This window comes from Parvimonas micra, from assembly GCF_021300775.1.
Classification (GTDB): domain Bacteria; phylum Bacillota; class Clostridia; order Tissierellales; family Peptoniphilaceae; genus Parvimonas.
This window is the reverse complement of sequence record NZ_JAJTJP010000002.1, coordinates 364956-416268: the sequence shown is the minus strand read 5'-3', so window position 1 is coordinate 416268 and position 51313 is coordinate 364956. Positions and strand designations below refer to the sequence as shown.

Here is a 51313-nt window from a genome sequence, read left to right as displayed (position 1 = left end):
GCCAGGATCAAACTCTCTATTAAAAGTTCGTCTGCTCTCGCTGACTTTTTGTTACACCAAATTATTGTTTTTCTTTGTACTCTCAAAGTTTTTATCACTATATGAAATTGTTAATGTTTCACAACAACCATTACATTATACAACATCTTTTTTTGGTTGTCAACACTTTTTTAAAATTTTTTATTAAAAATTTTCAATAAAAGTGACCCAGTTTTCACTGGGTCTTTATTATATCAATTATTTTATTTGTTGTCAATACTATTAAGGATGTTTTTTTTATTTAAAAGTTGTTTTTTTATTTACAATTTTTTTATATTTGTGTTATAATTAACAAGTAATAAATTTACAACTATTTTAAATTGGAGGTAAGTATGAAGAAATTTTTTAGAATAGTATCTTTATCATTATTAGTTATTATTACTACTACAGCCTGTTCTGATAACAAAGTTATAGATTCAAATAAAAAAGCTAAAGAAGAAGCTCAACAACTTATTAAAGATTATGAAAACAAGGGGACCCTAACTAATTCTAAAAATAAGTTAAATACTCAAAATCAACAAAAGCAACAACAGCAACAAAAGAAAGTTGTTAAAACATTGCCTGAACAACTTGAGAAAGAAAAGGCAATTCGTCAAGAAGAAGCTAAACAAGGTGTTACTGTTTCAAATAACAAAGATTATGATTATTATTATGACCAAAGATTATCTGGTAAACACCATGTTTTAAATTGTGTTCCTACTTGTACAGCAATGATTTTAAAGTACTTAGATCCTAATAGTAAGGATACAAGTGAGTCTTTAAGAAATGAATATGAAATTGATGGTAAAGGTTGGAATCCTGACATATTTTTAGATGTATTAAAGAAGAGAAATATAAAATATATCGCCTTTCCTCATAAGAATGCTGAGCAAACTGATATGATGGTTCGTAGATATATAAAAAATGGTTATATAGCAATGTTCTTCTCAGATATGCATAAAATATATGGAGTACGTAACAATCCTAGCAAACTTGGAAAAAGTCATAACGATCCGGAAGTTGTACGACATACTTATATAGTTAAGGGTTATAAATATATAGATAACGAACTTTATTATGAAATATATGATCCTGATTCAGGAAACATAAAAGATAAAAGTGGCCAACCTATCGGAAAAAATAGATACTATAAAGCTTCTGAAGTTATTAGTTCAATAATATGGCCAAATGTATTGTTCTTTAAATAATTATTTAAACAAAAACCGACTATTTTTTAGTCGGTTTTATTTTTTATAATTCTAGCAAAAAGCTCTACTTATTATTTTTCATCTATCTGCTTTTCTTTTAAATCTATTTTCTTTATTATAGGATTTTCAATTTCAATAAAATCTAACAAATTCTTTTTAAATTTATTTTCATCATCTGTTATATAAAAAATATTATCTTTTACATTTATATCTTCATTTAAAAGATTGTTCATTTCTAAGTACTTTTTCATTTCGGCAGCAGTTTCCTTAGCAGGATTTACTAATTTAATTTTATCTCCAACTACTATGTTTATAGTGTTTTCTAATATTGGATAATGAGTACAACCCATTACTAATGTATCTACATTCTTATTTATTAATTCTTCTAAATAATATTTTGTTGTTTCCAATGCGATATTTGAATCAGATAACCCTTCCTCTACTATTGGTACAAATAAAGGACAAGCTTTAGAATAAACTATATTCTGTTCATTTTCGCTTTTTATACATTTTTCATAAGCTCCACTATTAACAGTCGCATTTGTCCCTATAACTCCAATTCGATTATTATTAGTTACTTCACTTGCCATTTTGCTTCCAGGGATTATAACACCTAAAATATGCATATCGAATTCTTCTTTTAGCATTTCTATAGCAACAGCAGATACTGTATTACAAGCTATAATCAAAGACTTTATATCTTTTTTATCTAAAAAACTAATACATTCTTTTGAGAATTTTTTTATTGTCTCTTCACTTCTACTTCCGTATGGAACTCTTGCTGTATCTCCAAAATATACAATTTTTTCATTTGGTAGTATTTTCATTAACTCTTTTACAACAGTTAACCCACCAATTCCAGAGTCAAAAACTCCTATCGCTCTATTATTCATTTTATTTCTCCATTGTTTTTACTAGAAAAGTATTATTATACTTTCCTTTGAAGTAATTATAAGCTTTATTTATATCCTCTTCATTTTCAAAAATCCCAAACACTGTTGGACCTGAACCACTCATAAGTGCTTTTATAGAATTGAACTCGCACATTTTTTCTTTAATATCTTTTATTTCAGGACAATAACTAATTGAAACCTCTTCCATTACATTATATAAATTATTAAAGAACTCTTTATAATTTTTGTTTTTATAAATCTCTACAAGTTTATCAACCCTGTTGCTATTACCAGTTGGTATAATGTTAGAATACACATAAGGTGTAGATATTTCAACGCCATTATTTACTATTAAAATATTTGTAACTGGTAAACTCTCTAAAATTTCAAGTTCATCACCTATTCCTCTTGTTCTTGCAGTTTTTCCAACAAGTAAATAAGGAATATCAGCACCTATACTTCTACCAATCTCTTTTCTATCTTTTAGACTCATATTAAGTCCTAATATTTCATCAATCATTTCAATAACTACTGCAGAATTTGTACTTCCTCCTGCAATTCCAGCAGCAACTGGAATGTTCTTTTCTATATATATTGAAAATTTTTCATTGAATTTATACTTTTCTTTCAAGGCAATATAAGCCTTATAAACCAAATTATTCTCATCTAAAGGTATATCTTTTGAATTTGAAGTAATTTCAAAATGATCAGATATATTAACTTCAACTTCATCATACAAATCTATTAATTGCATTATTCCATCTATATTATGATAACCATCTTCTCTTTTTTCTATTACATCTAAAGTTAAATTTATTTTTGCATAAGATTTATTTTTCATAAAATCCTCTCTATTAAACACTTTAAAATACTTTAAAAATATTTTACCATACTTTTAATTAAAAGACAAAATTTAAATTTTATAACTTTTTTTATTTTTTAAAAAACTTTTAAAAAACTGTTGACTTTTATTAATAGAAGTGATATACTTTGATTAAGTAAAATAGTATCACTTAGAATTGAAGATACTTTACTCTAAAAGATAAGATAAGATAACATAACCTATATTACTCATTATGTTTAATGAGTTACTCTCTCCAAATTACGGTGTACCCCCAAATCACCGTAACCATTAAAAGAAAGCTTATGGCTTTCTTTTTAATTTAACTAAAAAAAGTTCTGTATTAACAGAACTTTTTATCTACTTACCCATTAGTGCTGCTCCTAAAGCTCCAGCAAATCTTCCAAGCTCATGAGTTCTTACTTCTTTGCCTAACATACTACTCAATAGCTCAACCATATAAGGATTATTTGAAAATCCTCCAGTTAAAAAGTATAAATCCGCTTCATTTCTAAACTTCCTAGTTTGTCCAACAACCTTATTTGCTATTGAATGAACAACTCCACTAGCAATATCTTCTTTAGCTCTTCCTTGTCCCATCAAAGAAATTATCTCAGATTCAGCAAAAACAGTACATGTTGAGCTAATAGGAACAGGAGTTCCTACTTTTGATAGTTCAAACATTTCATCTAATGTAACTCCAAGTCTATTACTCATAACTTCTAAGAACTTACCAGTTCCAGCAGAACATTTATCATTCATTATAAAATCACTAACTAATCCATTTGAGATATTTATAATTTTTGTATCTTGTCCACCTATATCTATAACATCACAATCACTTTGCAATAAATAAATAGCACCTTTTGAATGAGTTGTAATTTCAGTAACTACTCTATCAGCATAAGGAACTGAGACTCTTCCATATCCTGTTGCAACTACAAAAGAATTATCTACATCATATCCATTTTCTACTAGATTTTTATAAATTTCTACAGATGTTTCTTTGCTATTCCAACCAGAAGGCATTAAAATTTTATAAACTATCTCATCTTTTTCTTTATCATAAACAACAACTTTAGAAGCTGTTGACCCTATATCAATTCCAATATTCATTATATCATCTCCAAAAACGCTTCAATTCTAGTTGAAACCTGTCCAACATCAGTCATAGAGTAGTCAGATTCAATATACATATATGGTTTACCTTTCTTCTCAGTTACAAACTTTTTAACCTTTGTTGATTCAACTGCAAATGTATGACAAGCTTGTAGTACAATTTCAATAACAGCATCAACTTGATATTCATCAATAAGAGTATCTAGATCTTTGAATCTCTTTTCATTTGGAGTCATAACAGAACAACTTAAATTAAGATATTTTTTCGCAATTGCTTCTATAGGATTTTCTATTGTTTCATCTATTAATTCAAGTTTCTCACGAACTCCAGAACAGTTTTCATAAACAACAATATCAGCTCCAGCCTCTTCAATTCTTGTAAGAATTTTTTCACGAACTCCTCCTACAGGACATCCTGTAATTAAAATTCTTGGTCTGTTAGTTTTTTTTCCTTTAAGTTCTTTTTCCCACAATTCATATATTTCTTTTGTTTTTTCAACAATACTCTTATTTTTTTCTTCCCTATCAAAATTAAAACCAAAAGCATCCTGAGTTCCACTCATAGTTACACCACTTAAAGGAGATGGATTTAATTTCCCAAGTTCAAAAAAGTTTTTTAAATTTCTTCTTTCTTGATTTCCTATTTTTATAGCTTCCCATAGTTTTTCATCAGTTATCTCAACATCGAATTTTTCTTCTAATCTTCTCTTTAATTTATAGATTTCATTTGTCCATAGTTTAAAAGATAATTCATCTGTATTATTTTGTGGTAATTGCATTACATGAACATCTTTAAAATCACCCATTAGTTCATACATCTTTTTCTTTCCATCACAAGTCGTTTCTCCAATTATTATATCTGAAAAATAAAAATATGGGCAAGTATCACTAACTGCAAAACCATAGCTTGATTTTATAAGTGGGCAAAGATTTTTTGGTAAATCTCTTTCTGCATATTTAATAGAATCTTCAGTAGTAGCGCATAAGCTAACCGGAATAAGTCCCGCTGCATAAATAACTTCTTGCGGTGTATATGTACAAAAAATACCGGCAACATTTTTTCCAGATTCTTTTAATTCTTTCATTTTTAAGAAACCATTTTTTCTAGTTTCATTAAAATCATCAAATTTACTCGGAAGTTTTATATTGTTTCTTTCTTCTTTCATAGCATCTCCTTTTAATAAATTATTTTTAAATATTTCTAATTAAATTATATATTATTTAATTCAAAAAGTTAAATTCAATTTTCTTATTAGATAATTGTTATTCATAAGAAAAGCCTATTATAAGCAAAAAAGACAAGCCACTGACGAACTCATCTCTTTTGCGAATAGGAACATTATATAATTAAACTAAAATTTAAATTTATATACAACTTCACTAAGTTGTAAAATTAAGAACATCTAATATATGTTTTCTATGCTCAATAAATTCATCACTATTTCTATTTCTAGGATATTCCATATCTATCTTAATATCCTCTTTTATAACCCCAGGTCTTGGTGCCATAACAATAACTCTAGTTCCAAGATAAATTGCTTCATCCACATCATGAGTTACTAGCATAAACATCATATTTTTATTTGTCTTCCACATTTCTATTAATTCATGTTGAATATTCATTCTTGTAAAAGCATCCAAAGCACCAAGAGGTTCATCAAGCAAGAACACTTCAGGTTCAGTTATCATTGTTCTTATAAGAGCAACTCTTTGAGCCATACCCCCTGAAAGTTGATGAGGATAGAAATTTTGAAAATCTTCCATTCCAATCATTTTGATAAATCTATCAACTTTTTCTTTATTATCTTTTAATTTTCCAGCCATTTTAAAACTAAACTCAACATTTTGTCTAAGCGTTAACCAAGGAAAAAGTGTATGTTTTTGAAATACCATTCCTCTATTAACATTTGTACCATCTATAACTTTTCCGTTAAGTAAAAGCTCTCCTGCAGTTACAGGAATAAGTCCTGAAACCAATCTTAATAGAGTTGACTTTCCACAACCTGATGGCCCAACAATACAAACAAATTCTCCCTCTTCAACTGTAAGATTTATATCGTGAAGAACTTCAGTGATACCTTTATTATCGAAATTAGGAAAAATTTTTGTTACATTTTTTAATTCTAATTTTCTTTTTTCCATTATTGTATCACTCCTTCTTGCCACTTAAGAACTTTCTTTCTAATATAACCCAAAGCAAAATTTACTACAACAAATATAATACAGATTATAATAATTGCACCATACATATTTGAAAACTTCGCCCAGCCTCTTTGCCATGTTATATACCAACCAAGTCCTGATTCAACCCCTATCATTTCAGCGGCTAAAAGAGAAACACAGGCTGTACTCATACCCATAACTAGACCTTGAAAAATATGTGGTAAAGCTGAAGGAATTGCAATATTTAAAATCAATTGTCTCTCACTAGCTCCTAATGTTTTTGCAGCTTCATAATAAGAAACATCTATATTTTTAATTCCAGTATAACTAGACATAGTTACAGAAAACCATACACCAAGCGCAATAACTATTACAGCTCCCTTGAAAAGAGAACTAGCAAATACCATGATAACAGGTATCCAAGTTATTGAAGGAATCGCTCCTAACAATTTCATAAAAGGAGAAATCCAATAACTTACAATTTTACTGTAACCACATGCTATACCAGTTATAAGTCCTATTAACACACCCCAGAAATATCCTGTAAATAATAACTTTAATGAATTCTTAATACAGTCTAACAAATACGCTTGATCTGTTAACATTGCATTTAAAATATTATCTACCCAGGGAAAATAAGGCAGTAATAATGAATTTGTCTTTAAAGTCGCATAATCATATATCATTAACAAAATATAAACAAAAGTCGCAAATGGGGCGATATGTCTAATTCTATAATACACTCTCTTTATAAAAAACGATAAAATCCCTAACACCAAGAATATAATTAGTTGAGCACCTAAAAATATTCCATATACATCTGTAATTAAATTGTTTCCATAATTAGGGACATAATAGTACTCTAACAGAGCAAGGATAATTGAAAAAACAGGTAAAAAAAGTATAACTTTATCTAAAATCTTACTCAATTTACTCTTAGGTTTTTGTTCAATTTCCCTTAATTGCTCTTTAGTTAAACTCTTTAAATCTATACCACTCATACTAACCTCAATTATTTTTTAGCTGGTCTCCAGATTTTTGACAAAGTTTCATTAGTGTCAAGTTCTGATTTAATAAGATTGAATGCTTTATAATCATCTAATACATTAATTAATGTTTTTTCAGTTTGTTCATCAGATACTTTAAAGTTATAAGTTTTTAAGAATTTAGTATCTTTTTCAACATCTCCAGAACCCCAGTTGTTTTGATTTATAATTTCTGAAGCTTCTTTTTTATTTTCTTCAATCCAATCACTAGCTTCTTTATGAGCTTTAGTTAATTTAGCAGCTGTAATAGGGTTTTCTTCAACAAATTGTTTATTTAAAATAAGTACACAACATGGTTCTGTTTTGAAATCATCATCAAAAGTAATTGAACGAATTGGTCTTAAAATACCTTGATCAACAAATTTTTGAGCAAATTGATCTGAGAACATAGATGCTTCAACTTCACCATTTTGTAATGCTTGAATAGTAGCAGCATTTTCAATTACTTTAAATTTGATTTTTGTATAATCAATCTTATCTCTAGCTAAGAATCTAAGAGTTATATTATGGTCTGAGCCACCAATCGCATCATGAATAGCAATACTTTTTCCAATTAAATCTGATGTCTTTTGATAAGGTGAGTCTTTAAGAACATAAAGAGATTTACATCCTGTTTGTGCAGCTCTTGTAAATACGGCATTAACTCCATTAACAGCAGGAACTACTGAAGTTGAAATATGGTCTGTATTAGCATCAGCCTTACCAGTTCCAATAGCATCCATTGCGTTAGGAATATTTTTAATTTCTGCTTCAAGTCCTTGTTTAGCTAAGAAACCTTTAACTTGTGCAATCCCTAAACCTGAAGTACAAAGTCCTCCATTATATGCAAAAACTAACTTAGTACCATAACGAGGTTCTTTTTTCCATTTTTCCTCTAAATCAGGATCGTTTAAATCAACATCTGCAATAGTCATTTTCTTTTCATTCTTATCATCTTTCTTTTCTGTTGTTTGTTTTTCATCAGCTCTTTTTGCTGTCTTTCCACAACCTGAAACACTAAACAACATTGCTGATAGCAACAATATACTTATCCCTTTTTTATTCATATCTAATCCTCCAATATTGTATTGTCAAAACTTTGTTAAACTATGTAATAATATTAATTGTTATTTAATAAATTTTTGACTAACTAAATTATATCATGTATAGTAATTAAGTCAATGATTTATATATATTAATTCTTTATAGTAATACTAATATTTATAAGTAAAGCTTATGAAATAGTTTTTCTTAAATATTAAAATTTATATTAACGTAAAATTTAAAATAATAAAAAAGAGTTATAATATAACTCTTTTTTTAAAAACAACTTAATTTATTCATATTATTTTTGATTAATAGGCTTCCAAACTTCTTTTAAGATATCTGTAGCTTCTTTATTCTTATCTATTAATCCGAAGTTTTTATAATCTTTTACAATATCATTTAAAGATTTTTCAGTTTGTTCATCAGATACTCTAAAGCTGTAAGCATTTAAAAAATATAAATCAATATCTCTATTACCTGAACCCCAATTGTTAGCTTTCACTATATCAGCAGTTTCTTCTTTATGATCTTCTACCCAATCACTTGCTTGTTTATGCGCTTCAGTAATCTTTGCTGCTGTTATAGGATTTTCTTCAACGAACTTCTTATTTAATATAAGTACACAACATGGTTCAATCTTAAAATCGTCATCCCAAGTTATAGAACGAATCGCTCTAATTATACCTTTTTCAATGAATTCTTTTGCATATTGATCAGATAACACACATGCACTTATTTCTCCATTTTTCATAGCTTGAATTAAAGCTGCACTTTCAACCGGTTTGAATTTTACCTTTGTTTGATCTACATTATCTTTTGCGAAAAATCTAAGACTTATATTATGGTCTCCAGATCCTATTCCGCCATTAACACCAACAACTTTTCCCTCTAAATCTTTTGTTGACTTTATTTCGGATTCATTTAAAACAAACATAGTTCTACATCCTGTATTTACAGCTCTTGTAAAAGTGATATTTAATCCATTGATAGCTGGAACTAGAGATGTTGAAATATGTTCAACCATAACATCTATCTTCCCAGTTGCAATAGCATCTTTAGGTTCCGGACTATTAACTACTTCCGTTTCTATACCTTGCTTTGCAAAATATCCCTTTGCATGAGTAACACCCAAAGTAGATGCACAAAGACCTCCATCAAAGTTAATTATTATTTTTCTTCCATAAGCAGGTTCTTTTTTCCACTTTTCTTCTAAATTTGGATCATTCAAATCAACTTTCCCAATAGTCAATTTATTATTAGTCTCTTCAGTTTTTGTTTCAGCTTTATCATCTACTCTCTTTGCAGTCTTTCCACAACCTGAAACACTAAAAAGCATAGCTGATAATAACAATATACTTACTCCTCTTTTATTCATATCTAATCCTCCAAATAATATTAATCAAATATATTGTTAAAATATATAATAATATATTTTCTTATCCAAAATATATTTGATTAATAAAATTATATCATCTAAAGTAAATTAGTCAATAATTTGGTTATAGTAATTTCTTATGGATATTCTTTATCTATAAGCTTTGTTTATTAACGTTTTTAAACTCATATAAGACAAACTAAAAAATTTAAAATATTAATATTTGTTATATGTAATCTAACATCTTTTGTAAATTAAAAAGAAGGTTAAGTTAAACTTAACCTTCTTAGTTATTTTTTCAAAACTACAATATTATTAAATTCTTCAGAATTTTCTTTTATTTTATTAGTATTACCTACAACAACAAATGAATCTTGACTTAATGTTTTGTCAATTACATTTGAAAGCTCTTTTAAATCTTCTAATTTAGCGTTTAGAAGTTGTTCAAGATATAATTCTAATTCTTTTTCGTTAGAATCTGTAATATACATAATCATTGAAGTATAACCCTTATGTTTTGGAGTTAGCAATGGATTAAAATCTTTTACCAATGAAATTTTGAAGCTTTCTAAATCTTCATCAGATATTTCCATTTCTGAAACATAATTTCCAACAGAAGCAAATATTTCTTTTGTGGATTTTAAATTTGGATCTCTATAACTAAACATTATTATTTCACTATCTTTAGTTATACTAAAACCAGCACCATAAGCTCCACCAATAGCTCTAATATTATTGTGCATATGAGTTGTACTCAATATTTTTGAAAGCAACGCAAAACTTCCAGAGTATTCAACCCCATATCTCTTCATATCTCCAGCAAATGTAACATAATTTACATCAGATGATGTTGCAATCCCCTCTTTTAAGTTTTCTTTTTCAAATGTAAAGTCATAAGATGAATCTTCAATATTTGGAAATTCTCTTACTAATTTTACAAATTCTCTTTCAATATTTTCGAAATTATCTTTTGTTGTAGTTATATTTACGATAGATTCATTTAATTTAAACATTCTATTGTAAACAAATTCCATTTTTTCAATTACATTATCAATTCTAGCATCAAAATTATCAGCCAAATCTTGAATGAATTTCAAATAGTCAATTCCTTTAACTTTTTCATCATAATATGCCTTATTAGAATAATATGATTTAGCTCTATTTATTCCGTATATATGTCCAGCACCTATAACATCTTGTTCTAATTCACCTTTTATAGCTAAAACTTCTTCTTTTATTCTATTCTTATCTGTAAACACAGTTTCTGTTAATAAGATTTTTAAAAGCTCTATAGTTTCTTTTAATTTTTCTGGGAAGAATTTTACGCTTACTATGAATTTAGGGACAAATTTTTCTCTATTTTTAGAATTTGTCATAGTTGTAATTGATGTTGAGATTCCACCACAACGTAAAAATGTTTCAACTGAAAAATCCTTATATGACATTGACTTTTTATCTAAAGATTTAAGTAAATTTTCAATTAATGAAGCATATACTATTTCATCTTTAGAAATGTGTTTTAAGTCAAAACAAATATCCACATAACTTATTCCAGATGTGAAAAGATCATGTTTTAAAACTGTAACATCTTCTGTTTTAGTAATCTCATTAGGAATTTTTAAAGTTTCCTTATCAATATCTTCAATTTTTAATTTTGGAATTGTAGCTTTTTGTTCTTCTGTACTTTCAGTTTGTTGATATTCAATCAAATTCTTAGTATTTTCAATAATTTTTTCCAATTGAATTTTATTTAAAGACTCTTTATATCTCTTTAACCATTCTTTTTGAGCTGCATCTTTTTTATCATTTAGACCAGCACTTGGAGCAAGAACTATAAAAGCTTTATGATTGTTATTTAATACATTTTCTTCAATAATTCTTTCTAACAATCTATTATTTAAAATTTCTTCTCGAACTTTAGATAATGTTTCATCAAAAGAAAGTGAATCCATTGGATTTTTACCATATAACCAATTATCACATACATGGAATAGACATTCTATTCCAGCAGTTGTAGAATTTAAAAGCTCTCTAATAGAGAATTCTGTACTATTTAAAACAGCCATTAATTTATCTTTATCAATTCCATTTTTTACAACTTCTCTTAAAATGTCTTCGACAACCTCTTTAAATTTATCTAAATGTTCTCTTTCAGAATTTACTATATATACTCCAAAGCTTGAATATTTTGTAGATTCCATAGAAATAGAAGCAACATCTTCACATATATTAGCTTTTAGAAGAGCCTCTTTTAAATAAGCTCCTTGCATATCAATTAAGACTTCATTTAATAATTTTGAAATTATACCATCTTTTAAGCCTTCACTTTCTCCAAAACAAGAAACATAAGCTAAGAATGTCTTATTGCTAGTATCTTCATCTTTAGAAACTGAATATTCATCAAAAACATTTTTAGGCTTTTCAAAAGCTTTTTGACTTCCTTCAAAATTATCCAATTCTTCTTTTTCAAATTTTGAAAGATATTCTCTATCCAAAAATTCAAGTCTTTCTTCCATATCACAATCCCCATATAAATAAATATATGAGTTTGATGGATGATAATATTTAGAATGGAATTCACAAAAATCTTCATAAGTTAAATTTGGAATTTCATAAGGTTCTCCACCTGACTCTTTAGCATAAACTGTATCAGGACAAAGAGCGTTATTAACTTTATAATATAGAGATGTTTCAGGAACCGAATATGCTCCCTTCATTTCATTATATACAACACCTTTAATGTTTAGTTCATCTTCTTCATTTTCTAATTCATAATGCCAACCTTCTTGCATGAAAATTCTTCTATCTTCTTTCATAACAGGATAGAAAACAGCATCCATATATACGTCCATTAAGTTTTTGAAATCTTTGTCATTTCTACTTGAAACTGGATAAACAGTCTTATCAGGAAAAGTTAAGGCATTTAAAAAAGTTGCCGTACTAATCTTTACCATATCCATAAAAGGTTCTTTTGTTTTGAATTTTCTTGATCCAGATAGCACACAATGCTCGATAATATGGCATATTCCGGTATTATCTTTTGGAATAGTTTTAAAACCGATGCAAAAAGTTTTATTATCATCTTTATTTTTCATCAAGAAAACTCTAGCACCCGTTTTTTCATGTTCAAGTAAAACACAATCAGAATTTACATCCTTAATATGTTTTTCTTGCAATAATTTATATCCTTTATACATATTTCCTCCTATTTTGTAATGAATTCTAAAACAGCCTCAGCTGTTTTTTCCATATCGGAAATAACTAAATATTCTTCAATCGTATGGATTTTATACATTCCAACTCCTAAAATAACTGAATTGAATCCATTTTTTAAATAGATATTTCCATCACAACCTCCACCAATTTTTATTGGTTTCGCAACAACTCCAACTTTATTATAAGCATCTAAAACTCTATTTAAAAGTACATTACCATCTATTTGTTTTAGTGGCGGATAATCATATTCTATACCTATATTACATTTAACTTCAAATTCTTTTGCTGTCTTTTCAAAAATATCTACATAATTATCAACATTTTCTTTTGCTTCATCTTCATTTAGACATCTTACTTCCATTCTTATTTTACAATCTTTAGGAACAACATTTGTTGGAAATTCAGATATTATACTACCAATGTTTGAAGTAGTATAATCATTAAGTCTTCCTATCCTCATCTTAGCAATAGCATTACTCATAGCTAAGATAGCACTTCTACCTTTTTCAGGTTCAATACCAGCATGTGCAGAAGCTCCTTCATAATGAACATTAATCTTATACATACAAGGCCCTTCAACTGCTACAAGATCCGCTCCTCCTCCATTATCAAGAACAAGCATATCTTTAGCCGGTGTAAATTCATCAGGAATTTCTTCCCATTTAATAGATTTAGCACCTAAAAGACCAACTTCTTCAGAAGGTGTTATTACTGCAAACACATCATTATGAGGTAAATTATTTTCAACTAAACTCTCAAAAGTTTCTAGAATAATCGCAACTCCACCTTTATCATCTCCACCAAGAGTAGTTTCTGTTCTTGTTTTAACAAGTCCATCCTCAACATAAACATCTAAATCCTTTGAAGGTTCTACAACATCCATATGTGCAGAAAGTGATATTGCCTTTAAGTTAGTATCATCACAATTTTTTTCTATTTTTGCAATTATAACTGGTGTATTACCACCATATTCAGCTGAATGGTCATGTAAAATATATTTAACACCTAGTTTTTCTAATTTTTCCGTTATATATTTCATAACATTTATTTCATTTCTTGAAGGTGAATAAATCTTTACTAAATCTAAAAATGTATTTAAAAGTCTTTCTTTATTCATACTAAATCTCCTTTAACATATCAATGATTTTTTCAAGTTTCATTCCACGACTTCCCTTAACCATTATTAAAGTATCTTGAGAAAGAATTTCTTTAACTTTCTTTACTACTTCCTCATTAGTATCAAAGTGGAATAAGTTATTTACATTGAAATTTCTATTTGCTCCATTGTATATTTCTTTAGCTAAATCTCCAATACAAATTACATAATCAATTTTATTTCTATCTATTTTTTCTCCAACTGCAAAATGTAATTTTCTTTCATTTTCACCAAGCTCAAGCATATCTGATAGAATTAAAATTTTATTCTTATATCCTCTCATAGAATAAACTGTTTCTATACAAGAAGTTAAACTTTGAGGATTTGATTTATAGCAATCATTTAGTATATCAAAACTTGGTAAATGCATAAGCTCCATTCTCATTCCTGTAAGTTTAACTTTTGCAAGTCCCCTTACGATATCAGCATAATTCATTCCCATTAGTCCTGCAATTGCAATGGCAACTGATACATTATATATTTGATGTTTTCCAATAAATGGAATACTATAAGCATATTCTCCAATAGAAAAACTACTTCCCTCTTCATCTGAACGAATAGGTCTTATAATTACATCAGAATCTTCTCTTGTTCCAATCTTAATAACCTTTTGAGGAATTGTAAATTCTTTAATAACTTCTCTTAAAATATCATCATCATTATTGAAAATAAAAACTCCATCCGGTTTTAAACCTTCTAAAATTTCAAACTTTGCTCTAGCAATATTTTCTTTAGTTCCAAGTTCTTGTAGATGGCTATCTCCAATATTAGTTATTACTGCAATATCAGGTTTTGCTATATTAGTTAGAGTTCTAATATCTCCAAAACGATCCATTCCCATTTCTAAAACTACAGCTTCATCATCTAAATCCATTTCCATTATAGTTTTAGGAAGTCCAATATCGTTATTTAGATTCTTTGCTGTCTTATGAACTCTAAATTTTTCTTCTAAAATTGACGCTAAAATATCTTTTGTTCCTGTCTTACCATTTGATCCTGTTATTCCAATTACCTTTGCTCCAGTAGCAGATAGATAACTATTTGCTAGTTTTTGATATGCTTTTAATGTATCATCAACTATAATAATTCCTGCATCAAGATAAGGAGTAGGATGTTTTTTATCCCATAAAGTAGCAATCGCTCCTTTTTGTATAGCATCAAAGACAAAATTATGTCCATCAAATTTTTCTCCAACAAGTGGAATAAATAAATTTTGTACTTTTATATCTCTAGTATCTGTAGAAACTCCTTCTACAACTTTATCCTTCATACTTATAGTAACTAAATTACCACCAACTATTTTTGCGATAGTTTCTAAAGTTGCTTTTAACATAATTACCCCCTATTAGTTGTTAAAGAATCTTTTTCTTTTTTATTTTCAATCGCAAGTTCAATTAACTCATCTAAAAAGTCTCCATAAGTTTTATTGAAAGTTTTCATATACATAGCTGGAGCCATAGAAACAGCAGTCATTCCCGGAATTGTATTAATTTCATTAACTAGCATTTTTCTATCGCTATCTCTTACAAAAATATCTACTCTTGCAAATCCTTTACAATTTGTAACAGCATAAGCTCTTTTTGCAACAGACTGAATTTCTTTGATTTCTTCTTCAGATAAATCCCAAGGGATGATATGGTCAGTCGTTTCATCTAGATATTTTGCTTCATAGTCAAAAAACTCTCTAGTAACTTTTACACCCCCAGGTAATGTTGCCTTTAATATATTATTTCCCATTACTAAAACTTGAAGTTCATCACCAACAACAGCTTCTTCTGCTAAAACTCTAGTATCATATTTAAAAGCTTCAACAAGTGCATCTTCAATTTCTTCTTTTTTAGTTACCTTGGTAACACCAACACTTGAACCTGCATTACATGGCTTTATAAAAGAAACTTCTCCTATTTTTTCAAGGATATTTTTTATTTGTAAATCTTTATTCTTATCAAATTCATATTTTGTAACTAAATAATACTCTGGTTGTAAAATACCATTTCCAGCAAAAACATCATTAGCAGTACCCTTATCCATACAAACAGCAGAAGATAATACATTATTACCTACATAAGTAAGATCCATTATATCAAAGAAACCTTGAATAGTTCCATCTTCGGAAAAAGTTCCATGCATTGCAGGGAAGAAAATAGCATTGTCATTTACAAAATCTTTTGCAAAAAATTTAGAAATTGAATCCGCAACATTTCCACTACCTTCAACAACAATTTCCTTATCATCTTCTATATTTTTTGTATTTTCTCCTAAGTAATTCCATCTTCCACATTTATCTACATAAATAGGAAATATCTTATATTTATTTCTATCTAAATTATTAATAACAGACTTTGCAGTTAAAACTGAGATTTCATGTTCAGCACTTTTTCCGCCATATAATAAGTATACATTCTTCATAACTAAAACTCCTTTTTTTACAATATATAATACCATATTATAGTATACCATAAAATTTAATATTTTTCATAATTGAAACAAAAAAACTTTGGCATTGTCTTATAAATACATATAAAAACTATTTTTAATCAAAAAAATTTCACTTCCATAAAAATTTTTTAATAATTATTTAATTACATTTAACTATATATGCTTTTATCATATTAGACAGCTAGATTATAAAATCTGAATTATACATTTATAAAAATTTCTATTAGATTTATCATAATAAAGCAATAACCTAATCGTTGTAAATACTAAATCAAATTTTAGAAATATTTTATATAAATAAATTCTATTAACAAATATATTATAAGTTATAAATTTAACTAATATATTAGATATGTATAAAAATTAACAAGATTGTTGTTATTTATATGTTCTTGCTTTAAAATAAGCAAATTGACATTCTATTTTCCAGATAGTGGATTGTATAGTATTTATAATGTTATTGAAAAAAATACTCATTCAGTATACAATCATATAGTAAATATTAATTTTATGGAGGAAAGAATGAAAACAAAAAAAAGTGTTTTTAAAAAATTCATAGCGATGTCATTGCTTTTAAATTTAGCATTGACTCCTACAGTTGCTGTTATTGGCAATACAGTATACGCTGAAAAGTCAAATACATATGAAGACGAAAAACTTCCTGACTTTTGTTTGCCTGCTATCGACAAAAAAACAGGAAAAAAAATAACTAAAGAAATTACTTTAAAAGTAAAAACTCATCCGGAATTTGCGGATTGGGGAGAAGACGAATACGAAATTACTAGTGTTAATGGCGTTTTTGACTTTACAGAAGTTGAAGATAAAGGTAATCTTTATACTATTGAAATTGTTGGAAATACAGACTATCAATTTTCAAATATTAAAAAAGATAAAAAAGATCTTTATATTTTAAAATTTGATGAATTAAAAAAGACTATGCGTACTTCTAACTTCAATGGTGATGAAGTTCAAATTAATAGTATAATTTTTGAAAAAACTTCAAATAATGATGAAGAAGAAAAAGAACCAGAAATTGAAAACAAAAAAGTAACAATTCAAGATATTGATGTTGTATTTGAAGATGGAACACCAGTTCCAGACGGGATAAATTTCCATACTTTTAACAAAGAAAACAAGGATATGGAAGACTACGTAACTAAAAACGGAAAATTAAAAGGCGTTGAAGCTCCAGTTGGAAACAGAATGAAATTAGGTATTTCAACTGATAAAGATAAATATACTTTAAAACTAGATAACGAATACGGAAATTACATTTGGTTTAAAGCTAATAAAGATGGAATTGCAAAATACTACGATGAAGTATCTGGAAAAACTTCAAGTAATGAAGTTAAAAAATTAATTGTAGTTAAGAAATCTGATTTAGTTGGTACAAAACCTGAAAACGGAAAATTAACTAAAAAAGTTCTTGAAGTTTTTGATACAACTACACATAAGACAGTTACTGAAGATAATGTAAAATTCGTGGTAACTGGCGGTGGAGAAGTTAAAGAATTTGTAAGCAAAAACGGAAAAGTTGAATTAGAACTTTACAAGAATACTGATTATACTATAAATATAGTTAGAGCCCTTGAATATACTTTTAAAATGAATGGTTTTAAATTCAGAATAAATGACGATGATAGTGTTGTAACAGATACTAAGGAAAAAGTTGAAAGACTTAATGTTTATCAAGGTTCATACTTAGTTAGAATTTATGTTATTCATGGTGGAAAACATGTAACAAAATCTATCGATTTTAAAATAGAAGAAATCGGCTCAGATTCAGTTCAAATCAAAAGAAATGAAAATAACTTCCTTAATTTTGATGCTAGTATTGGAAAATCTTATAAAATAACTATGAAGGATAAAGATTCTGAATACTACTTAGAAAAATCAATAGAATTTACTGTTGTAAAAGATCCTGAAGATGGTTTATATTGGCCAAAAGTAGCAGAAGGTGATTCTTCTCAAGGAAAAGATAGAAAAGTAAAAGCTGTATTTTTAAAACGTTATGACGGTGTTGGAAATGACATTCCTGGCCTTGGTGGTAATGATTCAGAAACTCCATGTCCAAGCTGTCCTGATAATTCAAATGATGTTTGTGAAATAAGCAAAAGCAAGGTTAAAACATTACCTATTACAGTAAAGCTTCCTGAAGGTGCAGATAAAAAAGATGTTAAATTCAAATTATTTAACTCAAGTAAACAACGTTATGAAGGAGAATTCTCTCTTGACGAAAATGGTCAATTACCTTCCCTTGAATTATTCGAAAAGAACTCTTATTTCTTGCAATTAGTTTCATTTAAATACTTTATGCATAATAAACATTTTGAAGCAGCAAAAGAAGGACAATTCCCTTATGCATTCAAAGATAAAAAAGAATTAAAAGAACTTGTTGTTAAAGAAAACACTTTTAAAACTTTAAATGACGGAACTTATGAAATGGATATTAAATTTGTTAAAGATAATAGACCTCTTGTAAATGAAGAAATTCAATTTATTAGTGAAAATCATACTACAAAGGCAACAACTGATGAATTAGGTCATTTAAAAGTTAGATTGATGGAAGATGTAACTTATGTTACTAAGCCAACAAACGAAAAATTAATTATTGATACCTTCCCTCTTGTTGTAAAAGATAAGACTGAATGGGGTGTTCCTGGAATCAAATATGTTTTTGACCATTCTTCTTGTGGAAGTGCTGAAGTAATTAAAGTTAAAGATAAAATATTGGGAAGAACTAATGGTTCTATTACTTGTAAACCTGGTAATTCAACAATTAAAGGTATGGATTTCAAAGATTTATTCTTAATTAGTAACCACTTAGATAAAGCTGATTATCAACAATTAAAGGATAAAGATGTAATGGTATTAGATTTAGTTTTAGTTAATACTTTAAGACAAAATTGCGAGAGAACTAAATTAGCATACGGAGAATTCGAAATCCTAAGAAGAGTTGCTGCAAATAAAAAAGTAGTAGCAGTTTATTATTTAAATGGAGATAAAAAAGAAGACTTAAAATTTGAACAAAGTAATGATATAGTAAAAATTTCAGATGTTCATAGCATAGGAATTTATCCTCTAGTTATAGAGTATGAAAAAGCTGGTTTAGATTTCCCGGATAATAACAAACAAGAAGTGAAAAATGAATGGAAGTTAATAAATGACGAATGGTACAGATTTGATAAAGATGGAAATATGATTAAAGATAGTTGGTTTGAAGAAAATGGAAAATGGTACTATCTTGAATCTAATGGAACAATGTCAAAGAACGAATGGGTATTAGTAGATGGAAATTGGTATTTTGCTAATGCTAGTGGACGTATTGCATCTAACGAATGGTTTATAGTTAATGGTAGTTGGTACTTCGCTAATACTAGTGGACGTATTGCATCTAACGAATGGTTTATGGTTAATGGAATATGGTATTTTGCTAATGCTAGCGGACGTATTGCTGCCAATGAATGGTTCATGGTTGATGGAAATTGGTATTATGCCGAAAATGATGGACGTATAGCTCAAAGCAAAACACTTAATATAAATAATGTAAATTATACTTTTGACTCAAATGGTGTATTAGTTAAATAGGAATAAACCCTCAAACATTCTATTTAAAAAGAAAAAGTACTGACTTAATTGTCAGTACTTTTTTTATTTTAATTTTCTATTTTTCTATGTGATAATTTTAATTTTCCATCTCTTGATTTCATAAAATATGAATGAACAAGATATAAAGAAAAGTTCAACATTAACATCATTATTGCTATATATGTTATTGGATGCAATCTTTCTGCCACTTCTTTAAAAATTGGTGGTTCTGATAAGAATGCGTAATTAGATTTGCTAATACTATTAAAAATTATAACAGCTATATGCAAAACATTTGTAAAAATGAATACTTCAGTATATTTCTTAAAGGATATTTCTATTTCTTCTACGAAGAAGATATAACAACTTACCCAAAGTAATAGTATATGTCCTACAAAAAAACTTACCCAAGTATAATGTGGGAAGATAAATCTATCTAAATCAGGAGATATTAAAGCTACAATTGAGCCTACAAACCCTAAATATATACCAATTCTCTTAGATTTATTATTATTAAAAAATACACCATATATTATGCAAATAATAGCAACTCTACAATCATATAGTGGCAAACTTGTCTCTATTGAAAATGCACCACTTGTTATATACCATCCATACAAAATTACTTGTTGTAAAAATAATAACACAACAAAAAATTTTAAAATATTTTTATTACTATTTTTAAGTTTATCTCTATAAATATATATTAAAATTGCTCCAACAAAAGCAAATATAACTAGAAAAATATGGGTAAATCCAAATTTTTCTATATCATAACCTTCTGGTTTTGATCTAAAAAAATAAGCAAAAAATTCTAAAATTCTATTCAAAAAATTCAAACCTATTCTCCTTTATAATAAGACCAAGAATTTTTTATTTGTTGTTTTAACCTTTCAAAACTCCATTTTTCACTTGTATTTGTAGGACTGTTTGAATCATTTATGATGAAATTTCCATCGTCATCAACTCCTATTATAACAATATAATGTCCAATTGATGAGAAATCTCCAGGGCCTACATTAGCGATTATTGGTCTACCATTACTTAACTCATTTTTATAAATTTTTTCATCAGTTGATAATTCTTTAACCTTTATTCCATATTTTTCTGGAACTTCTGTAAAATATTTCCATCCCGTTCCAGCTCCTTCAGCATACTCTTCATACTTTGCCAATTCCACTGGTGTTATTGAGTCATCTTTCAATAATCCAGATATAACCATTGCCATAGAAGTTGGACCACATCCATTTATAGCAATATTTTCACTAGTATATTTCTTTTGTCCCCAACGTCTATCCCATTGCAAATAATAAGGAATATCTCTCTTGAAATCAACACTTTCTCCAGTAAATTCATCTACTGTTCTATTCTCTAATTTATCTTGTATAAATAATTTAGCTTCTGGATTTCTATATAGTAAAGCTAAATAGCTTAAGCTTAATTTATCTTTGTTTTTTAAAATCTCTTTTACATCAGGATCGTCACTATTTTTAAGACCTTCAAGAATAGTTTTTTCTGTTAAAATACTATTTGGTTTTCCTGTATTAACATTTGTAGATAGTTTGCTGACATCTATTCCATTTGCATTTATATTTTTTGTTTCCTCTTGTGTACTGATACTTTCAGTTTCAACATTTTTCACTAAATTATCAATTTTTTCAGATTCATTTTTAGCAAAAACCAAATTAAAAAATACAAATACTCCAAATACATACAATACAACATAAATACCAAATCTAGTTAATTTATTTTGTAAAATACGTTCCATACACTACTCCGCAATCGCCAACATTTTCTTAGCCTGATCACTAGTAATTAAAGCATCTATCATATCACCTATATCTCCATTTAAGAAACTATCTAGTTGATAAATAGTCATATTAATTCTATGATCTGTAACTCTTCCTTGTGGGAAATTGTAAGTTCTAATTCTTTCAGATCTATCTCCTGAACCGATTTGAGATTTTCTAGCATCAGCAATATCTTTATTTTGTTCTTCTTGATACTTTTCATAAAGTCTAGATTTCAAAATCTTCATTGCCTTATCTTTATTTTTAAGTTGTGATTTTTCATCTTGGCATGTAACAACAAGTCCTGTTGGAATATGAGTAATTCTAACAGCAGAGTCAGTTGTATTTACACATTGTCCTCCGTTACCACTTGCTCTATAAACGTCTATTCTTAGATCATTTTGGTTAATAACTACGTCAACATCTTCAACTTCTGGTAAAACTGCAACTGTAGCAGCTGAAGTATGAATTCTACCACTTGATTCAGTTGCAGGAACACGTTGAACTCTGTGCACACCACTTTCGTATTTTAATTTTGAATAAGCTCCTTGACCTTTAACTAAGAACACAACTTCTTTAATTCCACCAACACCTTGTTCTGAAATACTCATTATTTCAGTTTTCCATCTTTGCTTATCAGCAAACATTCTGTACATTCTAAGAAGATCTTCTGCAAATAGTCCAGCTTCATCTCCACCTGTACCAGCTCTAACTTCCATAAATACGTTCTTATCATCATTAGGGTCTTTTGGTAATAATAAAATTTTTAGTTCTTGTTCTTCTTTTTCGATGCTATCTTCAAGTTCAGAAATTTCTTCTTTTACAAGATCTTTCATATCGTCATCTAAACCTTCTTTTAACATCTCTTTATTTTCTTCAAGTTCTTTTTTATGTTTTGAATATTCTCTATATTTTTCAACAATTGGCTTCATATCGCCATGTTCTTTTGCAAGTTTTTGCCAAATATTCATATCTTTCATAATTTCAGGATCTATGATTTTCTTTTCAAGTTCCTCAAATTTTTCAATTAATAATTCTAATTTATCAAACAAAGTATATCTCCCCTTTTATAACTACAATTAACTTTAATTTATCTCAATTTTTATTTTCACATAATATATAGCTTTATCAAAAGGCATAAAGCTATATACATTATATCATATTTACTATGTTATTGTAAATTTTTTTGGCTAAAAAAACAGCTATGTAAAACTACATAGCTTATTTTTCTATAAATTTTAAGTATGGTATAAATATTAGTATAATTGTGATTAGTGCTTTATACTATTTATTTTAAACTAAATTAAAATAAATTTACTTAAGAAGTAAATCTATTTCTTATTTACCCTACATTTTACAAATTATTTATGTTCAAAGAAATTTATCCATAAAAAAATGAGAGTTACACACTCTCATTAAAAATGCTATATTATTTTTTTTCTTCTTTCTTTTCAACTTTTTCGCCTCTTGATTCTTTTACGTTGTTTACGTAATTTTCAGCGGCATCTTTAAGTTTAAGAACGTCTTCTTTACCCATTTTGTCTTCTTTAACTGAAGAAATTAAGTTAGCATATTTGTTTTCAATGCTTTGTTTATCAGAATCTTTTAAATTAGGAATTTCTAATTCAATTTTCTTTTGTTCTTCTAAAGCTTTAATTGTAGCTGCTTTTTCTTCTTCTGAAGCTTTTTCAACTTGTTTTTCTTCTTTCTTTTCTTCTTTCTTTTCTTCTTTCTTTTCTTCTGCTTTCTTATTTTCAGCTGGTTTTGATTGACAAGCAACCATTGAACCCATTAAGAAAATAGCCATAGCAGAAATTAAATATTTTTTAATTTTCATAATAAACCTCCTAAAATATATGTCCAAACTGCATTATACTATAAGATATACCTTTTGTCAATGTATTTATATAATTTTTTCAACTAAATCAGCAATCTTATCTACTGAGAATCCTTCAGCTATATCTTTCATATTTAAAGCCATATATTCAACTCTTCTTCTATTTTTATAAAACTTTGTTACTTCCTTTACAACTGCATCAACTCCATTAGCGTAAACGCCAATTTCTTCCTCTACAACGAAATTTCTATTTTCTTCTTCATGTCCAGGAATATAGAAAGGAATAATTAATGGAATATTCTTAATTATTGCCTCAGTAAGTGTTAATCCACCAGGTTTAGTAATTAAAATTTGATGTTCTTCCATAAGTTTTGCAATTTCATTAGTATATCCAATAAATTCTAATCTATTTTGATTTACAAAAAGACTATATTTCTTTTCAAGTTTTTCTTTTAATTCTTCGTTTTTACCACAAACCATAGTTAGTTTGATGTCATCTGCAATATCCAATATTGGCATGATGTATTCAGAAAAATCATTCATTCCTAAAGCACCAAATATTGTTAAAATGTTAAACCCTTCTTTTTTGTCATAGTGTCTTTCCTTAAAACTATCATCAATTGGAATTCCATAAGCAAAAATTTTATCTTGTTTTATTCCATCATCAATCATCTTATTTCTAGTAAATTCACTAGCAACAATATAATAGTCAACATAGTCACTAAAATACATTTTGTGAGTTACATAGTCTGTGATTACAGAAATAAAAGGTACATCATAATAATCTTTTTGCTTTATATGTTCCATTATACCTATTGCAAAAACATGAGTTCCTATAACTACATCTGGTTTTTTCTCTTCTAAAATTGGTAATATTTTATTACTTAGTACATTTAAAATTGGTTTCGAAAAAATATTTTGAGACTGTGTAATATTTGTGCTCTTGTAAATTAGTCCATAAATTTCTGGAGTTTTAGTTACTATTCCCAGATATCCACCAACAAGTAAATTATCTAATTTTTCAGAAATCTCTTTTAAAAGATCAATTTCATTTACCTCAAAACCTCTTTGTTCAAGCTTTTCTTTTATATTGTTAGCAGCTTTGTTATGACCTCCACCAAAAGATGCTGTTAAAATTAAAGCTTTTTTCATCTTTTACCTCTCTTTGTAAAAAGAGTCGGAAAATTTTTCCGACTCTAAATATTATTCTTCTACTTCTTCAGTTTCAGCTTCTTCAACCTCAACTGTAGTTTCTGTTTCTTCAACTTCTACTTCATTTGATTCATCAAATTTATCCGTTTCTTCAGATTCAGCATGTTCAAGTTCAGCTTCTCTAGCAAGTCTTTCCTCTTCTTCCATTGTTTCATAGTCAATTTCAATAGATTTATAGACTTTCATACCTGTACCTGCTGGGATAAGTTTACCTAAGATTACATTTTCTTTTAATCCAAGTAATCCATCTGCTTTACCCTTAATAGAAGCATCAGTTAAAACTCTAGTTGTTTCTTGGAATGATGCTGCTGATAAGAAACTTTCAGTTGCAAGAGATGCTTTTGTGATACCAAGTAGAACATTATCAAATGTAGCTGGAATTAAATCTTCTTCTAACATTTCTTTATTAATAGCTTCAACTTCTCTAAAAGGAACTAAGCTTCCTTCTAATAAATTAGTATCTCCTGAAGTATCAATCTTAACTTTTGAAAGCATTTGTTTAATAATAATTTCAATATGTCTATCATCAATGTCTACCCCTTGATTACGGTAAACTTTTTGAACTTCTTTAGTGATGTATTCTTGAACACCAGTAGGTCCTTTGATAGCTAAAATATCATGTGGATTAATAGAACCTTCAGTAAGCATATCGCCTGCTTTGATTACTTCTCCATCTTTAACTTTTATTCTAGCTCCATAAGGTATAGCGTAAATTCTTTCATCACCGTCATCAGCTGTTACAACTATATCATATCTCTTCTTATTATCAACTAATTTTACAGTACCATCTATTTCAGTAATATATGCAAGCCCCTTAGGTTTTCTTGCTTCAAAAAGTTCTTCAACACGAGGAAGACCTTGTGTGATTCCAACACCTGCAACCCCACCAGAGTGGAATGTTCTCATCGTAAGCTGTGTACCAGGCTCTCCGATTGATTGAGCAGCAATAATACCAACTGCTTCCCCAATATTAACTGGATTTCCTGTTGCAAGGTTACGTCCATAACATTTTGCACAAACACCATGTTTTGACTTACAACCTAAAACTGAACGTACTTTTAATTCTGTAATTCCAAGTTTTTCAACTTTTTCTGCTAAAGTTTCAGTAATCATTTCATTTTTGTAAATTAATATTTCTCCAGTATTTGGATTTAATACATCTTCAAATGAATGTCTACCTACAATTCTATCAGAAAGTTTTTCAACTATTGCATTTCCATCTTTAAAGTCTTTTGCTAATACATATTCATCTGTACAACAATCATCTTCTCTAACAATTACATCTTGAGAAACATCTACAAGTCTTCTTGTTAAATATCCTGAGTCAGCAGTTCTTAACGCTGTATCTGAAAGTCCTTTTCTAGAACCGTGAGTTGAAATAAAGAACTCTTGAACAGAAAGTCCTTCTCTAAAGTTTGCTTTGATAGGAATTTCTACGATTCTACCAGTTGCAGAACTCATAAGTCCACGCATACCAGCTAACTGTCTAATTTGGTTAATATTACCTCTGGCTCCTGAGTCAGCCATGATTGAAATACTATTTGTCGGATCTTGTTTTGCAACAAGAATCTTTGTAATATCTTCAGTTGCTTTTGTCCAAACAGAGATTACATATTCATATCTTTCTTGTTCAGAAACTAAACCGTCTCTAAATAATTCTTCATAAACTGCAATCTTATGTTCAGCTTCTTTTAAAATTTCCCATTTTTCTTCTGGAACTATTACGTCATTCATTGAGATTGAGATAGCTCCTACTGTTGAGTATTTATATCCTGTAGATTTAATATAGTCTAATACTTCAGCAGTTTTGATATTTCCATGTTTTCTAAAACATTTATCTACAATCTTACCAAGCATTTTCTTATCTACAAGTCTATCAATTTCTAATGAGAATTTATCTTTACTTCTGTCAACAAATCCTAAATCTTGAGGAAGATGTTCATTGAAGATAAATCTACCAACTGTTGATTTAACAATTTGGCTTTCTCCAGTTTCTTCATCTCTATAAAGGACATTAACAGTGTCGTGAATTTTAACATTATTTGTAGAATAAGCTTTAAACATTTCATCATAATCCATGAATGAGCGAACAGCTTGTTCTTCTACATTTCCACTAGTTAAATAGTATGAACCTAATACCATATCCTGTGTAGGAGTTGTAATAGGTTTACCATCTTTTGGTGCTAAGATATTATTTGTTGAAAGCATCAAAAGTCTTGCTTCAGCTTGCGCTTCAGTTGAAAGTGGTAAATGGACAGCCATTTGGTCTCCGTCAAAGTCCGCATTATATGCAGTACAAACTAATGGGTGTAATTTAATAGCTTTTCCTTCTACTAAAACTGGTTCAAATGCTTGAATACCAAGTCTATGAAGAGTCGGAGCTCTGTTAAGTAGTACTGGATGATCTTTGATAACTTTATCTAAAATATCCCAAACATTTGAATTTAGTCTTTCAACATATTTCTTTGCACTTTTAATATTATGAACAATTCCATCTTCAACTAATTGTTTCATAATAAATGGTTTGAATAATTCTAGAGCCATTTTCTTCGGAAGTCCACATTGGTGGAATTTTAAATCTGGACCAACTACGATTACGGAACGTCCTGAATAGTCAACACGCTTTCCAAGTAAGTTTTGTCTAAATCTTCCTGTTTTACCCTTTAACATATCTGATAAAGATTTAAGCTCTCTATTTCCTGCTCCTGTTACAGCCTTTCCATGTCTACCATTATCAATTAATGTATCAACTGCTTCTTGTAACATTCTCTTTTCATTTCTCATAATGATTTCTGGAGCATGAATTTCTATAAGTTTTTTCAATCTGTTGTTTCTGTTGATAACACGTCTATATAGATCGTTTAAGTCTGAAGTTGCAAATCTTCCACCTTCAAGTTGAACCATTGGTCTTAAATCTGGTGGAATAACTGGTACTACATCAATTATCATCCATTCAGGTCTATTTCCTGATTTTCTAAAAGCTTCACAAACTTCAAGTCTTCTTGAAAGTCTAATCTTCTTTTGACCAGTTGCATCAACTAGGCCTTTTTTCAATTCTTCTGAAAGTTCATCTAAGTCGATGTTTTCTAGAAGCTCTTTAATAGCTTCAGCTCCCATTCCAACTCTAAAGTTTTCAGAACCGAATTTTTCACAAGCTTCTTCATATTCACCTTCAGTTAGTAATTGTTTAACATAAAGGTCAGTATCTTTTGCATCTAAAACAACATAATTTGCAAAATATAATATTTTTTCAAGGGCTCTTGGACTCATATCTAAGATAAGTCCCATTCTTGAAGGTATTCCTTTGAAATACCAAATATGGGAAACTGGAGCAACAAGTTCTATATGTCCCATTCTTTCACGTCTAACTTTAGACTTAGTGATTTCAACTCCACATTTTTCACATACATTTCCCTTGTATTTTATTCTTTTATATTTACCACAATTACATTCCCAGTCTTTAACCGGTCCAAATATCTTTTCACAGAATAGACCATCTTTTTCCGGTTTTAGTGTTCTATAATTAATGGTTTCTGGTTTTTTAACTTCTCCTCTTGACCAACTTCTAATTTTATCTGGTGAAGCTAAGCCAATTTTCATTGCATCAAAATTATTTAATTCCAACAAGGAGTCCACTCCCTTCCTCTATGTTATTGATCAATATCTTCCTCTATAAATAATTTGTCCTTATCTACATTTTTTGAACTATTTTTTTCTTTTTCATCTTTATCTTCTAAAAAGCTAAGATCAAAACCATCAAATTCTTCTTCATTACTTCCTGATTGATCGTAGAATGAATCAAAATCAAATTCTTCCTCTTCTTCATCATTAGCATATTCTTCATTTAAAACAAGTTGTGCTTTGACTTCATCAGAATTTTCTTTAAGCTTAATTTCTTCTCCGTCTTCATCAATCAACTTAACATCTAAGCATAATGATTGTAATTCTTTCATAAGAACTTTGAATGATTCAGGAATACCTGGTTCAGGAATATTTACACCCTTAACAATTGATTCATAAGTCTTAACTCTACCTACAATATCGTCACTCTTAACAGTTAACATTTCTTGTAAAGTATGACTTGCACCATAAGCTTCTAAAGCCCAAACTTCCATTTCCCCAAATCTTTGTCCACCAAATTGTGCTTTACCACCAAGTGGTTGTTGTGTAACTAAAGAATAAGGTCCAATAGATCTAGCATGAATTTTTTCATCTACTAAATGGTGAAGTTTTAACATATACATATAACCAACAGTTACAGGATTATCAAATTCTTCCCCTGTTCTTCCGTCTCTAAGTCTAATTTTTCCAGATTCAGGACAACCTGCAAGTTTTAATGCATCAAGTACATCCACATCACTTGCTCCGTCAAATACAGGAGTTGCAACCTTCCAACCAAGTCTTTTTGCTGCAAGTCCTAAGTGAACTTCAAGTACCTGTCCAATATTCATACGAGAAGGTACCCCTAATGGATTAAGAACGATTTGTAAAGGAGTTCCATCAGGTAAAAATGGCATATCTTCTTGAGGCATTATTCTTGAAATAACCCCTTTGTTACCATGTCTACCACACATTTTATCCCCAACGTTAATCTTTCTCTTAGTGGCTACATAAACTCTAACCACTTCATTTACTCCTGGTGGTAATTCATCTCCATTTTTTCTGCTATAACATTTAACATCAACAACTATACCAGTTTCTCCATGAGGAACTCTTAAAGAAGTATCTCTAACTTCTCTAGCTTTTTCACCAAAAATAGCTCTTAGAAGTCTTTCTTCAGCACTTAGTTCAGTTTCTCCCTTAGGTGATACTTTTCCAACTAAGATATCTCCTGAGTTAACTTCAGCACCAATTCTAATGATACCATTTTCGTCTAAGTTCTTTCTCATATCTTCACCGATATTTATAACATCTCTTGTGATTTCTTCAGAACCTAATTTGATTTCTCTGGCTTCACATTCATGTTCTTCAATGTGTAGTGAAGTTAAAACATCATCTATAACTAATTGTTCGTTCAACAACATAGCATCTTCGTAGTTATAGCCTTCCCAGTTCATAAATGCCATTAAAATATTCTTACCAAGTGCAATTTCACCATTTTCAGTTGAAGGACCATCTGCAATAATATCTCCAGCATTAACTCTGTCATTTACATTAACAATCGGTCTTTGGTTAATTGTTGTTCCTTGGTTTGAACGTTTAAATTTAAGTAATCTATATTTATCAACTACATTATCTAAATCTCTTTTGATATGAATTTCATCACTATCAACTTTAGTAACAATTCCTGATTGTTTAGCAAGAATAACAACACCACTATCTTTTGCCGCCTTATGTTCAATACCAGTTCCTACGATAGGAGCTTCAGTTACAAGTAGAGGCACTGCTTGTCTTTGCATGTTTGAACCCATCAATGCACGAGTGGCATCGTCGTTTTCAAGGAAAGGAATCATTGCTGTACCAACTGATACAATTTGTTGTGGAGAAACGTCCATAAGTTGAATTGTATCTCTTGGATAAATATCATTTTCGCCATTAATACCACGACCACTAACTCTTTCGTTTACAAAACGTCCGTTTTCATCAAGTGGTTCATTGGCTTGAGCAATAATAACTTCATCTTCTTCATCAGCTGTTAAATAAACAATATCTTTTGTAGCAATTCCATTATTTACAACACGATATGGAGTTTCAATAAATCCATATTCATCAACTCTTGCATAAGTTGTAAGAGAAGTAATAAGACCGATGTTTGGACCTTCTGGAGTTTCTATCGGACAAATTCTTCCGTAGTGACTTTCATGAACGTCTCTTACTTCGTATCCTGCTCTATCTCTACTAAGACCACCAGGTCCTAATGCTGATAATCTTCTTTTATGAGTAAGTTCTGCAAGTGGATTGTTTTGATCCATGAATTGTGATAATTGTGATGAACCGAAGAATTCTTTTAAAGACGCAACAAGAGGTCTTATATTAATAAGTCCTTGTGGCGTAGCAAGATCTGGATCTTGAGTTGACATTCTTTCTCTAACAACTCTTTCCATTCTTGATAAACCAATTCTAAATTGATTTTGTAAAAGTTCACCAACAGCTCTTACTCTTCTATTTCCTAAATGGTCTATGTCATCACAAATTCCAAGACCATAGAATAAGTTAAATTCATAACTTACAGTAGCTTCAATATCATCACGAATAATATGAGTTGGAGAAAGCTCTTTAACTCTATTTCTAACAGCTCTCTTTACTTGTTTTTCATATTCTTCGCCTTCATATTCTGATGCAGCTTCTAAAATTTCCATCATTACTGGATAGTAAATTTTTTCTGAAAGTCCATTACATGAAATGTCAAATCCTAATTCAAAGGCGCTAACATCAACAAAGTGGTTACCTGTTACAATAATTTCTTTGTCTTCTACTTTTACATGAACTCTCTTATATCCTGCATTTTCAATTTTTTCAGCAAGTTCTTCAGTTATATAATCTCCAATACTTGCAATTTTTTCCATTTCACCGAATTTATCAGTTTTGAAAATATCTTCAGCTAAAATTGTTCCGAATAATCTATTTCTTAAAGCTAGTTTTTTATTGAATTTATATCTACCAACTTTTGCAAGATCATATCTTCTAGGGTCGAAAAGTAAATTGTGTAATAAACTTTCCCCACTTTCAACAGTAGCTGGATCTCCTGGTTTTAATTTTCTATAAATTTCAAGAATAGCTTCTTGATAACTCTTTGTTACATCTTTTTCCAAAGTAGTATGAAGTTCTTTAATATCTCCGAAATTTTCAACCATTTCTTCATTTGTTTCATATAACAATGCCCTTATCATAGTTGTTATAGGCAATTTTCTTGTTCTGTCAATACGAACACTGACAATTCCGTTTGTGTCGGTATCATATTCTAACCAAGCACCTCTGTTTGGAATTACTGTTGAAGAAAATAACTTATTACCTGACTTGTCAATTTCTTCTCCGTAATATACACCTGGACTTCTAACAAGCTGACTTACAATAACTCTTTCAGCACCATTAATAATAAAAGTCCCGTTGTCAGTCATCAATGGAATCTCTCCCATAAACACTTCTTGTTCTTTAACTTCACCAGTATTGTTGTTTGTTAAACGAACATCAACTTTTAGAAGTGTAGAATAGTTCATATCCCTATCCTTACATTCTTGTTCTGAATATTTTGGAGCGTTTTCTAAACGATAATTTAAAAATTCCAGCTTCATAGCTTCGGAATAGTCCCTAATTGGACTAATATCGTCAAAAACATCTCTTATTCCTTGCTTAATAAACCAATCATAACTATCAGTTTGAATGGCAATTAGGTTTGGAAGATCCAAAACATTTTGAATTTTTGAATAACTAACCCTTTCTGTGATTCCATACTTTTCAGTATGTGTCATAAAACTTCACCCCTTTGAAAAATTAAAAAAAGATAAAAATACATATTATCCCACTATTACATTATTATCTTTAAATTTTAACAGATTTTCTGTAAAATGTAAAGACTTTTTTTGAATTTTTTGGCTTTTTTATAATAAATTTACATATTTTAGAAAAATATTTTAAATATACAATTTTATTAAATCTTTTATACTTTTTAAAAGCATAACTGCATAACTATTTTTTTGTATTATATCTTATTTTAAAAATATAAGTCTTGACTTATTTTTTATATATGTTATGATAGTAGTGTCAATAATTATTTGACTAAAATAGTATTGGAGGTAATTGTAATGTCTAAAGAAAAAAACCTACTTGAATCTTCATTAGAAGGAAAAGGTCAATCTGATTTGTTCACTTTAATTAATCTCGTACCTTTTTTAAATATAATTTTATTTATTGTAAGCATCATTTTATTACCATTTAATCTAAAAAAATTTTTTAAATTAAAAAAACAAAAGGATAATTCTTTTTGGTAATTTAATAATTTTAATAGTAATTTAAATAACTTGGAGGCAGTTATGAGAAAAAAATGGATGAATTATTTAGTAACAACTTCATTAGTGTTTTTATTTATAGTTGATTTCAAAAATCTTTCTACTGTTACAATTACTTGTATGGCAATAGCAATAGCCCTTAATTTATACGATATATTTAAAGATATATTCTAACATTTAATATTTAAAATTAATTCCACTTTTTAGTGGAATTTTTTTACTAAAAAAGGAAGTAATTTTATTACTTCCTTTAAATATTTTTATTTCTTTTCTAGTTTTAACTCCAGTTCTTTTATTGTAGTATTTAAATTATCTATTTTAGACAACATTTCTTCTTTGCTTTTCTTAATTGCTTTTTCCACACTATAGATTGAAAATGCTATTGCACAACATTGTATAGATATTAACCCCAAAATTATTATTTCTGAATTAGACATATAAACACCTCTATTCCTTATGATTTAAAATATTATTATAAATACTTTTACAATTCTTATAATTTAATTATATTCATTTAATTTAGCAAAGTCAATACTAGGTTACATATTTATATAAATAATATAAAATCAACACTCTTCCCACAAAAAACAGTGGTACTAATATTCTAAATTTTAGTTTTGTGGTTTTATGTCTAAATATTTGCATGGATAGAAAAGCTCCAATAGAGCCTAACAAAAGCGCTGATAATAATAAGCTATTTTCTGAAATTCTATTCTTGCCTTTTATAGCTTTTCTTTTATCAATATAAAATATTGTAAAAGATATTAAATTCATTATAAAAATTATAGAAATTAACAATTTATAATTATTTAACAAACTGTCCAAAAGTAAATATAATATGAAAAAAATTCTCATATACCCTCCACAATACAAAAAGTCGCAACTCAAAAGAGCTACGACCTTATTTAATTAGCTTCGATTATATTTTTCAATGTATGCCAAGCAAGAACTGCACATTTAACTCTTGCAGGCATTGTAGAAATATTTTGAAGAGCTATAGCATCTTTAAGCTTTTTAAGCTCATCACCTTCAAGACCTTCTGTAATCATTGCCAAAAATGTTTCACAAAGTTCTTTTGCTTCATCTAAAGTTTTTCCCTTTATTAAATCAATCATAAGCGATGTTGAGGCTTGAGAAATTGCACAACCTACACCAACATAAGAGGCATCTTTGATAATACCATCTTCAATATCCAATTGTAATGTAATTTCATCTCCACAACTTGGATTATGACCTTTTTCTTCGTGTGTCGGATGATTTAAGTATCTTTTGTTTTTTGTATTTCTACTCTCTTCTGTTATTATCTCAGTATAAATTTCTCTAATGTCCAAGATGTAATATTCTCCTTACTTCTTTTAGTTTCTCAATGAAATATTCTACTTCTTCTTTAGTGTTATAGAAAGAAAAACTTACTCTACAAGTTGCATTTTCTTTTAAATATCTATGCAAAGGCTCTGCACAATGATGTCCACTTCTTATTGCAATTCCAAAGCTATCAAGTATTGAAGATACATCATGTGGATGAGCATCTTCTACATTAAAAGCTATTACTGGACATCTATTTTCTTCAGTTGTAGTATAAGTCTTTACGAAATCAATCTTTTTCATTTCTTCAAAAGCAAAATCCATAAGCTCTTTTTCTAATTTTTCTATATAGTCAAATCCTAATTCTTCTAGATAGTCAATCGCAGCTCCAAGTGAAGCAACAGCTCCAACATTTTGTGTTCCTGCTTCAAAACGACCAGCTGGTAAAAGATATGTTGAATAATCTTCATAAACATATTCAATCATATCTCCCCCATAAAGGAAAGGATCCATTTCTTTTAAAAGATCAAATTTTCCATAAAGTACACCAACGCCCATTGCACTAAGCATTTTATGTCCTGAAAATACTAAGAAATCAACATCCAATTCTTGAACATCTAACTTTTTATGCGCAACAATTTGGGATGCATCAACCAAGACTTTAGCACCGTTTTTATGAGCAATTTCAATAATTTTTTTGATGTCAGGCATTGTAGCTACTACATTTGATGCAGCAGTTATACAAACTAATTTTACTTTATCTGAAATTTTATTTTCAAAAGATTTCATGTCAAGTTGGTAATTGTCATCAAGATAAATATAATTAAGTTTAGCACCAGTTTTTTCTTTTAAGAATTGCCAAGTACATAAATTACTATGATGTTCCATAATACTAAGCATTATTTCATCATCTTTTTCTAATTTATTAAGATAACAATAGGCTACTAAATTAAGAGCCTCACTTGCATTTTTAGTAAAAATTATTTCAGTAGTTCTCTTTGCATTAAGAAAACTTTTAACTTTCTTTCTTGTTCCCTCATAAATATCAGTCGCAGACATACTAAGGTAATGACTACCTCTATGTGGACTTCCATTTTGATAAGAATAATAATTTGTTATAGCGTCAACAACAGCTTGTGGTTTTTGGCTTGTTGCTGCATTGTCTAAATATATAACTTTTTTCCCAACTTTTTCTTCATTCAAATATGGAAAATCTTTTCTAATATCAAGAACAGTTTTAGTCATATTATACCTCCGAAAGTTTTTTGGATAAAGTTGTATAAACTCTCTTTCTTATTTCTTCATTATCTATCAAGTCAATTGTTTCAGCAAATTTTGATTCTAATATCAATCTCTTTGCTTCTGTTTCACTGAAACCACGACTCATAATGTAGAATAATATATCCTCATCAATTTTCCCTGCACTTGCAGCATGAAGCCCTTCAACATCATCTTCTGTACAAAGTAAAATTGGAACTGCAACATTTCTAATATCGTCAGAAAGTAATGTTACATATTCTTGTTCAGATCCCTTTGATGTAGATGAACCACGTTTAAAGTCTATAGTTGCTCTACAAGTCTTTTGAGCTCTGTCAGCTAAAGCACCTTTTATGGATAAATCATAATTTGTAGCTTGTCCAATTTGATTTGCCACATAATTAAAATCTAATTTTTGATTATTTTTCCCAAAGTAAATTGAATTTATACTTACATTTGCTTCTTTTTCAGCAAGTTCTCCAATGTATGATAAATAATTTTCCTTACTTCCTAAATCAACTTGAATAAATTCAACATTTGCATTTTTCTTAACTTTATAATAAACACTTTGAATACTCAAAATATCTAAAGAAAATCTTTGAGAAATAAAAATTTTAACATTACTATTTTCTTCAGCCTCAACTTCAATAATTGTATGTCTAAAGCCTTTTACATCTTCTTTTGAGAAATAGTCCAACGCTAAGTTCAAAGTTGAATTTTCCTCAGCTTTTATTTTTATAATATCAACTAACTGATTATTTTCTTCATTTAACTCTAAAGAAACAATTTTATTTAAAGAATTTTCTTTAGTTGAAACAAAATCCAATGAAAGATTAGTAAATGCTTTTAAAGTTTCAGTTAATTCATTTGAAAATGAAAATTTTTCATAAGAAAAATCAAGATTCTTATTTTCGCTTTTTACTAATGAATATTCTTTTGGACTTAAATTAGGTAATAGAACTTCTGTATTATTAACTCTTGTTGAATTCCATGTATTACATGGTATAAAATTTCCTCTCATACAGACACCCCCTAACCAATAGTTCCTTCAAGTTCTAGATTAATCAAAGCATTCATTTCAACAGCATATTCTAAAGGTAATTCCTTTGCTATAGGTTCAGCAAAACCTCTAACAATCATAGCCTTAGCTTCTTCTTCAGGAATACCACGACTCATTAGATAGAAAATTACATCATCGTCAATTCTACCAATTTTTGCTTCATGTCCTAAGTCGATATCTGATGTTTGAATATCTATTACTGGAATTGTATCTGATTGAGATTCTTGATCCAACATTAAAGATTCACAAGTTACAGTTGATTTACAACCTGGACAATTTGGTTTTACACTTACAAGTCCTCTGTAAATAGCAACTCCATTACCCTTTGATATAGATTTTGAATTTATTGATGAGCTAGTTCTAGGCGCTGCGTGAATTACTTTAGCTCCTGTATCCAAGTATTGATCATTACCTGCAAAAGTTATTCCTGTGAATTCACTCTTAGCTCCTTCTCCTCTTAAAACACTCATAGGATATAGTAAACTTACTTTTGAACCAAATGAACCTGATACCCATTCAATAGTTCCTTTTTCATCAACAATTGCTCTTTTTGTATTTAAGTTATACATATTTCTAGACCAGTTTTCAATTGTAGAATATCTTAAAGTTGCATTTTTCTTTACAAAAAGTTCTACAGCTCCGGCATGAACGTTTAAAACATTATATTTTGGCGCTGAACAGCCTTCTATAAAGTGACAATAAGCTCCTTCTTCAATGATTATTAAAGTATGTTCAAATTGTCCTGCTCCTGGAGCATTAAGTCTAAAATATGATTGTAACGGAATACTAACTTTTACTCCCTTTGGAACATATACAAAAGAACCACCACTCCAAACTGCATAGTGTAATGCAGCATATCTATGGTCTTCTGGCTTTATACAAGTCATAAAATATTCTTTTATAATTTCAGGATATTCTCTAACTGCAGTTTCAAAATCAGTGTATATTACACCTTGATTTTTCATTTTTTCAGTTAAGCTGTGATAAACAACTTCACTGTCGTATTGAGCTCCAACTCCTGAAAGTTCTCTTTTATATTCTGCTTCTGGAATACCAAGTGCATCGAATGTTCCCTTAATATCATCAGGTAGTTCATTCCAATCTCCACTCATTTTTGCATCTGGACGAATATATGTTGTAATTTCATTTATATCAACCGGAGATAAATCTGGTCCCCAATTTGGATTTTTTGAATTTTCAAAAACTTCTAAAGCTTTTAATCTTAATTCTAACATCCAATCTGGTTCGTTTTTCTCCTTGGAAATTTGTACTACAATATCACGAGTTAATCCTTTTTCAGTTTTTGAATAGTATCTTACCTCGTTTTTTATATCATAGACACCTCTGTCCATTTCTTCTACTTGCGTTTTTTTTCTTTCTGATGACATAATTACACCTCTTGTTCAACCCAAGAATAACCTTCTTTTTCAATCTTGTCTATTAAAGAAGCATCTGATGTTTTAACAATTTTACCATTATATAAAACATGAACATAATCTGGCTTAATTCTTGATAAAATAGCTCTGTGATGAGTAATAATTAAAATTGACTTATTTTCATTTCTAAACTTTTCAACATTTTCAGAAACTATTCTAACAGCATCAATATCAAGTCCTGAGTCCGTTTCATCCAACATTACTAGTGATGGATTTAACATAACCATTTGTAAAATTTCTGCCTTTTTCTTTTCTCCACCAGAAAAACCAACATTTAGGTATCTTTGTGAATAAGATTTATCCATAGTTAAACTTTCCATTTTTTCTTCAAGCTCTCTTTGGAATTCAACAACACTTTCTTTTTCTCCTGTTATTGACATTCTAGAAGCTCTAATAAAATTAGAAACAGTAACTCCCGCTACTTCTTCTGGATTTTGGAAAGACATAAATAATCCAAGTTTAGCTCTTTCATCAGCTCTTAATTCATTAATATTTTCACCCTTAAAAAGTATATCTCCACTTGTTACTTCATATTTAGGATGTGCCATAATAGAATTAGTTAGCGTAGATTTTCCTGCTCCGTTAGGCCCCATGATAACATGAACTTTTCCTTCAAAGATATCCAAATTAATACCTTTTAAAATTTCTTTATCTCCAACATTAACATGAAGATCTTTAACCTCTAATATTTTCATATATGTTACTCCTTATAGTAGTTTTATTTAGCATAATTGTAGTAATACCCATTGAACAACTACAATAAACTAATATGTACAATTCTCTAAATATCAAAGGCTTAGAAATTTCTAACTAAAAATATAGTCAAAAGACCATCTTCAGAGTAAGAAACTATTGCTTCATCAACCATAGAGCCTAATGCATCTATGTTTGAAACATCACTAGCATTACTTCCAAATCCAATCAAAGTATCATAGTAATTTTCAAATTCTGGAAGTCTTACAGAATTTGAAATTCTATTTAATTCCTCTAAATCTTTTGGCTTTATTTTAACATTCCCTTCAGCTATAACCCTTAAGGAATTTTTTTCTATTTTAAAATCTATTTTTAAATCTTGAACTCTTTTACTAAAATAATAATGCACAAGTCCACTAACTATCAATTTTGCGCTATTTTCTTCACTTTTAATAGTATTCAAAATTATTCCTCCTCATTTTTATCAAAAAATCTTGAATTTCTGATTGATTCAAAAATTGGTACTAATGTTGCAGCAACAAAGCCACCTGAAAATCCATTGTTATAAAGATTTAATCCTCCATGTAAAAGTCCAACACTTGAAACGATGGACACATGGCAAAATCCTGCAAATATTCCTGCAATGAAACCATACTCTCCTGCAACAGGAGCTAAGTTTGTTGCAAATAAAATCGTAACTGTAGCAGAAATACTTTTTGGATCGTAAATATTTAAAAAGTATGCAATCAATGTTCCTACTAAAATAGGAAATACATTCTTTAAATGCTTACCAAAAATTCCAAAACCGAAAATAGTAAAAATTCCACCAAGAACTGGTCCATTTAAAGGCTGTTTCATTATTATAACATAGCTAGTATATAAAATTCCTAGGGCAGACATATTTATCATACTAACACCTCTACCATAAATATTCCCAAAATCTGATGGTGCCCTACCACTATTTTTCAATAAACTTCCTAAATTTTTAAAACTAAAGCCATTTAGATAAAATCCTAAGCCGAAAACAATAAAGAAAAATATATACATTATAATTGCAATTTTAATATTTCCATCACTTATAATCTTAACATTCGTAACTTCTAAAGAAAAAGATTTAAAAACGCCTTGGATAAACAGTCCAATAACTCCACATGTAAAACCAATGTTGTATAGACTATACCCTTGATGGAAACGTAGAAACGATGAAGATAATGCCGGAATAAGCATTCCTATAAAAATCCCGACTGCATAAGAAATAATAAATCCCTCGGTAAAAGGAAGTCCTATTCCAAAACATATATAACTAACAACAGGTCCAAGTGCTGTACCAAACAGACTGTTCATAGTAAGTGTATTGAATTTTAATCCTTCAATCTTAGCATAAAGATAAACACCAAATGTTATTGGTATTGTATTAAATAAATTTTTCCCAAAAAGAGAAAAACCAAATAGTGTAAAAAGTGCCGCTATAATAGGACCTGTTAACAATTGATGTCTTTTCCACAACACAAAAGATGCAAGTAACATTAGTAAACCAGCATTAAAAAATGTTGCTCCAATTCCACCAACTGCCATATAGTCAGTCAACAAATGACTTGGAGATGTTAAAATATTAATATATCCATCAAAAATTTCTTTAGGACTGTCAAAAAGCAACCCGATAGACATTGCCAAAATAGAAAATATGAAAATTGCGTCATATCTATAATGGTTTTTCACATATATCTTTTCTCTACTCAACTCATTTCCTCCAAAACTTTCTCCATTATATTGTATCATATATTGTATGAAATGTGAAGAACTAAAGCACTTAAATAGAAAAAAAGATTATTAAATTTAGTATCAACTAAAATATTATATTTTTCTTATCGATATTTATTATTAAAAAGAATGATTATCATTAAAGATAAGAGTTAAAATACAAAAATAGATGTTATATTTTTACTCTACTATTGAAAAATTTATATAATAGTTTATAATAGTATTTAATATATTTAAATATATTAAATACACTAATTTTGTATCTATAGGAGTTTTTATGAAAAAGAAATTTTTAGCCTTATTAATAGCAAGTCTATTATTAGTAAGTTGTTCAGATAAAAAAGAGGATCTTAAATCTAAGACTGAAAAGACAACTGAAACAACTACAAATAAACAAGAAGAAATTAAAAAAGAAGAATTACCTGAATTAGATGAAGATGATGATGCTGAAAGCGAAGAACCTGATAAAGATTTTAAGGAATTCGAAGATTCAGGTATTTTTATAGGAAGAGATTATAGAAAGAATATATCAATAGAGTCTGAAAATGAAGATATATTTGTAAGATGTTTTAAAATTGTTACTGGTAAATTTAAAATTACAAACGAACAAACACTTAAAGAAATTAATGAATTTAATGGTGATAACAAACTTAAATTAAATACAGAATATACTTTCATTTCATTACCACTAGAAATAGAAAATTTAAGCAAATATGATTATGAATACGCTTCTTCACTAGCAATATCTCTATTAAACACAAAAGAACAGTTAAATGCTGATAAATATTTTTCCGATGAAACTGATACTTATAAAATTTTAAGTGGAGCAATAGTAGAAAGAGACTTAGTATTTATTGTTGAAAAATCAAATATTGAAGATGTAACAGATATTAGGTTAAAATTACCTGACCTTTACATTGAAGAAATAGAAAAAACAGTTCCTGGATTAGAATTGAATATAAATATAAAATAGAAGAAGTCCGTATAATACGGACTCTTTATTTTGCTATATACTATTAAATACTTATTCCGTTTGATAAATCAAATATTGGAATTGCTATTGCAAATACTATAAAAGCTACAAATGAAGCTATAATTATAATTATTACCGGTTATAGATGTAGAGTTTTTTATTATCTCTAAACTATCTACTATACTGATATTTCCATTTAATAAAATAGTAAAATTCTTTGCGATTATAGAAGTTATATAATTTTGATAATGTGTTGTCTTCTTATTTTTTGCTTAAGCAAAATTCACTTGAAAAAGTAAATCATAACCACCAGATGAGCTGGTGGTTATGATTAAATAAATTCTTCTTTATATTCATCTAAATACAAAACATTTACCATGTTTGACCAGTTTAGTATTGACCCTATAAAATCTTGAATATCCAATCCAGGCATTTCATAAGTATTTTCATCACAAACCGTTCCAGTTGCATCTTCTATAAAATAGACCTTAAAATTTTTATCAGCAGCAACTATAGACGTAAACAAACAGCAATATTCAGTATTAAAGCCACAAATAACCAATTCCGTGATGCCTTCATTTTTTAAAATTTTTTCAAGATTAGTATTAAAAAATGAGTCTGGCATACTTTTCTCAACTATATATTTTGCATTTGTATCCAAATTATATATTATTTCAACACCTTCACAATTTTTATATAAAGGGCTTTCAACACTTTCGTCAAGATGTTTTGTAAAAATAATTGGCATATTTTTACATTTAAAATCCTCAATCAACCACCTAATTTTATCTATTTCATCACCACAATCTCTTTGACTTATTATCCCTTTTTGTAAATCAATTACAAGTAATGCTCTCATATATTACCTCCATTAAAACAATTATTCTATACTTATTCCATTTGATAAATCAAATATTGGAATTGCTATTGCAAATACTATAAAAGCTACGAATGCAGCTATAATTATAATTATTACTGGTTGCAGATATTGTAATATCTTATCAACAGAATAATTTATCTTGGAATCATAGTATTCTGTTGCACTCTCTAGTATTTCAACTAAATTTTCACTGCTCTCACCTATTGCAATCATATTGATAAAAGCAGAATTAAAAATAATATTATTCTCCAAAGATTTTGAAATTAATTTTCCACCTTTTATTTCTGTAATCGCATTTGCTAAATGTTCTTGTATAAATACATTTCCAGTAGAATTTTTTATTATCTCTAAACTATCTACTATACTGATATTTCCATTTAATAAAATAGTAAAATTCTTTGCGATTATAGAAGTTATATAATTTTGATAATGTGTTTTTATATAAGGAATTTTAAAAAGTAACTTTCCATAAAATCTTCTTACTTTATACTTTTTAAAAATTATTTTTAAAAAAACATATATAATTAAAACACCTAAGATTACATAAAGATAATTATTTTCTATAAAATTCATACTAGAAATTAACCACTTCGTAATCAATGGTAATTCAATATTACTATCTTCAAAAATATCTAAAAATACAGGTATTACATTGTTTAAAAGAAAAATTAAAACTACAATTGTAACAGATAATAAAATAATAGGATATGTTAATATACTAATTAATTTTTGTTTAAGTTTATATTTTTTTTCGTAATAAGATGAAAGGTATAAAAACACTTCTGCAAGTCGTTCTGAACTTTCTCCTGATTTTATTAAAGCTAAAAATAAATTATCAAATTTATTAATTTTCAAAAATGAGTTATATAAATCATTTCCTTGCAACAAATTTTCGTAAACTTCAGAAAAAATCTTCTTTAAATTCTTATTTGGAGAAGTTTTTGAAAGCAAATTAATTGTTTCTGCAGTATTAATATTTGATTTTAATAAAAGTCCTGCTTCTTTTAAAGAAATACTTAAATCTAATAGATTAAGCTTATTTCCTATTTCCATATTTAAAATATTAAAAAACTTTTCTTTAAAGCTCATTTTCAAATTCTCCTAATGAAAACAAAATCTTATTAACCTCTTCAAAACTTGTTATTCCATCTGCAATTTTTCTAAGACCATTTTTATATAAACTTTCATTTCCATTTTTTCTAAAGTATTCATAAAGTCTTACACTGTTGCAATTTTCATTTATTATCTCTTTTATTTCATCATCTAAGATTAAAGATTCTAAAATTAAAGTTCTACCTATATATCCTCCGTTACAATGTTCACAACCACATTTTTCATAGACAAACTCAGGTATATTAAGATTATTCTTTTTATATATTTCCTTTTCGAAAATAGTTAATTCTCTTTTTGTCTTACATTTAGGACAAAGCCTTCTAACAAGTCTTTGAGATAAAATTGCTATTACTCCCGAAGAAATAACATAATTTTCTATCCCTAAATTTAAGAGTCTTATAATAGCAGAAACTGTATCTGCTGTATGCAAAGTTGTAAAGATTAGATGTCCTGTTATTCCTGCTCTTAAAGCGATATTTGCAGTTTCTCTATCTCTCATTTCTCCAACTAAACCAACTTCAAAGTCTTGTCTTAACATAGCTCTAAGTCCTGTTGCAAAATCAAGTCCCAAAGCTGAGTTTATATTTATTTGATTAATTCCACTAATTCTTACTTCTACTGGATCTTCTAAAGTAATTATGTTGATATTTTCATTTTGCAATTTTTTTACAAATGAATATAATGTAGATGATTTTCCGCTTCCTGTTGGTCCACTTATAATTAATACTCCATTTGGACTTTTTATTATATTTTCAACCAATTTTCTTTCATCTTCATAAAGTCCAAGATTATCAATGTCTATTCTAAAATTTCCGGCATTTAAAATTCTCATTACAATTTTTTCGCCTAAAATTACAGGAACAGAAGCAACTCTAATATCTACTAAATTTCCATTAAAATCAAAATCTAATCTCCCATCTTGTGGCATTCTCTTAATTGTAATATCCATTTTTGATATAATTTTAATACGAGAAATAATAATAGGAGCATTAGTATTCTCAATCTTATAAATGTCTATAAGTTCTCCATCAATTCTATATCTTATATAAAAATTGTCTTCCCTCGGTTCAAAATGTATATCTGAAGCATTGTTACTCACAGCATTTAATATAACTTCATTTACGAAAATTTCAACATTTTCTATTTTTTCAACATAATACTTTTTCATAACTTCCCTCTAAACAAATTTTCTTATAGCCTTTGCAACTCCATCATTTTTGTTAGTATCTGTTATATAGTCAACATTTTTCTTAACATTTTCCATAGCATTTCCCATAGCAACAGAAAGACCACAAATGTTAAGCATTGGTATATCATTCTCTCCATCACCTATTGCGATAGTTTCTGATAAATCTATATTATTTAATCTGCATATTTCATTTAAACATGAACCTTTATCAGTATCTTTTGCCATTAGTTCTACAAAAAAAGGAAGTGAGAAAGAAATTGTATATTCACTTTTTATTGTATCAGTAAACTTTTCTTCTAATCCTCTTAACACTTCATACTCATGACAAATTCCAATTTTTAAAACTTTTTCTTCTAAATTGTTATTTTTTATATACTCTTTAATATCTTTCACTCTAAGAATCTTAGGACTAATAAATTTTGAAATAATTTCAACATATTCATCATTAGAATCTTTTGTAAATATAAGATCCTCTAAAAACACTATTGGTGAAAAACCATTGCTTTCAACTATATCTAAAATATCAAAAATATACTTTTTTTCTAAACTTTTTACAAATTTTGGAACTTCACTATACGTTGTGGAAATAAGACTTCCATTTAATGCTCCATAATAAGTATCAAGCTCTAATTTTTTTAAAATCTCCTTAACAGTAAATTCCTCTCTACCTGAAATAAATGCTATTTTAACACCTTTACTAATAGCATAAAAGAGACTATCTTTAACCTCGTTTGATATTTCATGTTCCTCGTTAAAAGTAGTCCCATCCATATCAAGCGCTATTAATTTATACATATTATTCTCCTAATTTTATAATCTAAAAAAGGGACTAACCTAGTCCCTTTTAATTCTATTCAACCGTAACGGATTTTGCTAAATTTCTTGGCTTATCAACATCATTACCCTTTGACAATGATGCGTAATAAGCGATAAGTTGACTTGCAACAACCGAAATTATAGGCATTAAAATTTCTATAGTACCAGGAATTAATATTCTTTCATCGGAAACGTCAAGATTATTATCTAATTGAGTTATTTCATAAACTCTTGCTCCTCTGGCTTTTACTTCTTTTACATTTGAAATAATTTTTTCATATAATCTTTCTTGAGTAGCAATTACAAAAACTGGTGTTCCGTCTTCAATTAAAGCAATTGTTCCATGCTTTAATTCTCCAGCTGCAAAGCTTTCAGTATAGATATATGAAATTTCTTTTAATTTCAATGCACTTTCCATAGCAGTATAATAGTCAAGACCTCTTCCTAAATAGAAACAAGTAGTCTTATCCTTTAATTCTAACGCAATTCTCTTATAAACTTCTGTGTCTTTCAATAAAAGTTCTATCTTACTTGGTAATTCTTTAAAACCAGCTATAATCTTCTTAATTTCATCTGAACAGATTGTTCCTAAAATTTCGCCAAATTTTAAAGCAATCATATAAAGCGCTGTAACTTGTGTTGTATAACCTTTTGTACTTGCAACCGCTATTTCTGGGCCTGCCCATGTATAAAATACATTGTCAGATTCTCTAGCAATTGAAGAACCTACAACATTAGTAACACTTAAAATTGTTGCACCTTTTGTTTTTGCTTCTCTAAGAGCGGCTAAAGTATCTGCTGTTTCTCCAGATTGACTAATGATAATAACTAAAGTTTTATCATCTATCATTCTTTCTGAATATCTAAATTCAGAAGCAACATCAACTATTACAGGAAATCTTAAAGCTTTTTCTAAAATTTCTTTACTTACAAGTCCTGAATGATAAGCTGTTCCACAAGCAACAATATAACATTTATTAAATTTACTTAAATTTCCTTCTAATAAACTTTCCATTCCATCTAAAATTAATTCATCTTTTTCATTTAATCTTCTTAGGAAAGTTGTTTCTATAACTTTTGGTTGTTCATATATTTCTTTTAACATAAAATGATCATATCCGTCTTTAGTAGCTGCTTCAACAGACCAATCAATATGTGTAATTTCTCTATTTACTAAATTGTTATTTACATCGTAAATAGTATATTTTCCATCTTTAAAATGAATTAAATCACCATTTTCTAGATAAATAACTTCTCTTGTGTATTCTAAAACTGCAATTACATCAGATGCAATATAGAATCCATCTTTTCCAATACCAACAATTAAAGGACTTTCTTTTCTAGTTCCAATAAGTTCATTAGTATCTTGTCTTAAAATACCAAAAGCATAACTTCCTTTAACTTTTGCTCTCATTTTAAAAACAGTACTTAAAAAATCACCATCATCTAAATCTTCCAATAATTGTGGAATTACTTCTGTGTCAGTTTCAGACTTAAATACAAAATTCTTGTTCAATAATTCTTCCTTTAAATGTAAATAATTTTCTATTATTCCATTATGAACTACTGCAAACTTTGAATTCATACTCAAATGAGGATGAGAGTTTTCATCAGATGGAACACCATGAGTTGCCCATCTTGTATGTCCTACACCTATATTTGAAGTTTTATTTTTATATTCATTTTCTAATTTTTCTCTTAAATTACTAATTCTTCCAAGTGTCTTTACAACATCAATTTTATCATTCTCTAAGAATGCAATTCCTGAAGAATCATATCCTCTATATTCTAGAGTTTCAAGTCCCTTTAAAATAATATCAATAGCATTTGAACTACCTATATATCCAACAATTCCGCACATAAAATTTCCTCCTAATAATAATTCTATTGCTACTCATACGCTTATATTACCATATTTTACATTTTTTTGCAAGTAGAAAATTTATCATATAATTAAAATTACATTAATTTAGTATTGAATTAAAATTGTTTTTATTATATATTTCAGAAAAAATATATTTGTTATGAAAAATTTTATATTTTTTAATTTTAACTTTAATTAACTTTTTCAAATACTTCACATACCATTGGAGCTTCTTCATTAAACTCTTTGTTAGATTTTCTATATTCTTCAATAAAAAATTCATCATGAACTTTTTTCCAATACTCATAACTTCTATCACCTTCTCCTTCACGAAAAGCGTGATCAGATGAGATTAAATTATAATTTATAATATATACATCTCTTGTGATTGTAATACATATAGGTTCTCCTGAACCATCTAAAATAATATTGTATTCACCCACTTTTGGAATTTCCTCATCTTCTTCGTATAATTCATAAGCTCCAGTTGTTGCAGTTTTAATTCCCTTGTTGACTAAATCTGCTAATTCATTTGCCATTTCTTTAGTATTTCCAAAACTCCATGCTTCGTATTTTGTATCTTCTGGAATATTCTTTTCCTCACAAAATTTTTTCCAATATTCTTTAACTTTATTACACATACTTTTAAACCTCAAAAATAAGTTTATTAAAATTATTTAATATATGCTATTAAATAATCTAAACCATAAAAATTCGCTGATGATATTTCTACAAATGCATCTTCTGGAATCATTCTACTAACATAAATATTATATTTTTCAACTTCAAAAAAATCAAAAGCATTAGTATTTTTTGGTGTACCAATCAAAACCGACGGTTTTAATTCAGTTGAACAATTTCAGTTATTCCAACCCTTAAGTTCAACAATTATATCTCTTTGATTTTCTTTTAAAAGTTTTTTTGCTTTTTCATTTATAACAACTTTAATAAAAATCACTCCTAACAAAAAAGGCTGAATTAACAGCCTTTTAAACAATTATTCCATTAACTACTAAATTTTCCATAAAAAGAAAACTCATAGTTGAAACTGTAACAGTATCATTAACTGCTTTTATTCCATTCATAATATACACATCAATTCCATCTACATTTTCTAATGTGTATTTTTCTACATTTAAAGGTCTACCTAATGAAGCCATTGGTTTAAAAACAGTACCGCTTCAGGAACTACAACCTTTAACATCAACAGTAATAACATTATTGTTTTTACTGTTTAAAAATTTTTTTGCTTTTTCATCAATTATAATGTTCATAATACTCTCCTATAATGTTCTTATATAGAGAATATACCCACTATAAAAATTACTTAACTTTTTATTAAAATATTTTTCCTATTATCTTCTTATAATTTTCATTCATTGGAGCATAGAATTCTTTATTATTAAGATAACTTAAATCTCCATCAATATTTTTAAATATTATAGTTTCTGCATGTAAAAATTGACTCTTTAAATCAAAATTAGTTCTAAAAAATTTGTTGATTTCAGAATCTCCATATTTAATATCTCCAATAATATAAAATCCCTTACTACTTAAATGACTTCTAATTTGATGAGTTCTTCCAGTTATTAACTTAATTTTTAAAATACTAAATTCTTCATTATTTCTTTCTACATAAACTTCTGTAATAGACTCTTTTCCATTTTTTGAAATAGTAGTCTTATTTTTCTCTTCATCTTTTTCAAGTTTTTCATTTATTATAAAATTTTTCTTAACTTTCCCACTAACTATTGTCTTATAATATTTTTCAATGGAGCTTTCTTTTAACCTATTTAACTCTCTTAAAGCCTTCGAATTTTTAGCACCAATTACAAGCCCTGAAGTATTTCTATCTAACCTATTTATTATGGCAGGAACAAAAGTTTTTTCTGCCCTAGGATTATATTCTCCTTTTTCAAGTAAATATCCAATCATGAAATCTACTAAATTATTTCCATAATCTTCCTTAGAAGATGCATGAGACAATAAATTCTTAGGTTTGTTCATAACGATAATATTATCATCTTCATATACAATATCAAGTTTTTTAGAATATGAATACTTCTTAGCTTTTGAAATAATAAGCTTTTCTAGTTCTTCTTCGTAAATAAAAATATTTACAACATCATTTTCATTTAAAATATAACTTGAATCAACTTTTTTTCTATTAACTTTAATTTTCTTCGTTCTTAAGAATTTTTGAATCATAGATGTACTTGCATTATTCAAATACTTTTTTAAAAATCTATCAATTCTTTGTCCAGAATCATTTATATTTACTTGAATATCTCTCATTTTTCCTCTCTCTTTTATAAAATTTCAAATCAATTAAAACAAATTATAACCCATATAAAATTTTATGTCAACGAAAAAAGTGTCAATGATTTCTCATTGACACTTTGTTAATAGCTTATAATTAGTATTTATTATTTTAACAATACTCCGTTTGAGTCAAATGTATAGTTTACATTTTTGATTTTTAGTATTTTATTTTGAGCAATACGTCCATCGCCTTCTGCATAATACCATTTTCCATCTACCATAAACCATTCATTAGCAGCAATACGTCCACTTGCATTTGCAAAATACCAGTTTCCATTTACTAAAACCCATTCATTTTGTGAAATTCTTCCTAATGCATTTGCATAATACCAATTTCCATTAATTAAAACCCATTCGTTTTGTGACATTGTTCCATTTGATTCAAGATAGTACCATTTTCCATCTTCTTCAAACCAACTATCTTTAATCATATTTCCATCTTTATCATATCTATACCAATTATCATTAATGAATTTCCAGCTGTCTTTTACTTCTTCGTTTTTTAATTCAAACTTTTTAAGATTTTCCATAGCAGTTGTTAATTCTTCAATCTTCTTAGTTGCATATTCTGGAATAGTTTCTTCTAATTCAACCTTTGAAGCATCAATAACATTTTCAAGCTCTTTTTTAGCTTTTTCTGCTTCTTTACCATCTTCAAATTTAGTATTATTTAAATATTCAACAGCTTTTTCATATATAGCTTTAAAATCTTCATAAATTTGAGTTCTATCATCTTTTTCAAGTGTGAATGTCATATTAAATACTTCTGGATTTGATGTGTCAGTTACTTTATCATCAATTGATCTTTCAACACTTATAACTTTAACTTTTCCCTTATCGTCAACTGTAAAGTCCATTCCAAAAGGAACTGATCTATGTTTGAACATTTCCATTTTAGAAATTGTAATATTATACAATCTACCAAAAGCACCATCTTTTGGAGTTTCACCTTCAAGCATAAAAACAACTTTTCCATTTTCATCAGATTTTACTTTTCTATATGATGATAATCTTGGAGATAATCTATTAATAGAAAATTCTACTCCTTTTGCTGGAGTTCCATCTTTGTATCTTGCATAAAATTCTACTGGAAAAGTTTCAAATTTATTAGAATCCTTATTAGAACCCTTAAATTCAACAACTGCATCTTCCTTGCTATTTACTTCTTTATCATTAATCTTTGTTATCAAACCTTTTTCATTTGTAGTGAATTCAAAAACTTCTGTTTCAAAAGTCATTGTCTTATCAGCACTTCTAAGTCTTAATTGATATTTTACATTACTTTTAAATCCACTAAATTTAACTTCACCATTTTCATTTGTTGATGCTTGTTGAATTATATTTGGTATTGGATCAAATTCCATTAATGCAATTTTAAAATTAGCTTTTGGCTTACCATCAAATACTACTCTAACTAAAACTTCATTAGAACCTTTTTCTTCTGGAGTAACAGGTTTTTCAGGTTCAGGTTCAACTTCAATTTTAACTAAATCTAATTCAACAGAATCCTTATCATCAATTGTGTACGCATTTTCGTCTTCATACACATCTAATTTAACATCTTTCATTGTGTAATCTTTATTTTCTTTAAGCTTTACAGTATAAGTTCCATCAGGAAGGCTTAATTGTAACATTGATTTATCAGAAGTTACAGTTGTAACTAGTTTTCCTGTTTCTTTATCTAAAATTTCAAATTCATAATTACCCAATACAAAATCCTTGTGATTTTCCTTTTGAGTAGTAAGCATTAAAGTAACAGGAACTTCTAATG

43 protein-coding genes (1 of these 43 running past the window's edge) are annotated in these 51313 nt (G+C 28.2%); 5 read left to right on the top strand and 38 right to left on the bottom strand.

Annotated features, from left to right (window positions below):
- Window positions 1-371: 371 nt before the first annotated feature.
- The gene (locus LW893_RS05245) at window positions 372-1226 is read left to right on the top strand and encodes a hypothetical protein (protein ID WP_233056240.1); all 855 of its coding nucleotides are present in this window, start codon (window positions 372-374) and stop codon (window positions 1224-1226) included.
- Window positions 1227-1297: 71 nt separating this feature from the next.
- Here the strand turns inward: LW893_RS05245 and murI are convergent, their stop codons facing one another.
- From murI to LW893_RS05185, 12 genes are all read right to left on the bottom strand, one after another.
- Entirely contained in the window at window positions 1298-2119 is an 822-nt protein-coding gene (gene murI / locus LW893_RS05240; protein WP_233056239.1) for a glutamate racemase, read from the bottom strand.
- 1 nt (window position 2120) lies between these two features.
- Window positions 2121-2960, bottom strand: coding sequence for a 4-(cytidine 5'-diphospho)-2-C-methyl-D-erythritol kinase (gene ispE / locus LW893_RS05235; protein ID WP_233056237.1), 840 nt, complete (start codon window positions 2958-2960; stop codon window positions 2121-2123).
- Between the two features lie 360 nt (window positions 2961-3320).
- On the bottom strand, window positions 3321-4076 hold the full coding sequence (locus tag LW893_RS05230) for an acyl-CoA dehydratase activase (protein WP_233056235.1): 756 nt from the start codon (window positions 4074-4076) through the stop codon (window positions 3321-3323).
- A complete protein-coding gene (locus tag LW893_RS05225; RefSeq protein ID WP_233056233.1) occupies window positions 4076-5245 on the bottom strand; it encodes a double-cubane-cluster-containing anaerobic reductase in 1170 nt (389 codons plus the stop codon). Before LW893_RS05225 ends, LW893_RS05230 begins: the two co-directional genes overlap by 1 nt.
- Window positions 5246-5459: 214 nt before the next feature.
- The gene (locus LW893_RS05220) at window positions 5460-6221 is read right to left on the bottom strand and encodes an ABC transporter ATP-binding protein (protein WP_233056232.1); all 762 of its coding nucleotides are present in this window, start codon (window positions 6219-6221) and stop codon (window positions 5460-5462) included.
- The gene (locus LW893_RS05215) at window positions 6221-7243 is read right to left on the bottom strand and encodes an ABC transporter permease (RefSeq protein ID WP_233056230.1); all 1023 of its coding nucleotides are present in this window, start codon (window positions 7241-7243) and stop codon (window positions 6221-6223) included. Before LW893_RS05215 ends, LW893_RS05220 begins: the two co-directional genes overlap by 1 nt.
- 11 nt (window positions 7244-7254) lie before the next feature.
- Window positions 7255-8334, bottom strand: coding sequence for an ABC transporter substrate-binding protein (locus LW893_RS05210; RefSeq protein ID WP_233056228.1), 1080 nt, complete (start codon window positions 8332-8334; stop codon window positions 7255-7257).
- Between the two features lie 278 nt (window positions 8335-8612).
- Window positions 8613-9689 (bottom strand): ABC transporter substrate-binding protein, encoded by a 1077-nt coding sequence (locus LW893_RS05205; RefSeq protein ID WP_233056226.1) that lies wholly within the window; start codon window positions 9687-9689, stop codon window positions 8613-8615.
- Window positions 9690-9979: 290 nt separating this feature from the next.
- The gene (locus LW893_RS05200) at window positions 9980-12886 is read right to left on the bottom strand and encodes an insulinase family protein (protein WP_233056224.1); all 2907 of its coding nucleotides are present in this window, start codon (window positions 12884-12886) and stop codon (window positions 9980-9982) included.
- Between the two features lie 8 nt (window positions 12887-12894).
- On the bottom strand, window positions 12895-14022 hold the full coding sequence (locus tag LW893_RS05195; RefSeq protein ID WP_233056222.1) for a M20/M25/M40 family metallo-hydrolase: 1128 nt from the start codon (window positions 14020-14022) through the stop codon (window positions 12895-12897).
- 1 nt (window position 14023) lies between these two features.
- Entirely contained in the window at window positions 14024-15394 is a 1371-nt protein-coding gene (locus LW893_RS05190) for a UDP-N-acetylmuramoyl-tripeptide--D-alanyl-D-alanine ligase (protein ID WP_233056221.1), read from the bottom strand.
- A 2-nt stretch (window positions 15395-15396) separates the two neighbouring features.
- On the bottom strand, window positions 15397-16470 hold the full coding sequence (locus LW893_RS05185; RefSeq protein WP_233056219.1) for a D-alanine--D-alanine ligase family protein: 1074 nt from the start codon (window positions 16468-16470) through the stop codon (window positions 15397-15399).
- 552 nt (window positions 16471-17022) lie between these two features.
- Between LW893_RS05185 and LW893_RS05180 the strand changes: the two genes are divergently transcribed.
- A complete protein-coding gene (locus LW893_RS05180; protein WP_233056217.1) occupies window positions 17023-20088 on the top strand; it encodes an N-acetylmuramoyl-L-alanine amidase family protein in 3066 nt (1021 codons plus the stop codon).
- A gap of 68 nt (window positions 20089-20156) precedes the next feature.
- On the opposite strand, the gene LW893_RS05175 is transcribed toward LW893_RS05180, so the two are convergent.
- The 7 genes from LW893_RS05175 to LW893_RS05145 all read right to left on the bottom strand — a co-directional run bounded on the left by LW893_RS05175 (window position 20157) and on the right by LW893_RS05145 (window position 32336).
- The gene (locus LW893_RS05175) at window positions 20157-20927 is read right to left on the bottom strand and encodes a TIGR02206 family membrane protein (RefSeq protein ID WP_233056215.1); all 771 of its coding nucleotides are present in this window, start codon (window positions 20925-20927) and stop codon (window positions 20157-20159) included.
- Window positions 20928-20929: 2 nt separating this feature from the next.
- A complete protein-coding gene (locus tag LW893_RS05170) occupies window positions 20930-21856 on the bottom strand; it encodes a C39 family peptidase (protein WP_233056213.1) in 927 nt (308 codons plus the stop codon).
- A 3-nt stretch (window positions 21857-21859) separates the two neighbouring features.
- Window positions 21860-22930 (bottom strand): peptide chain release factor 1, encoded by a 1071-nt coding sequence (gene prfA / locus LW893_RS05165; RefSeq protein ID WP_233056211.1) that lies wholly within the window; start codon window positions 22928-22930, stop codon window positions 21860-21862.
- 377 nt (window positions 22931-23307) lie between these two features.
- Entirely contained in the window at window positions 23308-23715 is a 408-nt protein-coding gene (locus LW893_RS05160) for a hypothetical protein (RefSeq protein WP_233056209.1), read from the bottom strand.
- Between the two features lie 66 nt (window positions 23716-23781).
- Window positions 23782-24867, bottom strand: coding sequence for an MGDG synthase family glycosyltransferase (locus tag LW893_RS05155; protein ID WP_233056207.1), 1086 nt, complete (start codon window positions 24865-24867; stop codon window positions 23782-23784).
- A gap of 51 nt (window positions 24868-24918) precedes the next feature.
- Window positions 24919-28554, bottom strand: a complete 3636-nt coding sequence (gene rpoC, locus LW893_RS05150; protein ID WP_269836904.1) for a DNA-directed RNA polymerase subunit beta' — start codon at window positions 28552-28554, stop codon at window positions 24919-24921.
- A gap of 23 nt (window positions 28555-28577) precedes the next feature.
- Complete coding sequence (locus LW893_RS05145) at window positions 28578-32336, bottom strand: DNA-directed RNA polymerase subunit beta (protein ID WP_233056206.1); 3759 nt, start codon at window positions 32334-32336, stop codon at window positions 28578-28580.
- A gap of 333 nt (window positions 32337-32669) precedes the next feature.
- On the opposite strand from LW893_RS05145, the gene LW893_RS05140 reads away from it, so the two are divergent.
- Window positions 32670-32855 (top strand): hypothetical protein, encoded by a 186-nt coding sequence (locus LW893_RS05140; RefSeq protein WP_233056204.1) that lies wholly within the window; start codon window positions 32670-32672, stop codon window positions 32853-32855.
- Window positions 32856-32897: 42 nt separating this feature from the next.
- On the top strand, window positions 32898-33047 hold the full coding sequence (locus LW893_RS05135; protein WP_233056203.1) for a hypothetical protein: 150 nt from the start codon (window positions 32898-32900) through the stop codon (window positions 33045-33047).
- A gap of 86 nt (window positions 33048-33133) precedes the next feature.
- Here LW893_RS05135 and LW893_RS05130 read toward each other — a convergent pair whose 3' ends face one another.
- From LW893_RS05130 to LW893_RS05090, 9 genes are all read right to left on the bottom strand, one after another.
- On the bottom strand, window positions 33134-33310 hold the full coding sequence (locus tag LW893_RS05130; protein ID WP_233056201.1) for a hypothetical protein: 177 nt from the start codon (window positions 33308-33310) through the stop codon (window positions 33134-33136).
- Between the two features lie 97 nt (window positions 33311-33407).
- A complete protein-coding gene (locus tag LW893_RS05125; RefSeq protein WP_233056252.1) occupies window positions 33408-33647 on the bottom strand; it encodes a DUF1294 domain-containing protein in 240 nt (79 codons plus the stop codon).
- Window positions 33648-33778: 131 nt separating this feature from the next.
- Window positions 33779-34204 (bottom strand): Fe-S cluster assembly sulfur transfer protein SufU, encoded by a 426-nt coding sequence (sufU, locus tag LW893_RS05120; RefSeq protein WP_233056199.1) that lies wholly within the window; start codon window positions 34202-34204, stop codon window positions 33779-33781.
- The gene (locus LW893_RS05115) at window positions 34194-35423 is read right to left on the bottom strand and encodes an aminotransferase class V-fold PLP-dependent enzyme (RefSeq protein ID WP_233056198.1); all 1230 of its coding nucleotides are present in this window, start codon (window positions 35421-35423) and stop codon (window positions 34194-34196) included. Before LW893_RS05115 ends, sufU begins: the two co-directional genes overlap by 11 nt.
- A gap of 1 nt (window position 35424) precedes the next feature.
- Entirely contained in the window at window positions 35425-36456 is a 1032-nt protein-coding gene (locus LW893_RS05110; protein WP_233056196.1) for a SufB/SufD family protein, read from the bottom strand.
- An 11-nt stretch (window positions 36457-36467) separates the two neighbouring features.
- Window positions 36468-37883: a Fe-S cluster assembly protein SufB gene (gene sufB / locus LW893_RS05105; protein ID WP_233056195.1), complete on the bottom strand. Its 1416-nt coding sequence runs from the start codon at window positions 37881-37883 to the stop codon at window positions 36468-36470.
- A 2-nt stretch (window positions 37884-37885) separates the two neighbouring features.
- A complete protein-coding gene (gene sufC / locus LW893_RS05100; RefSeq protein WP_233056193.1) occupies window positions 37886-38626 on the bottom strand; it encodes a Fe-S cluster assembly ATPase SufC in 741 nt (246 codons plus the stop codon).
- Between the two features lie 101 nt (window positions 38627-38727).
- Window positions 38728-39087, bottom strand: a complete 360-nt coding sequence (locus LW893_RS05095; protein WP_233056191.1) for a hypothetical protein — start codon at window positions 39085-39087, stop codon at window positions 38728-38730.
- 2 nt (window positions 39088-39089) lie between these two features.
- On the bottom strand, window positions 39090-40364 hold the full coding sequence (locus LW893_RS05090) for a DUF1576 domain-containing protein (RefSeq protein WP_233056189.1): 1275 nt from the start codon (window positions 40362-40364) through the stop codon (window positions 39090-39092).
- A 298-nt stretch (window positions 40365-40662) separates the two neighbouring features.
- Here LW893_RS05090 and LW893_RS05085 point away from each other — a divergent pair, with 298 nt between their 5' ends.
- A complete protein-coding gene (locus LW893_RS05085) occupies window positions 40663-41358 on the top strand; it encodes a hypothetical protein (protein WP_233056188.1) in 696 nt (231 codons plus the stop codon).
- 331 nt (window positions 41359-41689) lie between these two features.
- Here the strand turns inward: LW893_RS05085 and LW893_RS05080 are convergent, their stop codons facing one another.
- The 10 genes from LW893_RS05080 to LW893_RS05035 form a co-directional block, all read right to left on the bottom strand.
- Entirely contained in the window at window positions 41690-42217 is a 528-nt protein-coding gene (locus tag LW893_RS05080) for an isochorismatase family protein (RefSeq protein WP_233056186.1), read from the bottom strand.
- A gap of 21 nt (window positions 42218-42238) precedes the next feature.
- Entirely contained in the window at window positions 42239-43327 is a 1089-nt protein-coding gene (locus tag LW893_RS05075; protein ID WP_233056184.1) for a type II secretion system F family protein, read from the bottom strand.
- Window positions 43317-44519 (bottom strand): GspE/PulE family protein, encoded by a 1203-nt coding sequence (locus tag LW893_RS05070; RefSeq protein ID WP_233056182.1) that lies wholly within the window; start codon window positions 44517-44519, stop codon window positions 43317-43319. The genes LW893_RS05075 and LW893_RS05070 overlap by 11 nt, the downstream gene beginning before the upstream one ends.
- A 9-nt stretch (window positions 44520-44528) precedes the next feature.
- Window positions 44529-45335, bottom strand: a complete 807-nt coding sequence (locus tag LW893_RS05065) for an HAD family hydrolase (protein ID WP_233056180.1) — start codon at window positions 45333-45335, stop codon at window positions 44529-44531.
- A 55-nt stretch (window positions 45336-45390) separates the two neighbouring features.
- Window positions 45391-47217, bottom strand: a complete 1827-nt coding sequence (gene glmS, locus LW893_RS05060) for a glutamine--fructose-6-phosphate transaminase (isomerizing) (protein ID WP_233056179.1) — start codon at window positions 47215-47217, stop codon at window positions 45391-45393.
- A 194-nt stretch (window positions 47218-47411) separates the two neighbouring features.
- The gene (locus LW893_RS05055) at window positions 47412-47861 is read right to left on the bottom strand and encodes an ASCH domain-containing protein (protein WP_233056177.1); all 450 of its coding nucleotides are present in this window, start codon (window positions 47859-47861) and stop codon (window positions 47412-47414) included.
- 32 nt (window positions 47862-47893) lie between these two features.
- Window positions 47894-48049, bottom strand: a complete 156-nt coding sequence (locus tag LW893_RS05050; RefSeq protein WP_233056175.1) for a hypothetical protein — start codon at window positions 48047-48049, stop codon at window positions 47894-47896.
- A gap of 160 nt (window positions 48050-48209) precedes the next feature.
- A complete protein-coding gene (locus tag LW893_RS07140) occupies window positions 48210-48494 on the bottom strand; it encodes a CC/Se motif family (seleno)protein (RefSeq protein ID WP_269836903.1) in 285 nt (94 codons plus the stop codon).
- Between the two features lie 64 nt (window positions 48495-48558).
- Window positions 48559-49515, bottom strand: a complete 957-nt coding sequence (locus LW893_RS05040; RefSeq protein ID WP_233056172.1) for an RluA family pseudouridine synthase — start codon at window positions 49513-49515, stop codon at window positions 48559-48561.
- Window positions 49516-49646: 131 nt separating this feature from the next.
- Window positions 49647-51313 carry the 3' portion of a hypothetical protein gene (locus LW893_RS05035; protein ID WP_233056170.1) on the bottom strand. 400 nt of this gene lie beyond the right edge of the window, so only the last 1667 of its 2067 coding nucleotides appear in the window; its start codon lies off the right edge, out of view; it ends in the stop codon at window positions 49647-49649.

Bases quoted from the DNA above. Each gene is read 5' to 3' on its own strand.
- LW893_RS05245 (WP_233056240.1), top strand. From the start codon at position 372: ATGAAGAAATTTTTTAGAATAGTATCTTTATCATTATTAGTTATTATT.
- murI (WP_233056239.1), bottom strand. From the start codon at position 2,119: ATGAATAATAGAGCGATAGGAGTTTTTGACTCTGGAATTGGTGGGTTA.
- ispE (WP_233056237.1), bottom strand. From the start codon at position 2,960: ATGAAAAATAAATCTTATGCAAAAATAAATTTAACTTTAGATGTAATA.
- LW893_RS05230 (WP_233056235.1), bottom strand. From the start codon at position 4,076: ATGAATATTGGAATTGATATAGGGTCAACAGCTTCTAAAGTTGTTGTT.
- LW893_RS05225 (WP_233056233.1), bottom strand. From the start codon at position 5,245: ATGAAAGAAGAAAGAAACAATATAAAACTTCCGAGTAAATTTGATGAT.
- LW893_RS05220 (WP_233056232.1), bottom strand. From the start codon at position 6,221: ATGGAAAAAAGAAAATTAGAATTAAAAAATGTAACAAAAATTTTTCCT.
- LW893_RS05215 (WP_233056230.1), bottom strand. From the start codon at position 7,243: ATGAGTGGTATAGATTTAAAGAGTTTAACTAAAGAGCAATTAAGGGAA.
- LW893_RS05210 (WP_233056228.1), bottom strand. From the start codon at position 8,334: ATGAATAAAAAAGGGATAAGTATATTGTTGCTATCAGCAATGTTGTTT.
- LW893_RS05205 (WP_233056226.1), bottom strand. From the start codon at position 9,689: ATGAATAAAAGAGGAGTAAGTATATTGTTATTATCAGCTATGCTTTTT.
- LW893_RS05200 (WP_233056224.1), bottom strand. From the start codon at position 12,886: ATGTATAAAGGATATAAATTATTGCAAGAAAAACATATTAAGGATGTA.
- LW893_RS05195 (WP_233056222.1), bottom strand. From the start codon at position 14,022: ATGAATAAAGAAAGACTTTTAAATACATTTTTAGATTTAGTAAAGATT.
- LW893_RS05190 (WP_233056221.1), bottom strand. From the start codon at position 15,394: ATGTTAAAAGCAACTTTAGAAACTATCGCAAAAATAGTTGGTGGTAAT.
- LW893_RS05185 (WP_233056219.1), bottom strand. From the start codon at position 16,470: ATGAAGAATGTATACTTATTATATGGCGGAAAAAGTGCTGAACATGAA.
- LW893_RS05180 (WP_233056217.1), top strand. From the start codon at position 17,023: ATGAAAACAAAAAAAAGTGTTTTTAAAAAATTCATAGCGATGTCATTG.
- LW893_RS05170 (WP_233056213.1), bottom strand. From the start codon at position 21,856: ATGGAACGTATTTTACAAAATAAATTAACTAGATTTGGTATTTATGTT.
- LW893_RS05160 (WP_233056209.1), bottom strand. From the start codon at position 23,715: ATGAAAATTAAAAAATATTTAATTTCTGCTATGGCTATTTTCTTAATG.
- LW893_RS05155 (WP_233056207.1), bottom strand. From the start codon at position 24,867: ATGAAAAAAGCTTTAATTTTAACAGCATCTTTTGGTGGAGGTCATAAC.
- LW893_RS05145 (WP_233056206.1), bottom strand. From the start codon at position 32,336: ATGACACATACTGAAAAGTATGGAATCACAGAAAGGGTTAGTTATTCA.
- LW893_RS05140 (WP_233056204.1), top strand. From the start codon at position 32,670: ATGTCTAAAGAAAAAAACCTACTTGAATCTTCATTAGAAGGAAAAGGT.
- LW893_RS05135 (WP_233056203.1), top strand. From the start codon at position 32,898: ATGAGAAAAAAATGGATGAATTATTTAGTAACAACTTCATTAGTGTTT.
- LW893_RS05130 (WP_233056201.1), bottom strand. From the start codon at position 33,310: ATGTCTAATTCAGAAATAATAATTTTGGGGTTAATATCTATACAATGT.
- LW893_RS05125 (WP_233056252.1), bottom strand. From the start codon at position 33,647: ATGAATTTAATATCTTTTACAATATTTTATATTGATAAAAGAAAAGCT.
- LW893_RS05115 (WP_233056198.1), bottom strand. From the start codon at position 35,423: ATGACTAAAACTGTTCTTGATATTAGAAAAGATTTTCCATATTTGAAT.
- LW893_RS05110 (WP_233056196.1), bottom strand. From the start codon at position 36,456: ATGAGAGGAAATTTTATACCATGTAATACATGGAATTCAACAAGAGTT.
- sufB (WP_233056195.1), bottom strand. From the start codon at position 37,883: ATGTCATCAGAAAGAAAAAAAACGCAAGTAGAAGAAATGGACAGAGGT.
- sufC (WP_233056193.1), bottom strand. From the start codon at position 38,626: ATGAAAATATTAGAGGTTAAAGATCTTCATGTTAATGTTGGAGATAAA.
- LW893_RS05085 (WP_233056188.1), top strand. From the start codon at position 40,663: ATGAAAAAGAAATTTTTAGCCTTATTAATAGCAAGTCTATTATTAGTA.
- LW893_RS05080 (WP_233056186.1), bottom strand. From the start codon at position 42,217: ATGAGAGCATTACTTGTAATTGATTTACAAAAAGGGATAATAAGTCAA.
- LW893_RS05075 (WP_233056184.1), bottom strand. From the start codon at position 43,327: ATGAGCTTTAAAGAAAAGTTTTTTAATATTTTAAATATGGAAATAGGA.
- LW893_RS05070 (WP_233056182.1), bottom strand. From the start codon at position 44,519: ATGAAAAAGTATTATGTTGAAAAAATAGAAAATGTTGAAATTTTCGTA.
- LW893_RS05065 (WP_233056180.1), bottom strand. From the start codon at position 45,335: ATGTATAAATTAATAGCGCTTGATATGGATGGGACTACTTTTAACGAG.
- glmS (WP_233056179.1), bottom strand. From the start codon at position 47,217: ATGTGCGGAATTGTTGGATATATAGGTAGTTCAAATGCTATTGATATT.
- LW893_RS05055 (WP_233056177.1), bottom strand. From the start codon at position 47,861: ATGTGTAATAAAGTTAAAGAATATTGGAAAAAATTTTGTGAGGAAAAG.
- LW893_RS05040 (WP_233056172.1), bottom strand. From the start codon at position 49,515: ATGAGAGATATTCAAGTAAATATAAATGATTCTGGACAAAGAATTGAT.